The 56,501-nt window shown below is 69.5% G+C and carries 51 protein-coding genes (2 of these 51 cut by a window edge); 25 read left to right on the forward strand and 26 right to left on the reverse strand.

Annotated features, from left to right (window positions below; translation table 11 throughout):
- Positions 1–202: the beginning of a glycoside hydrolase family 19 protein gene (locus tag ACEN9Q_RS13140; RefSeq protein ID WP_495628750.1), read on the reverse strand. 440 nt of this gene lie to the left of the window's left edge; 202 of the gene's 642 nt are visible here — the first part of the coding sequence; the start codon lies at positions 200–202; its stop codon lies off the left edge, out of view.
- A gap of 296 nt (positions 203–498) precedes the next feature.
- On the opposite strand from ACEN9Q_RS13140, the gene ACEN9Q_RS13145 reads away from it, so the two are divergent.
- Positions 499–1,419: an AraC family transcriptional regulator gene (locus ACEN9Q_RS13145; RefSeq protein WP_495628751.1), complete on the forward strand. Its 921-nt coding sequence runs from the start codon at positions 499–501 to the stop codon at positions 1,417–1,419.
- Positions 1,420–1,432: 13 nt separating this feature from the next.
- On the opposite strand, the gene ACEN9Q_RS13150 is transcribed toward ACEN9Q_RS13145, so the two are convergent.
- From ACEN9Q_RS13150 to gcl, 8 genes are all read right to left on the reverse strand, one after another.
- On the reverse strand, positions 1,433–3,682 hold the full coding sequence (locus tag ACEN9Q_RS13150) for a TonB-dependent receptor (protein ID WP_495628752.1): 2,250 nt from the start codon (positions 3,680–3,682) through the stop codon (positions 1,433–1,435).
- Between the two features lie 144 nt (positions 3,683–3,826).
- Positions 3,827–4,651, reverse strand: coding sequence for an isocitrate lyase/PEP mutase family protein (locus ACEN9Q_RS13155; RefSeq protein ID WP_495628946.1), 825 nt, complete (start codon positions 4,649–4,651; stop codon positions 3,827–3,829).
- Positions 4,652–4,730: 79 nt separating this feature from the next.
- Positions 4,731–6,161 (reverse strand): pyruvate kinase, encoded by a 1,431-nt coding sequence (pyk, locus tag ACEN9Q_RS13160; protein ID WP_495628753.1) that lies wholly within the window; start codon positions 6,159–6,161, stop codon positions 4,731–4,733.
- A 93-nt stretch (positions 6,162–6,254) separates the two neighbouring features.
- Positions 6,255–7,205, reverse strand: a complete 951-nt coding sequence (locus ACEN9Q_RS13165; RefSeq protein ID WP_495626212.1) for an IS481 family transposase — start codon at positions 7,203–7,205, stop codon at positions 6,255–6,257.
- 87 nt (positions 7,206–7,292) lie between these two features.
- Positions 7,293–8,558, reverse strand: a complete 1,266-nt coding sequence (locus ACEN9Q_RS13170) for a glycerate kinase type-2 family protein (RefSeq protein ID WP_495628754.1) — start codon at positions 8,556–8,558, stop codon at positions 7,293–7,295.
- A 265-nt stretch (positions 8,559–8,823) separates the two neighbouring features.
- Positions 8,824–9,714 carry a 2-hydroxy-3-oxopropionate reductase gene (locus ACEN9Q_RS13175; protein ID WP_495628755.1) on the reverse strand — a complete coding sequence of 297 codons (891 nt, stop codon included), beginning with the start codon at positions 9,712–9,714 and terminating at the stop codon, positions 8,824–8,826.
- Between the two features lie 33 nt (positions 9,715–9,747).
- Positions 9,748–10,530 (reverse strand): hydroxypyruvate isomerase, encoded by a 783-nt coding sequence (gene hyi, locus ACEN9Q_RS13180; protein ID WP_495628756.1) that lies wholly within the window; start codon positions 10,528–10,530, stop codon positions 9,748–9,750.
- 33 nt (positions 10,531–10,563) lie between these two features.
- Positions 10,564–12,333, reverse strand: coding sequence for a glyoxylate carboligase (gene gcl, locus ACEN9Q_RS13185; RefSeq protein WP_495628757.1), 1,770 nt, complete (start codon positions 12,331–12,333; stop codon positions 10,564–10,566).
- 123 nt (positions 12,334–12,456) lie between these two features.
- Here gcl and ACEN9Q_RS13190 point away from each other — a divergent pair, with 123 nt between their 5' ends.
- Positions 12,457–13,377, forward strand: coding sequence for a LysR family transcriptional regulator (locus tag ACEN9Q_RS13190; RefSeq protein WP_495628758.1), 921 nt, complete (start codon positions 12,457–12,459; stop codon positions 13,375–13,377).
- Positions 13,378–13,383: 6 nt separating this feature from the next.
- On the opposite strand, the gene ACEN9Q_RS13195 is transcribed toward ACEN9Q_RS13190, so the two are convergent.
- The 4 genes from ACEN9Q_RS13195 to ACEN9Q_RS13210 form a co-directional block, all read right to left on the reverse strand.
- On the reverse strand, positions 13,384–15,429 hold the full coding sequence (locus tag ACEN9Q_RS13195; RefSeq protein WP_495628759.1) for a GGDEF domain-containing protein: 2,046 nt from the start codon (positions 15,427–15,429) through the stop codon (positions 13,384–13,386).
- A 93-nt stretch (positions 15,430–15,522) separates the two neighbouring features.
- Entirely contained in the window at positions 15,523–16,290 is a 768-nt protein-coding gene (gene map, locus ACEN9Q_RS13200; RefSeq protein ID WP_495628760.1) for a type I methionyl aminopeptidase, read from the reverse strand.
- Positions 16,287–16,496, reverse strand: coding sequence for a ParD-like family protein (locus ACEN9Q_RS13205; protein ID WP_105376928.1), 210 nt, complete (start codon positions 16,494–16,496; stop codon positions 16,287–16,289). The genes map and ACEN9Q_RS13205 overlap by 4 nt, the downstream gene beginning before the upstream one ends.
- A 197-nt stretch (positions 16,497–16,693) precedes the next feature.
- Positions 16,694–17,347, reverse strand: a complete 654-nt coding sequence (locus tag ACEN9Q_RS13210; protein WP_495628761.1) for a TetR/AcrR family transcriptional regulator — start codon at positions 17,345–17,347, stop codon at positions 16,694–16,696.
- Between the two features lie 124 nt (positions 17,348–17,471).
- Here ACEN9Q_RS13210 and ACEN9Q_RS13215 point away from each other — a divergent pair, with 124 nt between their 5' ends.
- A complete protein-coding gene (locus ACEN9Q_RS13215; protein WP_495628762.1) occupies positions 17,472–18,365 on the forward strand; it encodes an NAD(P)/FAD-dependent oxidoreductase in 894 nt (297 codons plus the stop codon).
- A gap of 585 nt (positions 18,366–18,950) precedes the next feature.
- Positions 18,951–20,684: a serine hydrolase domain-containing protein gene (locus ACEN9Q_RS13220; protein WP_495628763.1), complete on the forward strand. Its 1,734-nt coding sequence runs from the start codon at positions 18,951–18,953 to the stop codon at positions 20,682–20,684.
- Positions 20,685–20,852: 168 nt separating this feature from the next.
- Here ACEN9Q_RS13220 and ACEN9Q_RS13225 read toward each other — a convergent pair whose 3' ends face one another.
- Positions 20,853–21,782, reverse strand: coding sequence for a LysR family transcriptional regulator (locus tag ACEN9Q_RS13225; protein ID WP_056440041.1), 930 nt, complete (start codon positions 21,780–21,782; stop codon positions 20,853–20,855).
- A gap of 106 nt (positions 21,783–21,888) precedes the next feature.
- Here ACEN9Q_RS13225 and ACEN9Q_RS13230 point away from each other — a divergent pair, with 106 nt between their 5' ends.
- Together ACEN9Q_RS13230 and ACEN9Q_RS13235 are read left to right on the forward strand one after the other, a co-directional pair.
- Positions 21,889–22,326, forward strand: coding sequence for an HAD family hydrolase (locus ACEN9Q_RS13230; protein WP_495628764.1), 438 nt, complete (start codon positions 21,889–21,891; stop codon positions 22,324–22,326).
- A gap of 121 nt (positions 22,327–22,447) precedes the next feature.
- Positions 22,448–23,755 carry an NAD(P)/FAD-dependent oxidoreductase gene (locus ACEN9Q_RS13235; RefSeq protein ID WP_495628765.1) on the forward strand — a complete coding sequence of 436 codons (1,308 nt, stop codon included), beginning with the start codon at positions 22,448–22,450 and terminating at the stop codon, positions 23,753–23,755.
- Between the two features lie 223 nt (positions 23,756–23,978).
- On the opposite strand, the gene ACEN9Q_RS13240 is transcribed toward ACEN9Q_RS13235, so the two are convergent.
- The gene (locus tag ACEN9Q_RS13240) at positions 23,979–24,719 is read right to left on the reverse strand and encodes an SDR family NAD(P)-dependent oxidoreductase (RefSeq protein WP_495628766.1); all 741 of its coding nucleotides are present in this window, start codon (positions 24,717–24,719) and stop codon (positions 23,979–23,981) included.
- 111 nt (positions 24,720–24,830) lie between these two features.
- Between ACEN9Q_RS13240 and ACEN9Q_RS13245 the strand changes: the two genes are divergently transcribed.
- From ACEN9Q_RS13245 to gudD, 4 genes are all read left to right on the forward strand, one after another.
- A complete protein-coding gene (locus tag ACEN9Q_RS13245) occupies positions 24,831–25,712 on the forward strand; it encodes a LysR substrate-binding domain-containing protein (protein WP_495628767.1) in 882 nt (293 codons plus the stop codon).
- A 153-nt stretch (positions 25,713–25,865) separates the two neighbouring features.
- A complete protein-coding gene (locus ACEN9Q_RS13250; protein WP_495628768.1) occupies positions 25,866–25,988 on the forward strand; it encodes a hypothetical protein in 123 nt (40 codons plus the stop codon).
- Between the two features lie 101 nt (positions 25,989–26,089).
- Complete coding sequence (locus ACEN9Q_RS13255) at positions 26,090–27,388, forward strand: MFS transporter (protein ID WP_495628947.1); 1,299 nt, start codon at positions 26,090–26,092, stop codon at positions 27,386–27,388.
- A gap of 34 nt (positions 27,389–27,422) precedes the next feature.
- Positions 27,423–28,763 (forward strand): glucarate dehydratase, encoded by a 1,341-nt coding sequence (gene gudD, locus ACEN9Q_RS13260; protein WP_495628769.1) that lies wholly within the window; start codon positions 27,423–27,425, stop codon positions 28,761–28,763.
- A gap of 23 nt (positions 28,764–28,786) precedes the next feature.
- On the opposite strand, the gene ACEN9Q_RS13265 is transcribed toward gudD, so the two are convergent.
- Together ACEN9Q_RS13265 and ACEN9Q_RS13270 are read right to left on the reverse strand one after the other, a co-directional pair.
- Entirely contained in the window at positions 28,787–30,094 is a 1,308-nt protein-coding gene (locus tag ACEN9Q_RS13265; protein ID WP_495628770.1) for a glycoside hydrolase family 28 protein, read from the reverse strand.
- Between the two features lie 79 nt (positions 30,095–30,173).
- Positions 30,174–30,392 carry a hypothetical protein gene (locus ACEN9Q_RS13270; RefSeq protein ID WP_495628771.1) on the reverse strand — a complete coding sequence of 73 codons (219 nt, stop codon included), beginning with the start codon at positions 30,390–30,392 and terminating at the stop codon, positions 30,174–30,176.
- A gap of 258 nt (positions 30,393–30,650) precedes the next feature.
- On the opposite strand from ACEN9Q_RS13270, the gene ACEN9Q_RS13275 reads away from it, so the two are divergent.
- Both ACEN9Q_RS13275 and ACEN9Q_RS13280 read left to right on the forward strand, forming a co-directional pair.
- Positions 30,651–31,490: a universal stress protein gene (locus tag ACEN9Q_RS13275; RefSeq protein ID WP_495628772.1), complete on the forward strand. Its 840-nt coding sequence runs from the start codon at positions 30,651–30,653 to the stop codon at positions 31,488–31,490.
- Between the two features lie 93 nt (positions 31,491–31,583).
- Positions 31,584–32,006, forward strand: coding sequence for a hypothetical protein (locus tag ACEN9Q_RS13280; protein ID WP_495628773.1), 423 nt, complete (start codon positions 31,584–31,586; stop codon positions 32,004–32,006).
- A 25-nt stretch (positions 32,007–32,031) separates the two neighbouring features.
- On the opposite strand, the gene ACEN9Q_RS13285 is transcribed toward ACEN9Q_RS13280, so the two are convergent.
- The gene (locus ACEN9Q_RS13285) at positions 32,032–33,156 is read right to left on the reverse strand and encodes a YVTN family beta-propeller repeat protein (protein WP_495628948.1); all 1,125 of its coding nucleotides are present in this window, start codon (positions 33,154–33,156) and stop codon (positions 32,032–32,034) included.
- Positions 33,157–33,307: 151 nt separating this feature from the next.
- Positions 33,308–34,177 (reverse strand): creatininase family protein, encoded by an 870-nt coding sequence (locus ACEN9Q_RS13290; protein WP_495628774.1) that lies wholly within the window; start codon positions 34,175–34,177, stop codon positions 33,308–33,310.
- 414 nt (positions 34,178–34,591) lie between these two features.
- On the opposite strand from ACEN9Q_RS13290, the gene ACEN9Q_RS13295 reads away from it, so the two are divergent.
- From ACEN9Q_RS13295 to ACEN9Q_RS13305, 3 genes are read left to right on the forward strand one after another with little or no spacing between them, the layout of a single operon-like run.
- On the forward strand, positions 34,592–35,137 hold the full coding sequence (locus ACEN9Q_RS13295) for a DNA-binding protein (protein ID WP_495628775.1): 546 nt from the start codon (positions 34,592–34,594) through the stop codon (positions 35,135–35,137).
- Positions 35,134–35,766, forward strand: a complete 633-nt coding sequence (locus ACEN9Q_RS13300; RefSeq protein WP_495628776.1) for an ABC transporter ATP-binding protein — start codon at positions 35,134–35,136, stop codon at positions 35,764–35,766. Before ACEN9Q_RS13295 ends, ACEN9Q_RS13300 begins: the two co-directional genes overlap by 4 nt.
- Positions 35,763–36,557: an ABC transporter permease gene (locus tag ACEN9Q_RS13305; RefSeq protein ID WP_495628777.1), complete on the forward strand. Its 795-nt coding sequence runs from the start codon at positions 35,763–35,765 to the stop codon at positions 36,555–36,557. Before ACEN9Q_RS13300 ends, ACEN9Q_RS13305 begins: the two co-directional genes overlap by 4 nt.
- On the opposite strand, the gene ACEN9Q_RS13310 is transcribed toward ACEN9Q_RS13305, so the two are convergent.
- Entirely contained in the window at positions 36,554–37,321 is a 768-nt protein-coding gene (locus tag ACEN9Q_RS13310; protein WP_495628778.1) for a class I SAM-dependent methyltransferase, read from the reverse strand. The genes ACEN9Q_RS13305 and ACEN9Q_RS13310 overlap by 4 nt on opposite strands.
- Positions 37,322–37,408: 87 nt before the next feature.
- On the opposite strand from ACEN9Q_RS13310, the gene ACEN9Q_RS13315 reads away from it, so the two are divergent.
- Positions 37,409–38,179, forward strand: coding sequence for an MmyB family transcriptional regulator (locus tag ACEN9Q_RS13315; protein ID WP_495628779.1), 771 nt, complete (start codon positions 37,409–37,411; stop codon positions 38,177–38,179).
- Between the two features lie 128 nt (positions 38,180–38,307).
- On the forward strand, positions 38,308–39,357 hold the full coding sequence (locus tag ACEN9Q_RS13320; protein ID WP_495628780.1) for a ferritin-like domain-containing protein: 1,050 nt from the start codon (positions 38,308–38,310) through the stop codon (positions 39,355–39,357).
- Between the two features lies 1 nt (position 39,358).
- On the opposite strand, the gene hpnA is transcribed toward ACEN9Q_RS13320, so the two are convergent.
- Positions 39,359–40,360, reverse strand: a complete 1,002-nt coding sequence (hpnA, locus tag ACEN9Q_RS13325) for a hopanoid-associated sugar epimerase (RefSeq protein WP_495628781.1) — start codon at positions 40,358–40,360, stop codon at positions 39,359–39,361.
- Between the two features lie 146 nt (positions 40,361–40,506).
- Between hpnA and ispH the strand changes: the two genes are divergently transcribed.
- The 6 genes from ispH to ACEN9Q_RS13355 are packed head-to-tail and all read left to right on the forward strand — an operon-like array spanning position 40,507 to position 47,245.
- Positions 40,507–41,460 (forward strand): 4-hydroxy-3-methylbut-2-enyl diphosphate reductase, encoded by a 954-nt coding sequence (gene ispH, locus ACEN9Q_RS13330; protein WP_495628782.1) that lies wholly within the window; start codon positions 40,507–40,509, stop codon positions 41,458–41,460.
- 20 nt (positions 41,461–41,480) lie between these two features.
- On the forward strand, positions 41,481–42,623 hold the full coding sequence (gene hpnH, locus ACEN9Q_RS13335) for an adenosyl-hopene transferase HpnH (protein ID WP_495628783.1): 1,143 nt from the start codon (positions 41,481–41,483) through the stop codon (positions 42,621–42,623).
- Positions 42,620–43,813: a bacteriohopanetetrol glucosamine biosynthesis glycosyltransferase HpnI gene (hpnI, locus tag ACEN9Q_RS13340; RefSeq protein ID WP_495628784.1), complete on the forward strand. Its 1,194-nt coding sequence runs from the start codon at positions 42,620–42,622 to the stop codon at positions 43,811–43,813. Before hpnH ends, hpnI begins: the two co-directional genes overlap by 4 nt.
- 8 nt (positions 43,814–43,821) lie before the next feature.
- On the forward strand, positions 43,822–45,255 hold the full coding sequence (gene hpnJ / locus ACEN9Q_RS13345) for a hopanoid biosynthesis associated radical SAM protein HpnJ (protein WP_495628949.1): 1,434 nt from the start codon (positions 43,822–43,824) through the stop codon (positions 45,253–45,255).
- Positions 45,252–46,232: a hopanoid biosynthesis-associated protein HpnK gene (gene hpnK / locus ACEN9Q_RS13350; protein ID WP_495628785.1), complete on the forward strand. Its 981-nt coding sequence runs from the start codon at positions 45,252–45,254 to the stop codon at positions 46,230–46,232. The genes hpnJ and hpnK overlap by 4 nt, the downstream gene beginning before the upstream one ends.
- Positions 46,229–47,245 carry a lysylphosphatidylglycerol synthase domain-containing protein gene (locus ACEN9Q_RS13355; RefSeq protein WP_495628786.1) on the forward strand — a complete coding sequence of 339 codons (1,017 nt, stop codon included), beginning with the start codon at positions 46,229–46,231 and terminating at the stop codon, positions 47,243–47,245. Before hpnK ends, ACEN9Q_RS13355 begins: the two co-directional genes overlap by 4 nt.
- Here ACEN9Q_RS13355 and ACEN9Q_RS13360 read toward each other — a convergent pair.
- Complete coding sequence (locus tag ACEN9Q_RS13360) at positions 47,211–47,825, reverse strand: MlaC/ttg2D family ABC transporter substrate-binding protein (protein ID WP_495628787.1); 615 nt, start codon at positions 47,823–47,825, stop codon at positions 47,211–47,213. The genes ACEN9Q_RS13355 and ACEN9Q_RS13360 overlap by 35 nt on opposite strands.
- A gap of 184 nt (positions 47,826–48,009) precedes the next feature.
- Between ACEN9Q_RS13360 and ACEN9Q_RS13365 the strand changes: the two genes are divergently transcribed.
- Both ACEN9Q_RS13365 and ACEN9Q_RS13370 read left to right on the forward strand, forming a co-directional pair.
- On the forward strand, positions 48,010–50,616 hold the full coding sequence (locus ACEN9Q_RS13365; protein WP_495628788.1) for an MMPL family transporter: 2,607 nt from the start codon (positions 48,010–48,012) through the stop codon (positions 50,614–50,616).
- 12 nt (positions 50,617–50,628) lie between these two features.
- A complete protein-coding gene (locus ACEN9Q_RS13370) occupies positions 50,629–51,348 on the forward strand; it encodes an MlaA family lipoprotein (protein WP_495628789.1) in 720 nt (239 codons plus the stop codon).
- Between the two features lie 8 nt (positions 51,349–51,356).
- Here the strand turns inward: ACEN9Q_RS13370 and ACEN9Q_RS13375 are convergent, their stop codons facing one another.
- The 4 genes in view from ACEN9Q_RS13375 to dxs are tightly spaced (at most 33 nt apart) and all read right to left on the reverse strand, a layout consistent with a single transcriptional unit that may run on beyond the window.
- Positions 51,357–52,067, reverse strand: a complete 711-nt coding sequence (locus tag ACEN9Q_RS13375) for a phosphorylase family protein (RefSeq protein WP_495628790.1) — start codon at positions 52,065–52,067, stop codon at positions 51,357–51,359.
- Between the two features lie 3 nt (positions 52,068–52,070).
- Positions 52,071–54,083 (reverse strand): squalene--hopene cyclase, encoded by a 2,013-nt coding sequence (shc, locus tag ACEN9Q_RS13380; RefSeq protein ID WP_495628791.1) that lies wholly within the window; start codon positions 54,081–54,083, stop codon positions 52,071–52,073.
- Between the two features lie 16 nt (positions 54,084–54,099).
- Positions 54,100–54,948 (reverse strand): presqualene diphosphate synthase HpnD, encoded by an 849-nt coding sequence (gene hpnD, locus ACEN9Q_RS13385; protein ID WP_056440102.1) that lies wholly within the window; start codon positions 54,946–54,948, stop codon positions 54,100–54,102.
- 33 nt (positions 54,949–54,981) lie between these two features.
- Positions 54,982–56,501: the 3' portion of a 1-deoxy-D-xylulose-5-phosphate synthase gene (gene dxs / locus ACEN9Q_RS13390; RefSeq protein WP_495628792.1), read on the reverse strand. 259 nt of this gene lie beyond the right edge of the window; 1,520 of the gene's 1,779 nt are visible here — the last part of the coding sequence; its start codon lies off the right edge, out of view; its stop codon occupies positions 54,982–54,984.

A 56,501-nucleotide genomic window follows, 5' to 3' on the forward strand; every position in this document is an offset into this window, starting at 1 on the left:
GCGCCGTGGTAAAGAAAAGATTTTCCTCCAATACACTGAAGCCGGCCGACTCGATGCCGGTTTGTGCAATGAAAGCCGCCGCCCGGGACGGGGTCGTGATGTCGAATTCGGGCATGACCTGGTTGAGTGTTTCGGCCCAACCGTCCGGATCCTGACATTGCGGCAGCTTTTCCCTCAACAGCTGGCCTGTGATGGAAACCATGATGTGTCCTTTCAGGTCGACGTTCGCATGGCGTGCACTTCCGCACGGTCTAATCCCGTCTTTGTTTCCAGGATCAAGTTCTTTTATTGATGGCCGGTTTCACGTCGAGCCGCAGCCGATTGATACAATAATTTACACACATCGAGAAACCAGGTAACGAAAACTTAATTCGGTTCAAGATTGAATTTATTAATCCGCAAACTTGAATCCATATAAAAAGCGTGCACACGGGCCATGGCATGGCTGCGGGCAGTCCTGTGAACGAAATGACATCGTTGCTATACTTGCACGCCATGATGCCGACCCAACCCCTGACCTGCCCCGACCCGCTCGCGCGCGCGCCGCGCGCCGCGCCGTCCGGCCGGCCGACCGACTGGCTGCGCCTGCCCCCGCCCTCGCTGCAGGGCGCGCTCGTCGCGCTGGCCGGGCGCGATACCCGCGGCCTGCACCTCGACGATGTCCAGCGCCTGTCGCATTTCCCGTCGTCGCCGCTCGTCACGCTGTCGTGGTTCCGCGACGTCGACATCGGCCAGGTCACGCAAGGCGCGCACGGGCTGGCATGGCAACCGTTCGGCTCATCCTGCGTCGTCTCGGGCACGCAGGCCGATCCCAGCACGACCTGGGCGCCGACGACGGGACACGGCTGCATGGCGCTCTTCCGCGCCGACGCCGCGCAAGCCCTGTTCGGGCTCGATCTCGCGCGCATCCAGGACCGGTTCGTGCCGGCGGCAGACGTCATGGGCGCCGAATGGACGCCGTTCTGGGACGCGCTGCGCGCCAGCGCCGACGAGGATCTGGCCGGCGTGCTGGAGCGCCACCTCGCGCGCCGCTGGCAGGCGCTGCGCGGGCGCGATTCCGGCCAGGCGTCGCTGCGCCAGCTCGGCCGGCACTGGGTCGAACGCCTCGCGTGGCAGGCGCACGAGTGGCGGCGCGAACACAGCCCGCGGCACGTCGAGCGCCGCATCAAGTCGTTCAGCGGCCGCTCGCTGCGCGAATGGCAGGCGATCGTGCGCACCGAAGGCCTGTTCTTCGCCGCGCGCGACCGCCACGATGCCGGCCAGCGGCTCGACTGGGCCGCGATGGCGCTGGACGAAGGCTTCGCCGACCAGGCCCACATGACGCGCGCCGTGCGCCGCATCACCGGGTTCGCGCCGGCGGAATTCGCGCGCCGCTTCGTCGACGACGAGTCGTTCTGGATGTACCGGCTGTGGGTGTGAAGCGTGTGCAGGCTCAGTCGAACGTCCAGCGCACGCCGAAGCGGATCGTGCGCGGGGCGCCGGGCGCATAAAAGGCCGAGTGCACGACGCGGGCATCGCCGCCCCGTGCCATGAACGTGCCGTCCGCCGTGAAGCCGGTGGCGCCGAGCTGCGCCGCCGTCGCGTAGCGCCGGTCGAACAGGTTGTCGACCTGGGCGAACAGGCGCAGGCGCGGCGCCGGCGCAAAGGTCGCCCCGAGGTCGAACACGGCATGGCCCGCCGTCCTGCCGCTGCCCAGGAACCCCGTGCCGTCCGGACGATGCAGGCCGTTCTCGTTGCCGCGCGCCGTCGAATCCGATACGGCCTGCACGCCCAGTTCCGCCGACCACGCGGGCGTGACGTGCCATTCCGCGCGCGCCTTGACCACGTGGCGCGGCATCAGGGGCAGGCGGTCGCCGGGGCGGACCGCGATATTGCCGTCCGCATCCGCGCTGCTGTTGCCGGCACCGTTGATGGTCTCCCCGCTTTCGAACGTCGCGGCCAGGTAGGTGTAGTGCACGGACATCGCCACCGTGCCGGCATGGCCGTCGGCGCCCAGCTCGACGCCCTGGCGGCGCGTGCGGCCGACGTTGCGGAAATAGCCGAAGCCCGCCGCGTCGTCGGCGACGAACAGGATGTCGTCGTGGTTCGTCGCGCGGAACACGCCGGCGCTCCAGCGCACGCCGCGGATCGTCCCGCGCACGCCCGCTTCCCACGTGCGGGTGACGACCTGCCGCAGCGGCGGGTCGCCCGCCATCGCGTTCGGCAGCTTGCATGGATTCGCCGGATCGGCGCAGCCCAGTTCCACCGCGGTCGGCGTGCGGCTGCCTTCGTCGTAGCCGGCATAGGCATTCAGTTGCCGCGACGGCGACCACGTCATGCCGGCCGCGGGATTGAAGCGGCCGTAGCGATGGTCGCCGTCCAGCGAACCGTTGCCGCCGCCGGGATGGATGCGGTCGCGGTTGTGGACGGCCGTGCGGTTGTAGCGGCCGGACAGGGTCAGGTGCAGGCCGTCGCGCAGGCGCAGCGTGTCCGTCGCATACACGCTCCACGTGCGCGCGCGGCCGTCGAGGTCGACCGCCCTGTCGTCGTCGAACACGCCGACCGGCGCGATGCCGCGGTCCGGATTCACGGCGCCGAATTGCACGCTCTGGCGGAAGTCCACGCGGCTGGCGTCGAACGCCGCGCCGGCCGTCAGCCCGCCGGACATGGACGCCTGTCCGCTCAATCCCGCACTCGTCTGCGTGCTGGCCGTGCGGTTGACGAGTCCATTCGGCGCGTCGTCTACGAGCGCATCGTCGTTCAGGTCCCCGTTGACGGTCGACGTGCGGATGTGGCGGTAGTAGGCGTTCCCGGACAACTGGACGCCGGCGCCGACGTCGCGGCTGGCCGTCAGATTCAGCAGCGCGGCGCGGTCCCTGGTCACGTCCGGCTTCGTGTAGACGCTGGCGGCGTCCCGCGCGAGCAGCCGCTCCTCCTGCAAGCCGTTACCGGCAAGGTGGCTGGACGAGAACGCGGCACTCAGCGCCACGTCGCTCGACCCGCCGCGCCATCCGGCCTTGCCGAACAACTGGCCGAGGCGCGTGGGCGAATCGTCGCGCCAGCCGTGGTCGCGAAACGCGGTGCCGGTCACGTACCAGTGCAGGCCGCGTCCGTCATGGCCGCCGTGCTCGAATCCGGTCTCCGCGCGGCCGTAGCCGCCCGCCTGCGCATCCAGCACCGTGCCGGGATCGTGCTCGCCATCCTTGGTCCGGACGACGAGCGCGCCGCCCAGCGTGTTCAGTCCGAACAGCGGATTCGAGCCCGGCATCAGTGTCACCGACGCGATGGCGGCGCGCGGGATCAGGTCCCAGCCGACGACGTCGCCGAACGGCTGGTTCATGCGCACGCCGTCCATGTACACCGACAGTCCCTGCGGCGTGCCGAGCAGCGGCGACGCCGTGAAGCCGCGGTAGTTGACGTCCGGCTGGAGTGGATTGCCCTGGATTTCGTTGACGAAGACGCTGCCCAGCCGGCGGTTCAACGCGTCCGGCAGCGTGGCGCCGTCCGTAGCGTTGACGGCGGCGCCGTCCAGGGTCTGCACGTTCGCGGCGATCCGTTCGCGCGCGACGCCCAGGCCCGGCAGCGGCGACGTGCCGACGATTTCGACGACGGCCGGCAATGGATCGGCTGCAGCGCCTCCGTGCCAGAGGGCCGCGACGGCGGCCGCCAGCACGGCCGCGCGCAGGTTCGTACGTTGTGCCATGGTCGGTGGGGTCCCTGTCTCCGTGATAGTTTGTCGCTGCTATCACTGCAGGAACCATTCCAGGGCCAGGCGCTACGGCATCGACGGCCGCACGCACGCCACTGCGCCACTTCGGATCACCCGGGTGTTCCGTTCCGGTACAACTCAGGCCGGCGCGAAGATGCGATTCAGCGTCGCGGCGTCGAGCGCATCGTCCGCGTAGGCGAAGGTCCCCTGCTCCAGGACTTCGCGCGCGGCGCGCACGAGCGCCCCGTACGCGGCGCGCGCGAGCGACGCGCCCAGGCTCACGCGCGTGACGCCGAGACGGGCCAGTTCGGGAACCGTGAGCGGCATGCCGGGCATGCCCATCATGATGTTGACCGGCCGGTCGACCGACCGCACGACTTCCGCGATCTCGTCCGCGGTGCGCAGGCCCGGTGCGAACAGCACGTCCGCGCCGGCCTCCTGGTATGCCTGCAGGCGGCGGATGGTGTCGCCGAGATCCGGCCTGCCGACGCGGAAGTTTTCGGCGCGGCCCGTCAGCACGAACTTGAAGCCGAGCGAGCGTGCCGCCTCGGCCGCCGCGCGGATGCGGTCGGTGGCAAGGCCGATGTCGTACAGCGGCTCGTCCGGATCGCCGGTCGCATCCTCGATGGAGCCGCCCACGATGCCCGTCGCCGCCGCGTCGATGATCGTACGGGCCGCATCGTCGGCGGATGGGCCGAAGCCCGACTGCAGGTCGGCGGACAGCGGCAGGTCCGTCGCCGCGGCCAGTTGGGCCAGGTGCGGCAGCATGTCCTGCACGGTGATGGTCGGATCCGTCTTCCCTTGCGAGAACGCGAAGCCGGCGCTGGTGCCGGCGAGCGCCGGCACACCCAGGTGCTGCAACAGCTTCGCCGATCCCGCGTCCCACGGGTTCGGGATGACGAAGCAGTTGCCGCGCCGGTGCAGGTCGACGAACGCCTGCGCTTTTTCCAACTGGGTCTTCATGTGCTCCATGGTGCGCATCTCCTGTCGGTGGTGGGATGCTACGTTACCAGACACGCCACGCGGGAAGATGCGCGGAATGTCACATGCCGGGTTCCTCGCCCACGCGCACGACGTGCAGCAGGTTCGTGCGGCCCGGGCGGCCGGACGGGAAGCCCGCCACCACCACGACGTCGTCGCCCACGTCGGCCAGGCCGTGCTGCTGCGCGGCCGCGACGCCGTCCGCCACCATGCGCTCGAACCCCTCGGCTTCCTGGAACGGCACCGGATGCACGCCCCACACGAGCGCCAGGCGGCGAGCGATCTCGGCGCGCGGCGTCAGCGCGAGGATAGTCGCGGACGGCCGCTCGCGGCTCGCGCGCAGGCACGTCGCGCCGCTGGCCGTGTACGTCACCGTCGCGGCGGGCGCCAGCAGGTTGGTCACGCGGCGCAGCGCGCAGCAGATGGCGTCGGCCGTCGTCCTGTCGGCCGGCTTGTGGCTCGCGTCCAGGCCGTCGCGCCAGCGCGGGTCCTGCTCCACTTCGCGGATCACGTTGTCCATCACGGTGACCGACTGCACCGGATACTGGCCCGACGCCGATTCGGCCGACAGCATGACGGCGTCGGCGCCCTCGTAGATCGCGGTGGCGACGTCGGACACTTCGGCGCGCGTCGGCACCGGCGCGGACGTCATCGATTCCAGCATCTGCGTGGCGACGACGACGGGCCGGCCGGCGGCGCGCGCGGCATGCACGATCCGGCGCTGCAGCACGGGCACCTGTTGCGGCGGGAGTTCCACGCCCAGGTCGCCGCGCGCCACCATGATGCCGTCGGCCAGCGCGACGATACCCTCCAGCGCATCGATCGCGGCGGGCTTTTCCAGCTTGGCCATGATCCACGCGCGGTCGCCGATCAGGGCGCGCGCCTCGACGATGTCTTCGGGGCGCTGCACGAACGACAGCGCGACCCAGTCCACGCCCAGCGCCAGGCCGAACGCCAGGTCGGCGCGGTCCTTGCTCGTCAGCGGCGAGATCGGCAGCACGACGCCCGGCACGTTGACGCCCTTGCGGTCCGACAGCACGCCGCCGGCCATCACGGTCGTCTCGGCGAAGTCGGGGCCGCAGGCGTCCACGCACAGGCGCAGCTTGCCGTCGTCCAGCAGCAGGTCGGTGCCGGGGCGCAGCGCGGCGAAGATTTCCGGGTGCGGCATGCCGGCGCGGGCCGCCGTGCCCTCGGCGCTGTCGAGGTCGAGGCGGAAGCGGCTGCCCGTCTCCAGCATCGCCTTGCCGCCGGCCATGCGGCCGACGCGCAGCTTGGGTCCCTGCAGGTCCATCAGGATGCCGATGGGACGACCGATGTCGCGCTCGACGGCGCGGATCGTGTTGAAGCGCGCGGCGTGGTCGTCGTGGCTGCCGTGGCTGAAGTTGAGGCGGAAGACGTCGGCGCCGGCCAATGCCAGCGCATAGATTTGATCGGGGGTGGAACTGGAGGGGCCGAGTGTGGCCAGGATGCGGGCGCGGCGTTGGCGTAGCATGGGATCAGTCCTAGTCTTGGAATAAAAAAAAAACGGGTACGCCGCCGCCGCGGCGTACCCGCTAAAGGGAAGTCTCGGGTGCGCGAACGTGGTCTAGGTGTGAAGTTGCAAGAGGTTGTTTCGGTTGGTTGAGAGCCTGGACATCGGTGCTTTGCCGCCGATGCCTTGGTGCGGGCGATGCCAGTTGTAGTGATGGATCCAGTCGCGCAGCATGTTGGCGCGCTCGCTTGAGGTCTTGTAGACGAAGCCGTAAGCCCATTCACGCAGCGCTGACTGGATGAAGCGCTCGGCCTTGCCGTTGGTCTGTGGCCGGTAGGGCTTGGTAAAGCGATGCTTCAGTTCCAGGCCTGCGCAAATCCGGCCAAAGCTCTTTGCCCGGAAAGGTGAGCCGTTATCGGTCAGTAGACGTTTGGGCCTGACCCCCAGCGAGCAGTAATACGCGTGGGCGTTGGCCAGGAAGCGACAGGCGCTTTCCTGCGATTCGTCAGGATACAGCTCGGTGTACGCGATACGCGCATGGTCATCGACTGCCACGAACAGCACTTCCCATCCGGCACCACGGCTGCGATCACGCCGGTCGCCGGTGGCGCGATGTCCGGTCTTTTCGATACGCCCAAGTTTCTTCGTGTCGATATGGATAAGATCACCCGGCTTTTCATGTTCATAACGCTGCACCGGCTCGGCCGGCTCCAGATCGGACAGTCGCGCCAGCCCAGCGCGCGCCAACACCCGGCTCACGGTCGCTTTCGATAGCGCCAGATACTCGGCGATGCGTGCCTGCGTCAACCGTTTCTTGCGCAGTTCGACGATCGTCAGCGCCTTCGATTCGTCGATGGCACGTGGGCTGTGATTCGGACGCGATGAACGATCGGTCAATCCAGCCTTGCCTTCAGCCAGAAACCGTCCCACCCACTTGCGCACAGTCGGGGCGCTGACGCCGTATAGCTGCGCCACGTGACAGGCCGGCAGGCGGGCCTTGAGGACGTCTTGGACCATTTCGACTCGACGAACGAAGGTCAATCGGGCATTCTTATGGATGTTCATTCGGTTGGCTTCCTTGAGAACTGGGGGTTTGGCGATTTCCAGTTTCTCAATTCCAATCCGAATGAACAACCTATTGAAACATCACATCTAGGCCACGTAGATCGCGCGGAAATCGTTCACGTTGGTCAGCGTGGGACCCGTGATGAGGGAATCGCCCAGCGCACGGAAGAACGTGTGCGCATCGTTGTTCTCGAGGCTCGCGCGCGGCGGCATGCCGCGCTCCCAGCCGCGTGCCAGCGTGTCCGGCGTGACGAACGCGCCGGCGATTTCCTCGGCGCCGTCGACGCCGTCGGTGTCCCCCGCCAGCGCGTGGATGCCGGCAGCGCCGTCCAGCGCGACGGCGAGCGCCAGCAGGAATTCGACGTTGCGCCCGCCGCGGCCGTCGCCGCGGATGGTGACGGTCGTCTCGCCGCCGGACAGCAGCACGCACGGTCCCGCCACCGGCTGGCCGTGGCGTTTGGCCTGCAGGGCGATGCCGGCCATGACCTTGGCCACGTCGCGCGCTTCGCCTTCGATGCTGTCGCCGAGGATCAGCGGCGTGACGCCGGCCTGGCGGGCGACTTGCGCCGCCGCTTCCAGCGCCATCTGCGGCGAGGCGACGATGTGCGTTTCGACGTGTTCCAGGCGGCGCGCACCCGGCTTGACCGTCTCGCCTGCGCCGGATTCCAGCAGGCGGCGCGCGCCCTCGGGCAAGTCGATGCCATAGCGGCGCACGACTTCCAGCGCGTCCGCGCAGGTGGTCGGATCGGCCACGGTGGGGCCGGATGCGATGTCCATCGGGTTGTCGCCCGGGACGTCGGAAATCAGGAGGTTGACCACGCGCGCCGGGTGGCAGGCCGCGGCCAGCCGGCCGCCCTTGATCGCGGACAGGTGGCGGCGCACGCAGTTCATTTCGGTGATGCTGGCGCCGGACGCGAGCAGCGCGCGGTTGATCGCCTGCTTGTCTTCCAGCGTGACGCCCTCGCCCGGCAGCGGCAGCAACGACGAGCCGCCGCCGGAGATCAGGCAGATCACGAGGTCGTCCGCCGACAGGCCGCGCACCGTGCGCAGCATGCGCTGGGCGGCTTCGCGGCCGGCGGCGTCGGGCACCGGGTGGGCGGCTTCGACGATCTCGATGCGCTCGCACGGCACGGCATAGCCGTAGCGCGTGACGACGAGGCCCGACAGCGGCCCGGGCCAGCTCCGCTCCAGCGCCTGGGCCATCGCGGCCGACGCCTTGCCGGCGCCGATCACGACCGTGCGGCCCCTGGGCGGCGCCGGCAGGTTGCGCGGAATGCACAGCGAAGGCTGGGCCGCATCCACGGCGGCGGTGAACATGCTGGCGAGCAGTTCGCGCGGATTCATCGTAGTCATCAAAGTCTCCTGTTCGGTTCCCGATACCGCCTCGAAACGGACGGCTTGTCGTAGGGTGGGCACCACGTGCCCACGCGTTCATGCGGCTCCGGTATGGAGGGGCATCGCGGCCAATCACACGCCGGTTGAACGCGTGGGCGGAGGGCCGCCCACCCTACACATCTCGAACGCTTTCGCGTCACGTTGGCGTTCGCGTGGACGCGGCGCCCACCCCACGGTAGGGTGGGCTCCCCGAGCCCACGCGCACGTTGGCGTTGTGTTGGCGTTACTGCTTCTGGCCGATCTCGAAGTTCGCCATCATCTCGAGCGCGCGCACCATGGCCGAGTGGTCCCAGCTGCCGCCGTCGTGCGCGGCGCAGGTGTTGAACAGTTCCTGCGCGGTGGCGGTGTTCGGCAGCGGCACGCCGAGCTGGCGGCCGGTGGTCAGCGCCAGGTTCAGGTCCTTGCGGTGCAGGTCGATGCGGAAGCCCGGCGCGAACGTGCGCTTGACCATCCGTTCGCCGTGCACTTCGAGGATGCGCGAATTGGCGAAACCGCCCATCAGCGCTTCGCGCACGCGGGCCGGATCGGCGCCGGCCTTGGCGGCCAGCAGCAGCGCCTCGCCCACCGCTTCGATGGTCAGCGCGACGATGATCTGGTTGGCGACCTTGGTGATCTGGCCGTCGCCGTTGCCGCCGACGAGCGTGATGTTCTTGCCCATCTTGTCGAACAGCGGCTTCACTTTCGCGAAGGCCGCCTCGCTGCCGCCGACCATGATGGTCAGGCTCGCGGCCTTGGCGCCCACTTCGCCGCCCGACACCGGCGCATCCAGGTATTCGCAGCCCAGCGCATTGACGCGTTTGGCGAAGTCCTTGGTGGCGACCGGGGAGATCGAGCTCATGTCGACGACGATCTTGCCGGCCTTCAGGCTTGAGGCGACGCCGTCCTTGCCGAACAGGACCTCGTCCACCTGCGGCGTGTCCGGGACCATGATGAAGATGATGTCCGACTGCGATGCCACTTCGGCGCCGTTCAGGCACACGCGGGCGCCCGCTTCGACGAGGGCCGACGGGGTCGGGCCGACGGTGTTCGTGAACAGCGTGTGGCCGTCGTTGATGAGGTGACCCGCCATCGGGGCACCCATGATGCCCAGGCCGATGAATCCGATGTTTGCCATGATGATTCTCCTTCAGTTTTTTGGTGACAGGGCTTACTGCGCGGCCAGCCTGGCGATCCAGTCCAGGCCCGCGCGGGTGTCGGCGGCCGGCTTGTATTCGCAGCCGATCCAGCCGTCGTAGCCGATGCGGTCCAGGTGCTTGAACAGCCACGGGTAGTTGATCTCGCCCGTACCCGGCTCGTTGCGGCCCGGGTTGTCGGCGACCTGGATGTGCGCGATTTTGGCCAGGTGGCGTTCGACCGTCTTCGCCAGTTCGCCTTCCGTGCGCTGGGCGTGGTAGACGTCGTACTGGACGAACAGGTTGTCCGCGCCGACCGACTCGATCAGGTCCAGCGCCTGCTGCGTCGTGTTCAGGTAGAAGCCCGGGATGTCGTACGTGTTGATCGGCTCGATCAGCAGGCGGATGCCGGCCTGCTTCAGTTGCGTCGCCGCGTAGCGCAGGTTCTCGATGACGGTGCGGCGCAAGGTGCCCGCATCGACGCCCGCCGGGGCGATGCCGACCAGGCAGTTCACCTGGCGGCAGTTGAGCGCCCTGGCGTACTCGATGGCGCGGGCCACGCCCTCGCGGAACTCGGCCTCGCGGCCGGGCAGCACGGCGATGCCGCGCTCACCCTTGTCCCAGTCGCCGGCCGGCAGGTTGTGCAGGACCTGCGTCAGGCCGAACTGCTGCAGGCGTTCCGCCAGCGCTTCCTTCTCGAAGCCGTACGGGAACAGATACTCGACGCCCTTGAATCCCGCGTCGTGCGCGGCCTCGAAGCGGTCGAGGAACGGCAGTTCGTTGAACAGCATCGTCAGGTTGGCTGCAAATCTTGGCATGTTTGTCTCCTACTCTTTCAGTGCCGGCCGCGTTCAGGCGCGGATGGCGGTCGGTGCGTCGCCCGGCTGTTCGGCCAGCGCCTCGAACTCGTTGACGGCGTCGATCTCCGTGCCCATCGAGATGTTGGTCACGCGCTCCAGGATGATCTCGACGATCACCGGCACGCGGTGCCGGGCCATCAGGGCCTTCGCTTCGGAGAACGCCGGCTGGATGTCGTCGACGTTGCGCACCCGGATCGCCTTGCAGCCGAGGCCTTCGGCGACCGCCACGTGGTCGACGCCGTAGGCACCGAGGTCCGGCGCGTTGATGTTCTCGAACGCCAGCTGGACGCAGTAGTCCATGTCGAAGCCGCGCTGCGACTGGCGGATCAGGCCGAGGTAGGCGTTGTTCACGACGACGTGCAGGTAAGGCAGCTTGAATTGCGCGCCGACGGCCAGTTCCTCGATCATGAACTGGAAGTCGTAGTCGCCCGAGATCGCGACGACGTCCGTCTTGGCGCCCGAGGCGACGACGCCCAGCGCGGCGGGCACGGTCCAGCCCAGGGGGCCGGCCTGGCCGCAGTTGATCCAGTTGCGCGGCTTGTACACGTGCAGGAACTGCGCGGCGGCGATCTGCGACAGGCCGATCGTGCTGACGTACGTCGTGTCCTTGCCGAACGCGCGGTTCATTTCTTCGTACACGCGCTGCGGCTTGATCGGCGAGTTCTCGAAGTGCGTCTTGCGCAGCATGGTACGCTTGCGTTCCTGGCATTGCGCGGCCCAGGCGCTGCGGTCCGGCAGGCCGCCGATCGATTTCATGCCGCGGGCGACGTCGATCATCAGGTCCAGCGCGGCGCCGGCGTCGGAGACGATGCCGTAGTCCGGACCGAACACGCGGCCGATCTGCGTGGGTTCGATGTCGATGTGGACGAACTTGCGGCCCTTCTTGTACACGTCGACGGAGCCGGTGTGGCGATTCGCCCAGCGGTTGCCGATGCCGATGACGAAGTCGGATTCCAGCATCGTCGCGTTGCCGTAGCGGTGCGACGTCTGCAGGCCGACCATGCCGGCCATCAGCGGGTGGTCGTCGGGAATCGCGCCCCAGCCCATCAGGGTCGGGATCACGGGCACGCCGACGATCTCGGCGAATTCCTGCAGGCGCGCCGCGGCATCCGCGTTGTACACGCCGCCGCCGCAGACGATCAGCGGACGCTCGGCCGCGTTCAGCATGGCCAGGGCCTTCTCGGCCTGGGCGCGGGTCGCCGCGGGCTTGTAGACCGGCAGCGGCTCGTAGGTCTCGATGTCGAATTCGATCTCGGCCACCTGCACGTCGAACGGCAGGTCGATCAGCACCGGGCCGGGGCGGCCGGAACGCATGATGTGGAAGGCTTGCTGGAACACGCGCGGGACGAGGTCCGGCTCGCGCACGGTGACGGCCCACTTGGTGACCGGCTTGGCGATCGACTCGATGTCGACGGCCTGGAAGTCTTCCTTGTACAGGCGGGCACGCGGTGCCTGGCCCGTGATGCATAGGATAGGTATCGAATCGGCCAGGGCGGAGTACAGGCCCGTGATCATGTCGGTGCCGGCCGGACCCGAGGTGCCGATGCAGACGCCGATGTTGCCGGCCTTGGCGCGGGTGTAGCCCTCGGCCATGTGCGAGGCGCCTTCCACGTGGCGGGCGAGCACGTGCTCGAAGCCGCCGTTTTTCTTCATTGCCGAGTAAAACGGGTTGATCGCGGCGCCGGGCACGCCGAACACCGTGCTCACACCTTCCTTGCGCAGCACTTCCGCTGCGGCGTCGATCGCTCTCATTCGGGCCATGTTCTCCTCCGTTTCATTGGTTGGTTTTGACTGACGACCCAGCATATCGATTACCCAGCACAAGATGAATTGCTGCTATTATCGGCACTGTCGATACTTTAAGTATTGAATGAGAAAGACAGCATGGATCGCTACACCGAAATACGGAGTTTTGTCCTCATCACGGAAAAAGGGAGTTTCGCCGGCGCCGCCCTCGCGGAGGGCGTGACGCCCGTCGTCATGGGCCGGCGCCTGGACGCCCTCGAACAGCGCCTCGGCGTGCGCCTCATGCACCGCTCGACGCGCGGCCTCACGCTCACGGCGCTGGGCGAACAGTTCATCGAACCGTGCCGCCAGCTGCTGCGCGATTTCGACATCACGGAAAACAGCATCAGCGCGGGCCGCAGCACGGTGCGCGGCCACCTCGTCGTGTCGGCCCCGGCGGCGTTCGGGCGCAAGCATGTGGCGCCGCAGGCACCGGCCTTCCGCGCCATCCACACGGAACTCAAGATGTCGTTCAACTTCACGGACAGCGTCGTCGACCTCGTGCGGGAAGGCTACGACATGGCGATCCGCATCGGCGAAGTCACGGACCCGAACTACGTCGCGATCCCGCTGTTCCCGAACCGGCGCGTGGTCTGCGGCACGCCCGACTACTTCGAGCGCAACGGCGTGCCGCGCACGCCGGAAGACCTCGCGCAGCACAACTGCCTGGCCTTCAACCTGCAGGGCGGCCAGCAGCGCGGGTGGACGTTCCGGCGCGACGGCAAGCTGTTCGCCGTGCGCGTGGACGGGGACCTCGCCTGCAACGACGGCGAGCTGCTGTTCGACTGGGTCAAGCAGGGACTGGGCATCGGCTGGCGCTCCACGTGGGAGATCCAGGCCGAGCTGAAACGGGGCGAACTGGTGACGGTGCTGGACGAGTACGCGGTCGGCAATTACCCGATCCAGGCCGTGTTCCCGCAGCAGCGCTACCTGCCGGCGAAGATCCGGCATTTCATCGATCACCTCAAGGCGGTGTACAACACGCCCGGGTATTGGGAACGGCAGCTCGGCGCGGGATGACGATGGTCAGGCGGCCGCCCGGGCCGGCACGACGGCCGGGCCCCTGACGGTCAGCAGCGCGAGGTGGCCGTCGGTCGCCGAGCGCTTCAGGTCCGCGTCGGCCGCGGCGATCACGTGCGGCGCCAGCACGCCGGCGTCGAGGATGCCGACGGCCTGGTTGCGGCCGCCCGTCTTGGCCGCGTACAGGCACAGGTCGGCCAGGTGCACCAGCTGCTCCCAGTCGGGATCGTGGGCGTCCGGATGCAGGGCTTTCGGGCAGAAGCCGATCGAGATCGTCGCCGTGAGTTCGCGGTCGTCGAGCGCGATCGGCGTGCCGCCCACGGCCGCCAGAACGCGGGCGCAGACCTGGCGCGCCTCCTCCGTGCCGATGCCGGGCAGGTAGGCCAGGAATTCCTCGCCGCCCCAGCGGATCAGCACATCCTGTTCGCGCAAGGTGGCGGCCAGCCGCGCCGCGACGTTCTTCAGCACGACGTCGCCCGCGCCATGGCCCAGCGTGTCGTTGATCGACTTGAAGCGGTCGATGTCCATCAGCAGGAACACGCCGCCCGTGCGGCCCTCGCCGCCGGCGCGCCGGTCCGTTGCGGCGCCGGCCTGGCGGTGATGGCGCGGCACGACCTGCTCGTAAAAATAGTGGCGGTTGAAGAGCCCCGTCAGCGAATCGCGCGTGCTCTGCATGAACAGCTGCTCGTTCTTCTGCTTCAGCGCCTTGTTGGCCTTGGCCACGCGCCCGTACAGGAAGGCGATCAGGACGACGGCGACGCACGTCGTGGCGCTGAGGGCCACCCACAGGCTGCGCTGGCGCCGCGCGCCCTTCAATTCCGCGGCTTTCAATACGCTCTCGTGGTGGAGCGCGGCGAGCTCCGACTGCTTCTTCTGGTTGTCGCGCGCGCGCTGCAGCGCCTCGTACGACAGCTCCTTTTCCTTGCGCCACGCGGCGAGGGACACGGAACCGGCTTTCTCGTAGATCGTCAGGGCCGCCTCGCCGAAGCCGACCTGGCCCAGCGCATGGCCGTAATTGAGCAGCATGCGGACGTACTGGTCGTCGTTCTTCAGGGCCTCGAGCGCCTTGTCCGCCATGGCCCTGCCTTCGGCGATGTTGCGGAAATAGATCTGCGTGAGCCCGAGTTCGAACGTGGCGAGGCGGATGCCGTAGTCGTCGCCGACCGCGCGCGAGATGCGCAGCGCCTTCGTGGCCGCCCGCTCCGCTTCGCCGTAGCGCCGGCCCTGCATGTAGAGTTCGGAGAGGTTCGCCAGCGGCACCGCGAGCCGCTCCTGCGCATCGAGCTTCTCGAGCAGGTCGACCGCGGCCCGCAGCGCGCTTTCCGCCCGCTTCGGATTGCCCGCGCGCGCGGCCGTCGCGTACTCGGCCAGGCGCGCGTGCGCGAGCTGGCCGGGAATGCCGCGCGCGCGCGCGGCGGCGATCATCTCGTCGGTGCGCGCCAGCGCCTCGGTGAATTTGCCGACGCCGGCCAGCAGGCGCGCCTGTTCGCGCAACGCCATCTGCAACGCGTCCGGATCGTTGCCGGCGCGGGCGACGTCCACCGCGCGGGTCACGAGTTCGATGCCGCCGGGCGTGTCGCCATCCTCTTCAGCCAGCATGCCCTGCGTGACGAGCGCCTCGGTTTTCAGATAGGGATCGGCCGTGTCGTCCGCGAGGCGCGCGGCGCCCTGCACCAGGCGGCGGGCCGCTTCCTGGTCGTGCACGTACTTGGACAGCGCATACGCATGGTGCAGCATCGCCTGGGCCAGCAGGTCGTCGTCATGCAGTTCGCGGCCGAGGCGTTCCGCGCCGAGGGCGGCGTCGACGGCCCGGTTCATGTCCTTGAGCCACCAATAGGCGCCGCTCGTCACGACCAGCACCTGGCCCAGTTCGCGGCCCGTGTGGCCCTGCCTCAGGACGTCGAGCCGGCGCAGCGCCGCCCGCGGCGTGACGTAGGCCTCTTCCCGGATGGCGGTCAGTTCGCGGGTGAAGTCCGCATGCGGATCGCCGGGCTGGGCCACGGCCGCCTGGCAGACGAGCAGCAGGCCCAAAAATAACCGGCGTACAACCATGCTTCCTCCAAACGTAGCCCCAAATAGTAACACCGGGAAACGTCAGATTCTACAAATCAAGTTGTAACGTATTAATTGACCCACGGAAACGTATTAGTTCGGCATCTTTTCGCCGGCCCGCAAGGTCAGCACGCGCACGCCGCTGCCCGTGACGGCCACCGTGTGCTCGAACTGCGCCGACAACGCCCCGTCGCACGTCACCACTGTCCAGCCGTCGTCCTCGGTGCGCACGGCGTTCCGGCCCGCGTTGAGCATCGGCTCGATGGTGAATACCATCCCTTCGCGCAGCACGAGGCCCGTGCGCGGACGGCCCCAGTGCAGCACCTGCGGCGGTTCGTGCATCTCGCGCCCGATCCCGTGGCCGCAGTATTCGCGCACGACGGCATATCCGTGGCGTCGCGCATGCCGCTCGATCGCATGCCCCACGTCGCCCAGCCGCGCGCCGGGACGGACCGCGCGGATGCCCTTCCACATCGCCTCGTACGTCACCTGCACGAGCCGCCGTGCCTCCGCCGCCACGTCGCCCACGAGATAGGTCTTGCTGGAGTCGGCGATGTAGCCGTCTTTTTCGAGCGTGATGTCGAAATTGACGATGTCGCCGCTGCGCAGGACCTCCGTCGCCGACGGCACGCCGTGGCACACGACGTCGTTGCGCGACGTGTTCATGGCGTAGGCGAAGCCGTACTGCCCCTTGCTGGCGGGGCGCGCGTCCAGCGTGTGCACGATGAAGTCGTCGACCAGGTCGTTCACCTGCATGGTCGTCATGCCGATCAGGTCCAGGCGGTCGAGGTGGCCGAACACCTCCGCCAGCAGCTTGCCCGCCGCCGCCATCAGCGCGATTTCTTCCGGCCGCTTCGTCATGACGCCACCTTGAGGGCTTGCGGGACGACGCCCGCCGCCCGCAGTTCGCGCGCCATGATCTCGTTGAAGCTCTGGGTCGGATGCAGTTCGCACAGCATGCCGATGCGGACCCAGAACGCGGCCTGCGCGTTGATGGATCGGCACGATACGGTGCTCGCCTTGCGAATCTGGTCGTGCAGCTCGTCTTCGATGTTAACGATGCCCATCATATACTCCATATATAGAACGTATACGAATTATATATCAGCTAACTCATCAGGCAAAATTTATCGCGAACTTGCTGCCGCAACCTCTCATCAGGGAATGAACGCGTCGAGCAAATCTGCGCCGTTCCTGGCAACGAAGCGACGCCAGAAATGCTCGGCAAGCTTCCACAGGATCTCGATCCGATCGAATAAAGCGATCACATCGTCGCGTGTCGTCGGTCGTTGCCACCGTGCGCGCGGATGAACATGGCGACGGCCGACCGGCAATAGGATTCGATTTCGTTGTTGTCCTCTGCTCTCGCTTCATCGAAACGTGCGATAGCCAGGAGATCGGATCCTTTGAAAAGCGCGGCAAACAATCGGGCGGACCCGAGAGGATCGGGCACGTTCAGAACGGCCTTCGCGTGCAACTGACGCAACAGGGTCTCGATTTGCGCAATGACATGCGCGGGCCCGGCTTCGTAATGGAGCCTGCTTAACGACTTTTGATTCGTCTTGTCGGCCATGATCATGGCTTCGACACCGCTGACGTCCGGGCTCAATAGCGTGCGAAGCAGGGATGATCCCACCGCCATGAGTTGCTCTTCGGCCGAACCATCGACGCCTTCAAAAAGGGCCTGTGGCGCAAACTGATGGCAGCGGGCCGCGATGGCCGCGCTGAACAGCGCCTCTTTATTCTCAAAGTGCCGATAGATGCTTAGCTTGGATATCTTCGCCCGCTGGGCGACCTTGTCCATTGTCGTGGCTTGAAAACCCAATTCCACAAAGAGTTCGCATGCGGCATCGACTATCGTTTGGCCCAGCGCGTCATTGGAGGGCCGGCCGCGCCGGCCCTGGTTGTTTTCGGTCACGATAATTCCAGTACTTGACAGTATTCAAATTCAGGTATTACGATACCACGCAGTATTTGAAATGTGCAAGCCAATGCACCAGGCCCAGCCCCATCCATCCATCCACGACACGGAGTTCATTACCATGAATGACGTCATCATCATCGGCGGCAGCTTTGCCGGCCTCGCCGCCGCGCTGCAGCTCGGCCGTGCCCGCCGCAAGGTCACCGTTCTCGATACCGGCCTGCCGCGCAATCGCTTCGCCGGCCACTCGCATGGCCTGCTCGGCCACGATCACAAGCCACCGCTGGACATCCTGGCCCAGGCGCGGCAGCAGTTGGCGCGTTATCCCACGATCAGCCTGGTCAGCGCCCGGGCCGACAGTGTCTCCGGCGCCATCGACGATTTCTCCGTCCTCACCGGCGATGGCGAAAGCCTTCGGGCGCGCCGCCTGATCCTGAGCTATGGCGTCGCCGACCAGATGCCTGATGTTCCCGGCTTTGCCGAATGCTGGGGCACGTCCATCGTCCCCTGCCCCTATTGCGACGGCTTTGAAGTCGCCGGCCAGCATTGGGGCCTCGTCTGGTCCGGCCCGCAGTCGCACCAGTCGGTCAAGCTGTTCCACGATTGGACTGACAAGTTGACTGTCTTCGCCGATGGTCATGACATTCCGCCCGATATCCAGGCCGATCTGGCGCACCGCAACATCCCTGTGGTCGATGGCCGGATCGTCGAGATCGCCCATCACAAGGGCCATATCACAACCGTCGATCTCGATACAGGCCGCAAAATCGCGGTCGACATCCTGTTCGCCCATCCGCGCAACAAGCCGTCCGCAAGGCTGCATGAATCACTGGGCCTCGCCACGATGGATACGCCCGTCGGCATCGCCCTCAAAGTCGACGAGCGCCGCCAAACCAGCATGCCGGGCATCTACGCCGCCGGCGACCTCGCCACGCCCTTCTTGCCGTCGGTCACCCAGGCATCATCGCAGGGCGCGATGGCCGGTATCTTCGCCCAGCAATCGATGCTGGTTTGAGAGGACAGATGCCGTCCCGGGGAGCGACCGATCAGGCCTTTCCGGATGCGGCGACCGCACAGGTTCGCGAAGCCGTCGCCGGTCGAAAGGATGGGCGGGTGTTCCGATCGAGAATGTGGCCGAGCCTCATATGCTGATCAAAGAGTCGAGGAAGAGAAGGATGTCGAAAGAACCAGTGAACACCTTCGCCGGAAAATGGGCTCTGATCACCGTACGCCTAACAAAACCCTCTAGTTGCTCAGTAGACAACAGCCGGCTGCACTGATCTGTGCAGACCGTCCGCTACCGGTGCAAGAAGCGGACCCACGTGCTGCATCACTGCGCTCCCCAATTGGCAAACATGCATTAATTCGGTCTCAAATGGCTTCACTAGACCATGGAAAAAGTGGTCGCCGGAGCATGGCCCGGATTAACTGATGAAGGTCCCGAACGTGGCGCCGTCCGCCCCCCTGATGCGGCACCCGGGGTGCCACTTGAAGGAACTCATAGCTACCATTGCATGGAAAGATAATTTCCTTATAAATTACATATTTCTTCAATAACTCTGCCATACTGCTACCATCGAGCTACCGAAAGGACATCACGATGAAGCATATCGCCCTGCTTGCGGCCATGTTGGCCGTACTGGCGCCGTCAGCCATGGCTGGTGCAGCGCCTGCGACGAGCGCCCAACCGGGTGAAGCGCCGGAGCGAGCGGTTGACTCGCTGTTCGCCGCCTGGAATCGGCCAGGCATGCCGGGCGCGGTGGTCGAGGTGATCCGTGAGGGCAAGGTCGTGCTGAGCAAGGGCTACGGGTACGCCGATCTGGAGCACAACGTACCGATGACGCCAGCCGCGAGCTTCACCATCGGTTCGAACTCCAAACAGTTCACCGCGTTGTCGATCTACCTGCTGGCGCAAGACGGCAAGCTGGCGCTGGACGATGACGTCCGGAAGTACTTGCCGGAAGTGCCGGATTTCGGGAAGACCATCACGATCCGCCAATTGCTGCACCATACCAGCGGCCTGCGCGACTACTTCGACCTGATGTTCTTGAAGGGAGCGCGCATCGACGAGGTCGTTACGCAGGAAGACGTGTTCGCTCTAGTGAAACGTCAGCGCGCGCTGAACTTTTCGCCCGGCCAGCAATTTTTATACTCCAACACGGGCTATCTGCTGCTGGGGCAGATCGTCGAGCGTGTGTCTGGAATGCCGCTGGCCGAGTTCGCACGAATGCGCATCTTCGAACCACTCGGGATGAAGCACACGCAATTCCTGAATGGCTACGGCACGCTCGTGCCGCAGCGTGTTCTTTCCTATCTGCCGTCCGGGGCCGGCGGCTACGACTACGTGGCCGTCTGCGAGGCGGCCGATGGCGCAGGCGGGGTCGTCACGACAGCCGGCGATCTGGCACGATGGGACAGGAATTTTTATGACGGCCGGGTCGGCGGCATGGACCTGCTCGCGCAAATGCAAGTGCCCGGCATACTCGGCAACGGCCATCCCAACAACTACGCGTCCGGTCTGCTGATCGATTCCTACCGGGGCCGGCGCATCGTCGAGCATGGCGGCGACATCAGCGGCTTTCACACCCAGCTGACACGCTTTCCCGACCAGCATTTCTCCGTCGTGGTGCTGGCCAACTCGCCCGACCTCGACAAAGACGAGCTGGTGCGCAAAGTCGCCGACATCTACCTGGACCACGAAGTGCCTGCAGCGCCTGCCGCACCGATGTCGCCAGACAAAATGTTCAGGGAAGTCGCATTCGACCCGGCAGGGCTGGATGCGCTGGTCGGCTATTACGCGCTGTCGCCGCAAGCAGGCGTCCAAGGCGTCCATTTCACAAAAGAAGATGGCCACTTGTGGGCACAAGGAACGGGCCAGCCCCGGATTCCTGTATTCGCTTATGGTCAACGCAGTTTCTTTGCGAAGGCGATCAATGCCCAGTTCACCTTCGATGCACCGGGCAAGGATGGCATCGTCGCAGGCGGTGTCCTCCACCAGGGCGGACATGATATTCCCGCGCCGCGGATGGCGCGTCAAACTCCGCCGGCGGAAACGCTGGCCAGGTTCGAGGGCGAGTTTTACAGCGATGAGCTGCACGTGCTGTACACGGTCGCGTTAGGAAAGGACGGCTTGACTCTGACTTACCCGCGCGGCACGGCTCCCCTCGACGCCAAGGGCAAGGACGAATTCGGCGCCAGTTTCCGCTTCGGGGGCGTCAACCTCGACTATCAATGCAGCCCAACGTCCGGCTGCACGGGGTTCTCACTCAGCACCGGGAGGGCATGGAACCTGCAATTCACCCGCGTCGACCTGGCGCCGGCGAAGCCTCGTTGATTCCACCTTCGCAGGATGACGGGAACCGGGGCGAAGATGCGGTTGAGTGACAACCTGGTGTCGCCGCGCGCTGCCGAAAGACCGCGACGGCCGATCGCCCTTCGCGATACGGCGTGGAGTCGCGCGAAAGGCTCGGCCGATGGCGTTCGGTCGTCGAGCGCACGTTGGTCATCTCCAGGCGATGCTCTCCAGCTCGTCCGAAATGACCTGCTGCCCATGCTCCACCATGAACTCGTGGAACGACGCGGCCACGGTCGGAATCGCGCGTGCCGCCTTGTGCATCACGTGCCACTCGCCCTGCACGACGACGCCCGGCACCGGCAGCACGCTCAATAGCTGGTTGCGCACTTCCAGCGTGCAGGCGTGCACCGACAGGAAAGCGACGCCCAGGCCCGCCGCCGTCATCTGCTTGATCGCCTCGTTGCTGGACAACTCCGACCCGATCGCGAGCGCCACGCCCTCTTCCTCGTAACGGCGTTCGATCGCCGCGCGCGTGCCCGATCCGCGCTCGCGCACGAGGAGGTTGTGGGCGGCGATGTCGGCCAGGGTCACCGCCTCCATGGCCAGCAGCGGATGGCCGGGCGCGACGAAGAAGGCCATCGGGTGGCGCGCGAAGCGGCTGGCGCTGGTCGGGAATTCGCGCGGTGGCGTACCCATGATGGCCAGGTCGATCTCGTCGCGACTGAGCATGCCGATCACCTCCGGCCGCGAGCCCACCTGCAGCTTGATGCGCACGTGCGGTCGTCCGGTCGTGAAGCGCACGAGCATCGGCGGCAGCAGGTGCTCCGCCGTCATCACGGCGCCGATGCGCAGCGTGCCGGACGTCACGCCCTTCAGCGCCGCGATCTCGTCGCCCGCCTCTTCCCACAGGCCGAGGATGCGCTCCGCGTAACTCACCAGCAGCTCGCCCGCCGCCGTCATCTGGATGTTGCGGCCCTGGCGGCGCGTGAGCGGCACGCCGGCCGCCTCCTCCAGCAGCTTGAGGTGCAGCGACACCGCGGGCTGCGTCACGTGCATCGCCTCGGCGGCACGCGAGACGCTCTGGTGGCGCGCCACCAGCATCACGGCCTGCAGCTGTTTGAAGCTGGCTGGATACATAAGTGATCCCTTATCGGATTTTAAAAATTATTTATTTTTATTTTATCCGTCCCAGCCGTATAGTAAAGATAATTCAAGCGACAACGGCCCACAAAAGGAGATCATCATGACGGCACAAGCGTTCATCTTCGACTTATCCGCATTCCCGAGCACACGCGCGGCCGAGACCGCGGCGAATGTGCCGGCTGCGGACGCCGTGCGCCTGCTGGACCAGGCGATCGAGAACGGCCTGCCGTGCGCCCTGATCTCCGAACTGCCGCACGAACAGGCCGGCGAACAGCTGCGCCGCCGTTTCGGCGACACCGCCCACCACATCTTTTCCGTCGTGCTGACCGGCGCCGACTTCGGCGCGCGCGGCCACAAGGCGCCGTACTCCGTCGTACTGGGCCAGCTGGGCGTGCCGCCCGACGAAGCGCTGGCCGTGACGACCTCGCCGCGCGCCATCGCCGCGGCCCGCACCGCGCACATCGGCGTACAGACACCGAAAGCGGTCGTCATGCGCAAGGACGTGCGCAAGGTAAGCATGCCCACCACGACACACTGAGCAGTCTTCCCGGCATCCGCGGGCGCTGCTCCCGGCGGATGCGCGAACGCAGCGAAGCCGGGAGTCCCGCTCGGCCGGGTCGCCCTCGCCCACATCGATTCGAAAAAGAAGGGAGCACACCATGCAATCCATCGTCATCGTCGGCGGCGGCGTCGCCGGCCTCGAACTCGCCACCCGGCTCGGACGCCGCCTGGGCAGCAGCCACAAGGATCGCGTGATCCTCATCGACAGCGCGCCCACGCACTTCTGGAAACCCCTGCTGCACGCCGTCGCCGCCGGCACCATCGATCCGGCCGACCACATGATCGACTATGCGCGCCAGGCCATCGACAACCACTTCACGTTCGTGTGCGGCGAAGTCGTCGACGTCGACCGCGCCCGCCGCACGCTCACGGTGCGCAGCCGCACGTACGACATGAGCGACGCGCCGGACGCGCACACCGTCATTGCCTACGACCGCGTGGTGCTGGCCTACGGCTCCGTGACGAATTTCTTCGGCATCCCCGGCGCGCAGGAACACTGCCTGGCGCTCGACAGCGTGAAGGGCGCCGAAGCCTTCCGCCAGCGCTTCCTCGGCCTGTGCGCCCAGGCGGGACGCCGCCGCAATGCCCGCACGGACGCCGGCGCGCCGCTGCTCGACATCGTCATCGTGGGCGCCGGCCCGACCGGCATCGAACTGGCGGCCGACCTGCGCCACACGGTCGACACGCTCGCCCATTACGGCCTCGCCGGGCTGGAATCGCCGCACCAGGTACACATCCGCATCGTCGAACGCGGCCCGCAGGTGCTGCCGTCGCTGGATGCGGAAGCGTCCGGACTGGCCGTGCGCAAGCTGGGCGCGATGGGCATCGAGATCTGCACCGGCACGGCGATCGCCGAGGTGCGCGCGGACGAAGTCGAAACGACGGACGGCCGCGTGTTCCCCGCCGCGATCACCGTGTGGGCGGCCGGCGTGAAAGGCCCGCAATTCAGCACGGGCCTCAACGTGGCGCTGAACCGCAACGACCAGGTCGTGGTCGACGCCCGGCTGCGCAGCGTGACCGACCCGGACATCCACGCGATGGGCGATTGCTGCACGCTGCTCAATCCGGACAAGACGGCGATGGCGCCGCCCAGCGCCCAGGCGGCGCGCCAGCAGGCCGTCTATCTCGCGAAGCTGCTGGCGCACAAGACGCCGGACACGCTGCCGGGCTTCCAGTACCGCGACTACGGCACGCTCGTGTCGCTGGGGCGGGCGGGCGCGGTCGGCATCCTGCGCCGCGCGATCGGCAACCGCCACCTGCACGTCAAGGGGCCGTTCGCGCTGGCGATGTACGGCCTCACGTACCAGCGCCACGTGATGGGCCACCTCGGGCCGGTGCGGATGTGCGGCAACCTGCTGGCGCGCTGGTTCCGGTCGAAGATGTTGATGCCGGTGCGCTGGCACTGAGGGCGTATTCCGGCGAGCCGACGCGGACGGTGACGTGACCCGGACGGCGACGCGACCGGACGGCGACGCGACGCGAACGTCCGCGTGGGCAAGGGTTGCCCACCCTACGGCGGCGTGCGCGACGGTAGGGTGGGCGGCCTCCGCCCACCAGGCGTATGCGTCCTTCGAACGCAATCGTGGGCACGGGGTGCCCACCCTACGGGGCAGGCGACGGCGTGTGGTGCTACAAGCGCGCCAGCCGCGCGCCGTCGACCCGCAGCGAGGTGCCGTCGACGAAGCGGGCTTCGTCCGCGAGCAGGAAGGCGATGGCCGCGGCCAGGTCTTCCGCGGCGCCGACGTCGGCCTTGTCGATCACTTCCACGCCGGCCTTCACGTTCGGGTTATCCCACAGCATGGGCGTGTCGACGGCGCCGGGCAGCACGGCGTTCACGCGGATGCCCTTGGCCTTGCCCTCCAGCGCCGCCGACCGCGTGAGCGACAGCAGCGCCGCCTTCGCGGCCGCATACGGGGCGACGAGCGGCTCGGTCTCGACCGCATGCACGCTCGACACGTTGACGATGGCCCCGCCCCGGCGCATGCGCAGGAAGGCCTGCTTGGTGAAGAAGAAGGCGCCGAGCAGGTCGACGTCGAGGATGGCGCGCCAGTCCTGTTCCGTCTGCTGCTCGATGGGCTTGAACGACATCGTGCCCGCATTGTTGACGGCCAGGTCCCAGCCGCCGAAGCGCTTGATCGTGGCGTCCACCGTGGCGATCACCTGGTCTTCGCGCGCCACGTCGCAGGCGATGGTCGCGATGCGCTCGGCGTCCGCTTCCCGCGCCAGTCCGGCGGCGGCGGCGTCGACGGTGTCCTGGTGGTGGCCGGCCAGCATCACGCTGGCGCCCTCGCCCAGCAGGCGGCGCGCCGTGGCCAGGCCGATGCCGCCGGCGGCGCCGGTGACGATGGCGATGCGCTGGTCGAATCTCATGGGGTCTCCTTCGCATTAGGCTCGAGCCCAACGATAGCACGGTGCCCGCGGCCCCGGCGCATGGGTCATAATCGCGCTCGTCGCCCCCCGATCGTCACAGGAAAAACCATCATGTTCGAGATCAGCCAGCTCCGCTGCTTCGTGGCCGTCGCCGAGGAATTGCATTTCAGCCGCGCGGCGGAGCGCCTGAACATGACGCAGCCGCCGCTGAGCCGGCAGATCCGCCTGCTCGAACACCACGTCGGCGCCCGCCTGCTGGAACGCAACAGCCGCACCGTCAGGCTGACCGCGGCCGGCAAGGCGTTCTTTCCGGAGGCGGCGCGCATCCTGCGCATCGCCGAGGAAGCCACGTTCACCGCGCGCCGCGCCGCCAAGGGCGAGCAAGGGACGCTGGCCATCGGCTTCACGTCGGCCTCGGGCTACAGCCTGCTGCCGGAAGTCGTGCGGCGGCTGCGCGAGCGCGCGCCGGGCGTCTCGCTCAACCTCAAGGAACTCGTCAGCACCGCGCAGGTGGAGGCGCTCAACTCGGGCGAACTGGACCTGGGGCTGATGCGGCCCCACACGATCAACGGCGAGCTCGAAAGCCGGCCGCTGCTGACCGAACCGCTGATGCTCGCGGTCCATGCGGACGATGCCGACCGCTGGCCCCTGGCGCCCACGCTCGCCGACCTGCACGGCCGGCCGTTCGTGATGTACTCCCCGTACGAAGCGCGCCCGTTCTACCAGATGCTGAGCGAACGCTTCGCCCGCGCCGGCGTCGTGCCCGACGTCGTCGAGCACATCGGGCAGGTGCACACGATGCTGGCGCTGGTCCGGGCCGGCGTCGGCGCCGCCCTCATCGCGGCCGGCGCCGCCAACCTGAAATTCGACGGGATCGTCATGCGCGAGATGGCGACGGAGCCCGTCGAGATGATCTGCACGTTCCGGCGCGACAACGAGAATCCCGTCCTGCGGCTGTTCCTGCGCGACGTCCTGCCGACCTTCCATCGCTGATTGATTCAATTCCTGAATGTTACGCATCACAGTTTGGCTTGTTCGTGAATCGATCAAGACATATGATCATTTGCAGAACATAAGCCACCCGGACCATCGATCCGGGTAGCATCAGGAGACACTCTCACTGCGGTCGGCCGGCCAGGTAACAGCATGTCTCTCTTCTTTAACGCAACAATGGAAGAGATTATGAACAAAACAGCAGCCCTCCTCGCCGCGCTCGCCGCCGGCGCCGGCAACACCGGCTACAACCTCGGCATCCGCCACAGGTTCTGACCTCCATGACCAACGATAACCGACAACCGGAGACTACCGTGGAACAATCCCGATCCGTCCAAGCCGCGGCAGCGGCCAAGGTCCAGACCAGGACGCGCTGGATGATCCTCGCGATGCTGTTCGCGATCACGACCATCAACTACGCCGACCGCGCGACGATCTCGATCGCCGCGCCCGGCATCAAGAAGGAACTCGGCCTGGACGCGGTCCAGATGGGCTTCGTGTTTTCCGCGTTCGCCTGGTCCTACGTCATCGCCCAGCTGCCCGGCGGCTGGCTGCTGGACCGCTTCGGCTCCAAGATCACCTACTTCTGCAGCATCTTCCTGTGGTCCGTCTTCACCATGCTGACCGGGACGGTGGGATTCGTGGCGGGCGGCGCCGCGGTCGCCACGCTATTCACGCTGCGCCTGCTCGTCGGGGCGGCGGAAGCGCCTTCGTTCCCGGGCAACAGCCGCATCGCGTCCGCGTGGTTCCCCACGCACGAACGGGGCCTGGCCGCCGCCGTGTTCAATTCGGCGCAATACTTCGCCACCGTGCTGTTCGCGCCGATCATGGGCTGGCTGGTGCACAGCTACGGCTGGCACAGCGTGTTCTACGTGATGGGCGGCCTGGGCATCGTGATGGCCTTCGTCTGGCTCAAGACCATCTACGGTCCCAAGGACCACCCGTCGGTCAGCAGCAGCGAACTGAAATACATCCAGGACGGCGGCGCGCTCGTCGACCTGGACAGCGGCAGCCGCACGGCCCAGCCGAGCCAGGTGGACACGTTCGCCTGCATCAAGGAATTGCTGGGCAACCGCATGCTGCTGGGCGTGTACATCGGCCAGTACTGCATCACGACGCTGACCTATTTCTTCCTGACCTGGTTCCCCGTCTACCTCGTGCAGGAACGCCACATGACGATCCTGAAGGCCGGCTTCGTCGCGTCGCTGCCCGCCATCGCCGGCTTCCTCGGCGGCATCACCGGCGGCTGGATCTCGGACCGCCTGAGCCGCGCCGGCTATTCGCTGTCGGTGTCGCGCAAGGTGCCGATCGTGCTGGGCATGCTGATGTCGATGACCATGATCGCGTGTAACTACATCGAGGCGGATACGCTCGTCGTCGCCGCCATGTCGCTCGCGTTCTTCGGCAAGGGCGTCGGCGCGCTGGGCTGGGCCGTCGTGTCGGACACGTCGCCGAAGGAAGCGGGCGGCCTGTCCGGCGCCCTGTTCAATACCTTCGGCAACACGGCCGGCATCACGACGCCCATCGTCATCGGCTACATCGTCCAGAACACCGGCTCGTTCGCCGGCGCCCTGCTCTTCGTCGGCGCCAACGCGGCGCTGGCCATCGTGTGCTACCTGTTCATCGTCGGCGACATCAAGCGCGTCAAGCTCGTGAAGTCGCTCGTGAACCAGTAGACTCTTCCATTCATCCCACCCAACGTCTTTCACCATGAACACTATCGGCACCAAAGCCCCCGTCGTCACCGAACTGCGCGTCGTCCCCGTCGCCGGCCAGGACAGCATGCTGCTCAACCTCTCCGGCGCGCACGGTCCCTGGTTCACCCGCAACATCGTCATCCTCAAGGACAGCGCCGGCAACACGGGCCTGGGCGAGGTGCCGGGCGGCGAGAAGATCCGCCAGACCATCGAGGATGCGCGGCCCCTCGTCGTCGGCAAGACGCTGGGTGAGTACAACAACGTCCTGAACGCGATGCGCGGCGCCTTCGCCGACCGCGATGCCGACGGGCGCGGCCAGCAGACGTTCGACCTGCGCACGACCATCCACGCCGTCACGGCCGTGGAATCCGCGCTGCTCGACCTGCTGGGCCAGTTCATGAACGTGCCCGTCGCGGCGCTGCTGGGCGAAGGCATGCAGCGTAGTGCCGTCGAGATGCTGGGCTACCTGTTCTACGTGGGCGACCGCAGAAAGACGCCGCTGGCCTACCGCAGCGAGCCGGACGCCGCCGACGCCTGGCTCCGCCTGCGCAACGAGGAGGCACTGACGCCGGAAGCCGTCGTGCGCCTGTGCGAGGCCGCGCGCGAGCGCTACGGCTTCAACGACTTCAAGCTGAAAGGCGGCGTGCTGTCCGCCGACGAAGAGATGGAAGCGATCGTCGCGATGCACGAGCGCTTCCCGGACGCGCGCATCACGCTGGACCCGAACGGCGCCTGGTCGCTGCAGGAAGCGATCCGCGTGTGCCGCGACAAGCACGGCATCCTCGCGTATGCGGAAGACCCGTGCGGCGCCGAGAACGGTTTCTCGGGCCGCGAAGTGATGGCCGAATTCCGCCGCGCCACCGGCCTGCCGACGGCCACCAACATGATCGCCACCGACTGGCGCCAGATGGCCCATTCGATCCAGCTGCAGTCCGTCGACATCCCGCTCGCCGACCCGCACTTCTGGACGATGCAGGGTTCCGTGCGGGTGGCGCAGCTGTGCCAGATGTTCGGCCTGACGTGGGGTTCGCACTCGAACAACCACTTCGACATCTCGCTCGCCATGTTCACCCACGTGGGCGCGGCGGCGCCGGGCAAGGTCACCGCGATCGACACCCACTGGATCTGGCAGGACGGCCAGCGCGTCACGAAAGAGCCGCTGAAGATCGAAGGCGGGCTCGTGCACGTCCCGGCGAAACCGGGCCTCGGCATCGAGCTCGATGAAGCCGAACTGGAAAAAGCGCACCAGGCCTACAGGAACATGGGGCTGGGCGCGCGCGACGACGCCGTCGCGATGCAGTTCCTGGTGCCGAACTGGAAGTTCGACAACAAGCGTCCCTGCCTGGTGCGCTGATCCCCGGCAGGCAGACGAACGGCTCAGCCCTGCGCGTCCGCCGCGTAGGGCTTGCCGTTGACGACGACGCTCTCCAGCACCGGGGCGGCCGCGCCCTTGACCCGCAGCCGCGTGTCGGTTAGTTGCACATCGACGTTCCTCAGCACGATGGCCGCGATGTCGGTCTGGCCCGGATTCGGCGCGATGGTGCCGAAGGCGCCGAAACGGCCGCGGATGCCTTCCAGCGTGACGCCGCGCACGGTGGAATGCGGCGGCGCCTCGCCTTTCAGGTCGAAGTACTGGCTCCACGGCCGGACCGACACGATCTCGCCCTTGTCCGAATCGAGCACCAGGTCGCGGAAGTGGATGTCTTCGTAGCGCTGCGGCGTGTCCGGCCGCAGCTTCAGGTGGGCGACACTGCCCACGTCCTGCACGCGGCAATGTTCGACGACGACGTCGCGCACGACCGTCGCCTCGCTCCCCAGCGTGAACATCGCGTGGCCGCGCCGGAACACGCAGTTGCGCACGCGGATGCGCTCCACCGGCGGGCTGTCCTTGTCCTCCAGCGCGCGCGGGCCCTTCGAGCCCTTGGCCGCGATGCAGTCGTCCGTCACGGAAAAATGGCAGCCGTCGACGAGGACGTCCTGACAGCTGTCGATGTCGATGCCGTCCGTGCTGGGGGCCTGCACGTAATCGTCCGGCACCTGGAAGTTCGTATTGCGCACCACCACGTCGCGGCAGCTGTACAGGTGCAGGTTCCAGAACTGCGAATCCTTGAACGTGATCCCGTCTATCGTCACGCCGCGCGACGCCTCGATCACGGCCAGCCGGGCACGCGGCAGGTCGAGGTTGCGGAAGCTCCCCTTGTCCCTGGCCGCCTTGCGCAACGCCCAGAACCGGTCCCAGATCGGCCGGCCGGCGCCGTCCAGCGTGCCTTCGCCCGTGATCTGCAGGCCGTCGCAGCCCGCGGCATTGATCAGGCCCGGATTGAAGCGCTCTTCGAAGTGGCCTTCGATGCGCGTGCGCTGGACGGGGAAATGCCGCATGTCCGTCGAACACCGGAGGACGGCGCCCCGGTCGAGGTGCAGATGGACGTCCGGCTTGAGAAACAACGCGCCGCTGACGAACACGCCGGCCGGCACGACGACCGTGCCGCCGCCCTGCGCCGCCAGTCGGTCGACGGCGGCCTGGATGGCGCGCGTATTGACCGTGGCGCCATCGGCCACGGCGCCGGCGTCAAGAATGGACAGGCGTTTGCTTGCGGGCGCCGCGGCACGGGCCGCAAGGTGCCAGGCAGGGAGGGACAACAACGACAGGACGACGCGGCGGCGGGACGAAAAAGGCACAGGCATGATGTTCCGGATCGGAAGTCGGGATCCGGTTCATGCTAAAGCACCCGCGCCGCCGGCGCGGATCAATCCGCTGATCGATTCAGCCGAACAGCGATTCGAACGCCCACACGATGGTCTTGGCCACGAACTGCGCGAACGGCAGGGCCAGGAGGACCAGCAGGATAATCTGGCAGACGCGCAGCACGGGTTCGAACGCATGCCAGTCGCGGTGGACGTGCGGCATGTGGAAGTGCGGCCGGTGGACGTGCGACAGGTGCAGATGAGCCTTCATGCGGGCGGGCGCGATTCCGAATTTCATCGTTGTCTCCGTATATGTATATACGTTTCAAGCATATGCTCATGCAAGACGCTCCGCCGATGATTTTTCTGATCGCGCGGACCGATGAGATTGACGGAATCAATTTGCCATTCTGTCGTGCTGACATAAACTGAAAAGTTCTGGTCTAGCAAACGATACGACGTTATCTGCATTCGGCTTGACGCGAATCAAACGAATTCCTGACGTCCCCGCTGCCCCGGCCTACACTCACCGCATACCCGTCCCGGGAGCGGCACCATGATCAAGACCATCCTCGTGCATGTCGACGGCGGCCCCGCGCAGGACAGCCGCCTGCGCGCCGCCGCCCTGCTCGCCAACACCTTCGACGCCCACCTCGTCGGCAGCGCCGACACGGGCATCGGCTGGCTCGACTACGCGCTGCTGACGGGCGCGGTGGCCGCGACGACGGCGGGCCCCGATTTCGAGAACCTGCGCGCCGCCGCCCGCGCGCGCCTGGACAGCTTCGAGGACGCGGCGCGCCGCCTGGGCGTGGCCTCCTTCGAAGCCCGCCTGATCGAGGACGAGGCCCGCTACGCGCTGCTGCTGCAGTCGCGCTATGCCGACCTCGTCGTGCTGAGCCGCGGCGCCCAGGCCGATCCCGCGCGGCCGGTACGGGCGCGCGCCCTGCCGGATCACATGGCGCTGCACGGCGCCCGTCCGGTGCTGGTGGTGCCGCCGGATCATGCGGACGCGCCGCTGCCCGGCACCGCCGTCGTCGGCTGGGACGGCAGCATGCAGGCCATTGCCGCGATCGCCGCCGCCCTGCCGCTGCTCGTGCGTGCGGACATCGTGCGGCTGGCCCTCGTCAATCCGGAGGCGTCCGGAGACCTGCACGGCCAGCAGCCCGGCGCCGACATGGCGCTGTACCTGGCCCGGCACGGGGCGCGGGTCGACGTGGTCGTCGAACGCACCCGCGCCACCGTCGGCGACGCGTTGATGGGCCTGGCGCACGACTGCCGCGCAGGCCTGATGGTGACGGGCGCCTACAGCCACGGCCGCTACCGCGAATGGATGCTCGGCGGCGTCACGCGCGAACTGCTGGAACGGGCCCGCGTGCCGCTATTGCTCGCACACTGAGCGACGGAATCCGCCGCGTTTGCGATAAATCAAACAACAAACCAAGCGCACCAAAGACACTGCTCTTCATCATCGACGAGATTGAGGCAGATCATGCACTTCCACCAACCCGACGCGGACCCGCACGCCGCCTGCGCAGCCGTGCGCGACAGCCGCGAACGCCTGTGCGCCCGCATCGCCGCCCTGCAGGCGCAATCGGACGACATCTTCGTACAGGATTTCCCCGCCGTCGTGGCGGCGGTCGAAACGGATTTCCGGCGCGAGGAGGCGCTGCTCGAGCGGCTCGGCGACGCCTGCCTGCATCCGCGCCGCGCCGACTACGCCGTCGTGCTGTGCGCGCTGCACCGCACGCTGGCGCAGATCGAAGGGGGCGACGTCGTGCTGGGCCGCCAGGTCGCGGATGCGCTGGGGGCCGTGTTGTCGCTGCCGTGGGATGCCGGCACGGACGCGCCGCGCGCGCCTCCGGCCGGCATGCGGCGCCCGCGTGCGGCGCGCGCCGCCGGGTCGATTCACTGAGCGGCGGGGCCGGCGCCCCGCGCGGTCAGCGCAGGTTGCCCGTGTGCCCGAGCGAATAGCGGCCCGGTTGCGGCCACACGGTCAGGCCGTGCGGCTCGCCGCCGACCTTCACCTTCTGCATGTCGCCCGTCTTCGTGTCGATGCGGTAGACGACGTCGTCGAAGCGGCCCGACAGCCACAGCCACTTGCCGTCCGCGCTGACGTTGCCCATGTCCGGACTGCCGCCGCCCGGCACGGGCCAGTTGGCGATGATCTTCCCGGTCGCGAAGTCCAGCACGGCCACGCTGCCCGGTCCCTTGCGCTTGCCGTGGATGCGGTGCGTGCCGCGGCTCGAGATGTACAGGTATTTGCCGTCGCGGCTCGGATACAGGCCGTGCGTGCCGATCCCGACGGGGACGAAGCCGATCTGCTTCAGGTTGTCGCCGTCGACGACGTGCACGCCGTCCGCATCCATGTCGGCCACGTAGAAGCGCTTGCCGTCGGGCGAGATGCGCACGTCCTGCGGCATGCCCTTCTTGGCCGTGCAGATCTCGCTGGCGCCCGGCGCCGTCGGGTCGACGCCTTCGCGGAAGCGCGTCGACGGCATCGACAGTTTCAGGTAGCCGAGCACCTTGCGGTTGACCATGTCGATCTTCGCGAGGCTGCCGTCGAATTCGCACGTGAACAGCGCGTAGCGGCCGTCGATCGAGAATTCGGCGTGGTTGATGCCGCCGCACTGCGGCACCTCGATGGCGTACTGCATCGCCATCGTGTGCGGATCGCGGAAGTCGAGGCGGTGGCGCGCCTCGGTCACGACGATCGCCGACTTGCCGTCCGGCGTGAAATACATATTGTACGGGTCGTCGACGGTCACGTTCGGCCCCGGCTTGCCGGTGCGCGGGTCGATGGGCGTCAGGCTGCCGTCGCCGCGCCGCTCGGCATTGTTCGCCACCCACAGCGTGCGCAGGTCCCACGACGGGATCACGTGCTGCGGGCTGCGGCCGACCTTGAAGGTGTCCACGACCTTCATCGTCGCGGGATCGATGACACTGACGTCGTTCGAACGCAGGTTCGGCACGTACACGCGTTCCAGATCGCCTTTCACGACGGGGCTCAGGTGCGTGGGGCCGATCTCGCTGTACACATTGCGCGGATCGACGACGGGCGGCATGCCCGGCACGGTCGCGACGGCGGCGGTCGCCGTTGCCGGGACGGGGATCGGGGCGGACGCAGCGACGACACGCGACGCGACGACGCCGCCGGCCAGGACGGACAGGGCCAGGACGGCACCAACGGTAGTTTTGGATGACACGATGGCTTCTTTACTTTCGATGGGAAGGATTCGGATTCTGGTCTGGCGCGCCCTGGCGGGCGGCGCGGATCGCGGCCACGGAGGCGTCCACGATGCGCTCGACGCCGATGCGGCCCAGTTCCGCGGTCGCGCGGGTCGGATCGCCGTGCACGCCCGCACGCACGCCGCCGCGGGCGCCCGCCGCCACCTGGGCCGGGCGCACGAGCGCGGGGTCGACGGCCAGCGACAGCGCCGTGTCGGCCAGGCCCGCGTGCGTGCCGATCTCGGCGTCGGCGAAGCCGCGCTGCTTCAGGTCGGCGTTGAACGTGGTCGTCGCGGCCTCGTAATACGCGCCCAGGGCATGGGCGCGGCAACCGCCGGCCCGGTTCACGCGCGCGGCGGCCTTGTCTTCGTTGCGCTGGTAGCCGCCGTGGTCGCCCAGGAAGAACACGTCGCGGATGCCGTGCCGGCACAGGCTCAGCGCGGTGGATTCGAGCAGGGACTCGAACGCGGCATCGGGAATCGACAGGGTGCCCGCGAACCGCATGTGGGCGGCCGGCGGCGTGATCGACCCTTCCGGCACATAGGCGACGACGGGCGCGACGACGGCATCGCCCAGCCGCGCGGCGATCCGCCCCGCCAGCACGCGGGCGCGCACGTTGTGCTTGCCGAGGACGATGTGCGGGCCGCTCTGCTCGGTGCCGCCGATGGGCACGAGTGCCGTCGTGGCGCCGGCCGCGATGCGGTCGCGCAGTTCCGGCGACGTCATCTCTTCGATATACACGCCGGGGCCGGCGCGGTCGGCCGCGGCAGGTGCCGCCGACGCGTGGACCGCCGCGGCCAGGGCCAGGCCGGCGACCACCAGCGCCTTGCGGCGCCACGAGTTGTGCAGGTGAAGCATTGATCCGTGTTCCTGATGCTTGCGCGCGCCTGGCACGAACGCCATTCGCCGCGCGACCGAGCACCTATTGTAGAGCATAGCGGCGCGGCGGACGGGCGGCGCGGGCGGATTTTTTTGCGACCGGCGCCAGAGTGTCGCGCCGTGGCGGCAGATGCTTGCCAGTCCGGCAAACGTCCGCGCACGGCAGGCAGGCATTCCTTTTCAAATGTTCAACTGCCGCTACGGCCGCGTGCCGGCCATCGCATCGTTACCTGATGCCACAGGCGGCCTGCGAACACCAGGGAAGCACGACGATCGCCGTCGGCAGTACAATGCTGACCGTCCCCGCCGCGCGTGGGCAATGGCATCGCGTGCGGCACCGCGGACGGGTGAACCACGCCGGTTTCTGATCCGGCACGACGACACGGAGACGACATGGCGCGCAGCGGACTCACGAAATCACAGGTCAGGGAAGCCCGCGACCGCCTGCTGGCGGCGGGGCGCCACCCGTCCGTCGACGCGCTGCGCCACGCGCTGGGCGACAGCGGCTCCAAGTCGACCATCCACAAATACCTCAAGGAGCTGCGCAGCGAAGAAGGGGCCGCGCAAGCCGCCCCCGGCATCAGGCGCGAAGACACGGGCCGCGCCCTGCACGCCCTCGTCGACGAGCTGGCCGACCGCCTGCACGCCGATTTCGACGAGCGCGTGCGCCTGCTGCGCGCCGCCCACGACGCCGCGCTGCGCGAGCGCGAGCACGAACTGGCCGAGCTGCGCAGCACCGTCGCCACGCTGACGGCCCGCGTGCAGCAGCTGGAAGCGGAAGCGCAGTCCGGCGGCGACGACACGCCCCTGCGCCACTGGCACGACCGGCAGAGCGCCGCGGGCGGGTTCGGCCACTTCGACAGCAGCCTGCTGAATTCGCGCTCGTCCCTGCCCGACGCCTCTCCGTTCGACATGATCCGGGCCGCCGCACGCTCGTGACCGACGCCGCCGCCCGCACCGCCGCGCCCGTGCTGCTGTCCGCACGCGACCTGCGTTCGCCGTTCGGCGGTCCGTTCACGTTCGACGTGCGCGCGGGCGAATGCATCGCCATCCAGGGCCCGTCCGGCGCCGGCAAGAGCGTCCTGCTGCGCATGCTGGCCGACCTCGACCCGCACGACGGCGCCGCCCTGCTCGACGGCTGCCCCGCCGCGTCGATGCCGGCCCCGGCCTGGCGCGCCGCCGTCGTCTACCAGGCGGCCGAGCCGGCATGGTGGGAGGCGACGGCCAGTGCACACTTCACGGCTTGCGACCAGGATGCCGTCGACGCCGCGCTCGCGGCATTGGGACTGCCGGCCCGGCTACTGGACGCGGAGCTCGACCGCCTGTCGACGGGCGAACGCCAGCGCCTCGCCCTCGTCCGCTCGCTGGCCCGGCGCCCGCGCGTGCTGCTGCTCGCCCACCCGCCGGGGGCCCTCCACCCGCACGCGGTCGCGCGCGTGGAAGCGCTGCTGCGCGACGGCCTCGCGCGCGGCATGGCCGTGCTGATCGCGACGCACGCCGGCGAACAGGCGCGCCGCCTCGCGCACCGCATCTTCCGCCTCGAACAGGGGCAGCTCGTCGCGCCATGAACGCCATCCATCTCGGCGCCTGGGACCTGCTCGCGGCCGCGACGTTGATCGTGCTGGATGCCGCGCTGTCGCTGGCGCTGCGCCTCGGGCTGCACCGCCAGATCCTCGTCGCGGCCGTGCGCATGACGGCGCAACTGACGATCGTCGGTGTCGTGCTGCGCCACGTGTTCGCGACGGCGTCCGCGGCGACGACGCTGGCCGTCGTCGTGTTCATGATCGCCGCCGCCGCGCGCGAGGTCGCGACGCGGCCGAAGCAGCGCCTCGGGCGCCACATGAATTACCGGATCAGCGCCGCCGTCGTGTCGTGCGCCGGCTTCGCGACGGTGCTGCTGGCCCTGACGACGGCCGTGCGCCCGACGCCGTGGTACGAACCGCGCTACGCGATTCCGCTGATGGGCATCGTGCTCGGCAGCGTGCTGAACGCCGCCAGCCTCGCACTGGACGGCATCCTCGACGGCGTCGTGCGCGAGCGCGCCCGCATCGAAGCGCGACTGGCCCTCGGCACCCCGTTCCGCGACGCCATCGCCCCACTGGTCCGCAGCGCGACGCGGCGCGGCATGATCCCCGTCGCCAACCAGATGTCGGCCGCCGGCATCATCACCCTGCCGGGCATCATGACGGGCCAGCTGCTGGCCGGCATGGACCCGATGGACGCCGTCAAGTACCAGATCCTGCTGATGTTCCTGCTGGCCGGCGCGAGCGGCCTGGCGGCGAGCGGCGCCGCCCTGCTGGCCGTGCGCGCGCTGAGCGACGGCCGCCAGCGGCTGCGCGTCGACCGGCTGCAGGCCTAGACCGGGCGCGCGACGATCAGGGCCGAGTCGATGGTGAAGCTGCCGTCGTCCTCGAGCGCGAAATAGTCCTTCACCTCGGCCGACGCGCGCCGCTGCAGCGACCGGATCGCGGCGACGTGCACGTCGGGCGTCTGCATCCGTTCGATCCACGCGCCGAAGTCGAGCCGCAGCTTGTACGTCGCCACCTCCCCGACCGCGAAGCCGAGGGACGCCAGCGCCGCCTTCCACTCGGCCAGCGTCCCGTTCCGCACGTGCGATGGATCGCGCAGCAGTTCCAGCGACTGCAGCCAGGTGTCGAGCAACGACACGCCGGGCGACACGACGTCCATGAACAGCGCCAGGCCATCCGGCTTGACCACCCGCCGCATCTGCGCCAGGCCGTCCGTGAACGCGCCCCAATGATGCGCGCTGTAGCGGGTGGCGACGACGTCGAACGACCCGGACGGACAAGGCAGCGCCTCGGCCGCACCCCGCTTCGTGACGATGTTGTCCAGGCCCCGCTTGCGGGCCTCGGCGGCGACCGTCTCCAGCATCGCGGCCGACAGGTCGTAAGCGACGACCTTCTCGACGAGGCCGGCCATGCGGAACGCCACGTGGCCGCCACCGCACCCCATGTCCAGTGCGATGGCGTGCGGACGGCTGCCGATCACGGCGGCCATGCGTTCCAGGTCGGCGCCGCTGGCATGCACGGCGCTCGCCAGATAGGCCTGCGCGCGGGAATCGTATTGTTCGAGAACGGTTGCATCGTGGGTGGCGGTCGTCATGCTTGCTCCTTTGAACGTGAAAAACCCATTGTGGGCCACAGGTTTTCCTGTTACAAGGAGCCTGTTTATACTGGTATTACGACCACCATGACCGACTCTCACCAGCGCCGGCTGCTCGGCGCATTCATCCGCGCCCATCGCGCACGCCTGACGCCCGCCAGGCCCGGCAGCCGGCGCCGCACGCCCGGCCTGCGGCGCGAAGAGCTGGCCGACGCGGCCGGCCTGGGCGTCACGTGGATCACGTGGCTCGAACAGGGCCGCGACGTCCAGCCGTCCGTGGCCGCGCTGGCGCGCCTGGCCGACGCGCTGCAGCTGTCCGCGGCCGAGCGCGCCTCGCTGTTCGACCTCGCCGGCAAGAAAGACCCGCGCGCGGGCGCCGAGCACGCCAACGACCTGCCGCCCGCCCTGCTGGCGCTGCCGGGGCTGATGTCCGCGCCGGCCTACCTGCTCGATCACACCTGGACGGCGCGCGCCTGGAACGACGCCGCGGCCGCCCTGTTCGTCGGCTGGCTGGCCCCGGACGCGACCGACCGCAACCTGCTCCGCTACGTCTTCCTGCACCCCGCCGCACGCGAACTCATCGTGGACTGGGACACGCGGGCGCGGCGCCTGGCGGCCGAGTTCCGCGCCGACTTCCACCGGCGGCCGGCGGATGCCGACATGCAGGCGCTCGTCGAGCAATTGCGCCGGGACAGCGAACCCTTTGCGCAGTGCTGGGACAAGCAGGACGTGCTGCATCGCGAGGGCGGCGAGCGCCAGTTCAGGCATCCCGTCAGGGGCGAGCTCAGCTTCGTTCAGACCACGTTGCTGGTGGCCTTGCAGATGGAGATCAAGATGGTTTGCCTGGCCGACGGATGAGGTGACTGCCATCGTCGCGCGCCGCGTTCCGGCGCAAGCGGTTGCGTCGGAACGCGAACCTTCCGGGTCGAAACCTGTCCAGAGATGAAGGGATGCCTTGCGCATCATTGCCGACCGACGGGAGCAGCATGCACGACCACGCCACGGACACGTTCGACGTCGCCACGCTGGTGCCGGGCTTCCGCCCGCCACCGCAACCGGATCCGGCCGACGCATCGCTGCCCGGCGCGGCCGCCCGGCTGGCCGCGGCGGACGCCCGCATGCGGCATTGGCGCTATCCCGCCGACGGTCCGCTCGTGCCCGGCTCGGACCGGCACGCGGACGCAAGCTGTCGCATGTTTCGCGAGACCTTCAATCCTTATCGTCCCGCCGTGCTGGACTGGCCCGTCCTGGCCCCGGCCACCCGCGCGCGCATCGTGGCACTGCCGATCTGGGACATCGCCGTCCAGACGGAAGGCAAGGCGCGCCTGCGCATGGCGGCCTATGCCGGCACGCTCGACGAGCCCGGCATGCGCGACGCGCTCGCGCTGAACGCGTGGGAAGAACAGCGCCACAAGGAAGTCCTGTCGCGCATGGCCGCGGCGTACGGCATCGAACTGGCGCCCGAGCCGGCGCCGCCCCTGCCCCGCGACCGGGAATGGGCCTATCTCGTCACCGGCTACAGCGAATGCATCGACAGCTTTTTCGCCTTCGGCCTGTTCGAACTGGCGCGGCGTTCCGGACTGTTCCCGCCGGCGCTCGTCGATACGTTCGAACCCGTGATGCAGGAAGAGTGCCGCCACATCCTGTTCTTCGCCAACTGGGCCGCCTGGCACCGCGCCCGTCTGCCCTTCCGGCGCCGCGTGCGCTTCGAAGCGAGGGTCGCCGCCGTCTGGTGCTTCCTCGCGTGGGAGCGGATCGGCCTCGCGCGCGCCGTCGACCCGCGCGGCGGCGCGCGCGAACCGGACAATAATTTCACGCTGCACGGCGCCCAGTCGGTGGCGGACGACGGCATCCGGCTCCGCGACCTGGTCGCACTGTGCCTCGCGGAAAACGACCGGCGCTTCGCCGGCTACGACGAACGGCTGTTGCGGCCCGCGACCATGCCGCGCCTGGCGCGTCTTGTGCTGCGTTTTGTCCTGCGGTTTGTGCCACGTTTCGCGCCGCGCCCGTCCAGGCCGTTCTGGCGCCGGCGCTGAGCTAGTCGAGATAGCCCTCGCGCCCGAACCACGCGACCGCCTCCCGCACACCGGCGCCGTACGGTCCGGGCCGGTAGCCGAGTTCCCGCTCCGCCTTCGCGGACGAATAGAACATCCGGTTGCGCGACATCCGCAAGCCGTCCACGGTCAGGAACGGCTCCCGCCCGCGCAGGCGCGCGAGGGCCTCGGCCGCGTACGCCAGCGGCACCAGCGGCGCGGCCGGCAGCCTCAGGCGCGGCGGCGCGCGGCCCGCGGCCTGCGCGATCTCGGCCAGCAGGTCCCGCAACGTCACGTTCTGCCCGCCGAGGATGTAGCGCTCGCCCACGCGCCCGCACTCCAGCGCGAGCAGGTGCCCGCGCGCCACGTCCTCGACGTCGACGACGTTCAGGCCCGTCTCCACGAACGCCGGCATCCGTCCGCGGGCTGCCTCGACGACGATGCGCCCGGTCGGCGTCGGACGCACGTCGCGCGCGCCCACCGGCGTCGACGGATTGACGATCACGGCCGGCAAGCCGTCCTGCGCGACCATGCGCCCGACCAGCCGTTCGGCCGCCACCTTGCTGCGCTTGTACGCGCCGATGGCCTCGTGTTCCGCCAGCGGCTCGTCTTCCGTGGCGGCCACGGTCGACGGGCCGACGCGCAGCGTGGCCACGCTGCTGGTGACGACGACGCGCTCGACCCCGGCCGCCAGCGCGGCCCGCATCACGACCCGGGTCCCGTCCAGGTTGTTGCGCACGATCTCGCCGGGCTCGCGCGCCCACAGCCGGTAATCCGCCGCGACATGCAGCAGGAAGCGCGCACCGGCCAGCGCGCGCCCGACGGCCGCCGTGTCGCGCAGGTCGCCTTCGACCAGCTCGGCCTCGAGCCCGGCCAGGTTACGGCGCGGGCTACTTGCGCGCACCAGGGCGCGGACGGCGTAGCCCCGCGCCAGCGCCGCGCGCGCCACGGCGGCGCCGACGAATCCGGCCGCGCCCGTGACCAGCACGAGGTCCCTGCCCGCCACCGTTGCCTCCTTCCGGCGTCCATCTGCGTCGCATTCTAGTCTGGTATGCGATCCGCATACGCATCTGGATCAAACGCGCCGACCGAACTTGCGGGCCGGCGCCGACTCCAACCTGCACCAAACGGAAAGCACCGCCGGGAACCGTCATGCACGTCATCCTTGCCCAGCCGCGCGGGTTTTGCGCGGGCGTCGTCCGGGCCATCGACATCGTCGAGCACGCGCTCGATCGGTACGGTGCGCCTGTTTATGTGCGCCACGAAATCGTCCACAACCAGGCCGTCGTGAACGGGCTGCGCGCCAAGGGCGCCGTCTTCGTCGAGGACCTGGGCGACGTGCCGCGGCAGGCGGTGACGGTGTTCAGCGCGCATGGCGTGGCGCGCACAGTCGAGTCCGACGCCCGGGCGCGCGACCTGCGCGTGCTGGACGCCACCTGTCCGCTCGTCGCCAAGGTCCACCTCCAGGGACGCCAGTACGCCGCGAGCGGCCGGACCGTGATCCTGATCGGCCACCCGGGCCACCCCGAGGTCGAGGGGACGATGGGCCGGATCGACGGCCGCGTCCTGCTCGTGCGCGACGAGCGCGACGCCGACGCCCTCGACCTGCCGCCGGACACGCCCCTCGCCTACGTGACGCAGACGACGCTCAGCGTGGACGACACGCGCGGCGTCATCGCCGCGCTGCGGCGGCGCTTCACGGACATCGTCGGCCCCGACGTGCGCGACATCTGTTATGCCACCCAGAACCGCCAGCGCGCCGTGCGCGACCTGTGCCGCCAGGTCGACGTGCTGCTCGTCGTCGGCGCGCCGAACAGCTCGAACTCGAACCGCCTGCGCGAGATCGGCGCCGCGACCGGCACGCCCACGTGGCTGCTGGCGGATGGCGGCGAGCTCGATCCCGCCTGGGTCGCGCAGGCGGGCGTCGTCGGCATCACGGCCGGCGCGTCCGCGCCCGAAGCCACGGTCGAACACGTGATCGATGCGCTGCGCGCGCTCGGGCCCGTCGACGTCTCGACGATGGACGGCATCGAGGAGCACATCGAATTCAAGCTGCCGCGCGCGCTCGCGGACGCGCCGGCCCGGCCCGGTCCCGGTCCCGGCTGACCCGCTCGAGAGGAGACGTCATGGCGATCCCGTTCCTGCAGAAAGCCCTGGTCGGCGCCTACGTACTGCGCAAGCACCTGGCCGGCGAGCGCCGCTATCCGCTCGCGCTGATGCTCGAGCCGCTGTTCCGCTGCAACCTGGCCTGCGCGGGCTGCGGCAAGATCGATTATCCGGGCGAGATCCTCGACCAGCGCCTGTCGGTGGACGAATGCCTGGGCGCCGTCGACGAATGCGGCGCGCCCGTCGTCTCCATCGCTGGCGGCGAGCCGCTGCTGCACAAGGACATGCCCGCGATCGTCGCCGGCGTCGTCGCCCGCCGCAAATTCGTCTACCTGTGCACCAATGCCCTGCTGCTGGAACGAAAGCTCGACGAGTACCGCCCGGGCCCGTTCTTCACGTGGTCCGTCCACCTCGACGGCGACGAAGACATGCACGACCGCTCCGTCTGCCAGTCGGGCGTCTACCGGCGCGCCGTCGCCGCGATCCGGCGCGCCAAGGCGGCGGGTTTCCGCGTCAACGTCAACTGCACGCTGTTCAACGACGCGCGGCCGGAGCGTGTCGCCGGCTTTTTCGACACGCTGAAGAACATGGAGGTGGACGGCATCACCGTGTCGCCCGGGTACGCCTACGAACGCGCCCCCGAGCAGCAGCATTTCCTCGCGCGCAGCCGCACCAAGCAATTGTTCCGGGACATATTGGCGCACGGCGACGGCGGACGCCGCTGGGCGTTCAGCCAGTCCAGCCTGTTTCTCGACTTCCTCGCCGGGAACCAGACCTACCGCTGCACGCCCTGGGGCAACCCGACGCGCACGGTATTCGGCTGGCAACGCCCCTGCTACCTGCTGGGCGAAGGCTATGCCCGCTCGTTCCGCGCCCTGATGGACGAGACCGACTGGGATGCCTACGGCACGGGCCGCTACGAAAAATGCGCGGACTGCATGGTGCACAGCGGCTACGAAGCCAGCGCCGTCGAGGATACGCTCGCCCACCCGCTGGCCGCCGCCAGGGTCGCGCTGCGGGGCGTGGCGACGAGCGGGGCAATGGCGCCCGACATTCCGCTGCGCGACCAGCGTCCCGCGCAACACGTGCATGCGCACCAGGTGGCCATCCGGCTGGAAGAGATCCGGGGCCGCAAGGCCGGGATGAACGGAGGGGCGCAATGATCGCGCCGGCCCTGCCGTCCTTCGCCGCCGTTGCCGGCACGGCGCTGACGCTGCTGGCGGCGCTGTACGCGCTGGCCGCGCTGTTCTGCCGCGGCGCCCGAACGGGTGCGGCGCATGCCCCGGCACCCGTTACCGTACTCAAGCCCCTGTGCGGCGCCGAGCCGCGGCTGGAGGCCAATCTCGCCGGCCTGTGCATGCAACATCATCCGCATTACCAGCTCGTGTTCGGCGTCCGCGATCCGGACGATCCGGCCATCGCCGTCGTCGAGCGGCTGGCGCGCCGCTTCCCCGCCGTCGACATGCGGCTCGTCGTCGATCCGCGCGTCCACGGCAGCAATCTCAAGGTGAGCAACCTGATCAACATGATGGGCGCCGCGCGCCATCCCTGGCTCGTGCTGGCCGACAGCGACATCACCGTCGGGCCCGATTACCTGGCGCGCGTGACGGCGCCGCTGGCCGAGCCGGCCGTCGGCATCGTCACCTGCCTGTACCACGGGCGCCCGCTGGACGGATTCTGGCCCCGCATCGGCGCACTCTTCATCGATACCTGGTTCACGCCGTCCGTCGAGGTCGCGGCCAGCGGCGGCAGCCGCGCCTTCGCGTTCGGCGCCACGATCGCCGTACGCGCCGCGACGCTGCGCGCGATCGGCGGCATCGAGGTCCTGAAGAACCGCCTGGCCGACGACTACCGCCTCGGCGAGCTCACGCGGGGCCTGGGTCTCGCGACCGTCCTGTCGGATGTCTGCGTCGGCACCGACGTGACCGAGAACAGCCTGCGCGCGCTGTGGGCACGGGAACGGCGCTGGATGCAGACCATCCGCTCGCTGAACCCGCCCGGCTACGCGTGTTCCTTCATCACGTTCACCTTGCCGATGCTGGCGCTCGGCCTGGCGCTGGCGCCGACGGCATGGAACGGCGCGCTGGCCCTCGCCGGCACCGCCGCGCGCCTCGGCCTGCACTGGCGCCAGCCCGCTCCCGGCGTGCCGGCGCCGGGTCATGCCCGCTACGCGCCGCTGCGCGACTGCCTGCTGTTGCTGGAATGGCTCAGCGGCTTCGCCGGTACGACGGCACGCTGGCGCCGGCACGACCTGCCCATCGACACGGGACGCGCACCCGCCGCGGAACCCGGCGCACGACCGTCCTGGCGCCAACGATCATGGAGGCAGCGATCATGGAGGCAGCGATCATGAAGACAGCGATGCTGAAGACCCTGTTCCTGCAGGCGCCCTCGTTCGACGGTTTCGACGGCGGCGCCGGCTCGCGCTACCAGGCGAAGCGCGAAATCCGCTCGTTCTGGTATCCGACGTGGCTGGCCCAGCCGGCCGCCCTCGTGCCGGGCAGCCGGCTGCTCGACGCCCCCGCGGACGGCCTCACGGTCGCGCAGGCGCTGGAGATCGCGCAACGGTACGAACTCGTGATCATCCACACGAGCACGCCCTCGTTTCCCGGCGACGTGCGCTTCGCCGGCATGCTCAAGGCCACGCACCCCGCGGTACGCATCGGCATGGTGGGCGCCAAGGTCGCCGTCGATCCCGGCGGTTCGCTGCGGGCGGGCCCCGTCATCGATTTCGTCGCCCGCGAGGAATTCGACTTTACCTGCCGCGACATCGCCCAGGGCCTGCCGCTGGCGGACATCGCGGGCGTCAGCTGGCGCGACGCCGCCGGCGAAATCCGCCACAATCCGCCGCGCGCCATCCTCGAAGACATGGATGCATTGCCGTTCGTCGCGCCCGTCTACCGGCGCGACCTGAACATCCGCAACTACTTCATCGGCTACCTGAACTATCCGTACGTCTCGCTGTACACGGGGCGCGGATGCCGGTCGCGCTGCACGTTCTGCCTGTGGCCGCAGACCGTCGGCGGACACCGCTACCGCACCCGCTCGGCGGAAAACGTGCTGGCCGAGGTCCGCTGGATCAAGGAGAACATGCCGGAAGTGAAGGAGATCATGTTCGACGACGACACGTTCACCGACTTCCGCCCCCGCGCCGAGGCCATCGCGCGGGGCCTGGGCGAGCTGGGCGTCACGTGGTCATGCAATGCGAAGGCGAACGTGCCGTATTCGACGCTCAAGGTGATGAAGGAAAATGGTCTGCGACTGCTACTCGTGGGCTACGAATCCGGCGACGACCAGATTCTCCTGAACATCAAAAAGGGTTTGCGCACCGATATCGCGCGCCGCTTCGCCGCCGATTGCCGCGCGCTCGGCATCATGGTGCACGGCACGTTCATCCTCGGGCTCCCCGGCGAGACGCGGGAGACCATCGCGAAATCGATCGCGTTCGCCAAGGAAATCAACCCGCACACGATCCAGGTATCGCTGGCGGCCCCGTATCCCGGCACCCGGCTGTACGAACAGGCACTGGAAAACGACTGGATACCGCCGCACAGGACGATCCCCCTCGTCGACGGCAGCGGCGTGCAACTGGCCGCGCTCAGCTATCCGCACCTGTCGCGCGACGAGATCTACCATGGCGTGGAACAGTTTTACCGCAGCTTTTACTTTCGTCCTTCCAAGATCTGGGAGATCGTCAGCGACATGCTGCACAGCTGGGACATGACCCGGCGCCGCCTGCGCGAAGGCATCGAATTCTTTCACTTCCTGCGCACCCACGGCGCGGCGCAGTCATGAACGGCCGGGCCGGCACGGCGGCAGGTCCGCAGGCGCTGCGCCCGCCGGGCCTGATCGTCACGGCCGACGACTTCGGCCTGCACCCGAGCGTGAACGCGGCCGTCGAGCGCGCGCACCGGGACGGCATCCTGACGGCCGCCAGCCTGATGGTGGGCGCGTCCGCGTCCGCCGACGCGATCGCCCGCGCCCACGCCCTGCCGGGCCTGCGCGTCGGGCTGCACCTCGTCCTCGCCGACGGACCGGCCGTGCTGCCGCCCCGGGCGATCCCCGATCTGGTGGACGGCAGCGGACGCTTCGGCACACGGATGGCAAGCGCCGGCATGCGCTTCTTTTGCCTGCCGCGCGTGCGCCGCCAGCTGGCGCGGGAGATCCGCGCCCAGTTCGACGCGTTCGCCGCCAGCGGCCTGGCGCTTGACCACGTCAACGCCCACAAGCATTTTCACCTGCATCCGACGATCCTGTTGCTCGTCATCCGCATCGGCCGCGAGTTCGGCCTGCGCGCCGTGCGGCTGCCGCGCGAGACGGGGCCGCCGTGGCAGTCCGGGGCATGGCTGCGTCCATGGCTGGCGCTGCTCGAGGCGCGGCTGGATGCGGCGCGCATCGCCCATAACGATTACGTGATCGGCATCCGCCAGTCGGGCCGCTTCGATGAGCCGGCCCTGCTGGCGGCGCTGCGCGGCCTGCCGGCATCGGGCATCGGCGAACTCTACCTGCACCCCGCGCTCGACTCGGGTGCGGCGATCGCGCCGTCGATGCGCGGCTACCGCCACGCCGCCGAATTCGCCGCGCTCGTCGCGCCGCGCGTGCGCGCCACGTGCGACGCCCTGCGTGCGCGCGGCTGGCGCATGGGTGGATTTGCCGACCTCGTCCCCGCATCAGGCGGTACGGACGCCGCGCCGCGCGCGGCCAGGGCCACCGGCCCGCCGGCGGGCACCGTCGGGGCACACGCCGACGGCCAGGACAGGGGCACGCCATGAGCGGGCCCCGCACGATGACCTGGCTGGCGGCGGCGGCCGGACTCGCGCTGCTTGCCATGCTCATCCATGCGGAGGGCGGGTCCGGCATCGCGGCCGCCGTCGGACGCGCCGGCTGGGCGCTGCTGCTGATCGTGCCGGCCCGCATCGCCACGCAGGCGCTCGACATGCGCGCGTGGCGGGTGCTCCTCGAACCGTTCGATCGCGCCCGCGCGGCCGGGCCCCTGTTCCTGCTGTGGGTCGCCTTCGTGCGCGAGGCCGTCAATCGCCTGCTGCCGGTGGCGAATATCGGCGGTGAAGTGGTCGGAGTGCGGCTCGCGTGCCGCCGCATTCCCGACAAGGCGGGCGTCGCCGCCAGCGTCGTCGTGGAGGTCCTGTTGACGATCGTCGTGCTGTATCTGTTCTGCGGTCTCGGCGCCGTGCTGATGCTGCGGCTCGCCGCCGGCCCGGGCCCGGTCGGGGTCGTCGCGGCCGCCTTGTTGCTGTCGCTGCCGCTGCCGGTGCTCGCGTGGTGGTGGCTGGCGCGGGGCGCGCCGTTCGCGCGGCTCGCGCGGTGGGCGCGGCGCCTGCCCGCGCTGCACGAGCTCGGCGGGGCGCGCCTGGACGGCATGGACATCGACGCCGGCGTCAAGCGCCTGTTCGGGCAACGAACCCGTCTTGCGCGCGCGGCGCTGTGGTCGCTGCTGGCGTATGCGCTGGGCACGTTCGAGACGTGGTATGCCCTGATGCTGCTCGGCCATCCCGTCGGCCTGCAAGCCGCGCTCGCCATCGAGGCGCTGACGCAGGCCGTGCGCCACGCGGGCTTCATGGTGCCGGCGGGCCTGGGCGTGCAGGAAGCCGCCGTGCTGCTGTTCGGCCAGCTGGCCGGCGTCGGCGGGGAGGTCGCGCTGTCGCTGGCGCTCGTCAAGCGGATGCGCGAGCTCGCGACCGGGGTGCCCGCCCTCGTCTCGTGGCAGTGGTTCGAACTGCGCCGGCGTCCCCTCAGGGTCCGCGATTATGCGCCGCCAGGTAACTGATCAGGCCGTCGATGCCGCCGGACGCCAGCCGCGCCGCAAATTGCTGGCGGTACACCTGGATCAGCCACGCGCCCATCATGTCGATGTCGTAGATCTTCCAGCCCGCCGCCGTCCGGCGCATCCGGTAATCGATGGCCATGGTGTCGCCGCCGGTCACCACGGTCGTCCTGACGACGGCGTCGTCGGCGTCCGCTGCCGGACGGTCGGCCGGCGCGTAGCGGAATTGCGTGTCGTCCTGCCGCATCTGCGTCAACTGGATGGCGTAGGTGCGGGCCAGCAGCGTCTGGAATTCGCGGAACAGGGCGTCGCGCTGGGCGGGCGTCGCGTGCGTCCATGCGCTGCCCACCGCGTACTGCGTCGTGAGCATGAAGTCGGTGGACGGCAGGAAGTCGCGGCGGACGATCTCGAGCGTCCGCTCGGGGTCGCCGGCGCGCGCGCCGGGGTCGCTGCGGATGGCGCCCATGACCTTGTCGATCGTGCCCTTGAGCATTTGCTCCGGTCCGCGCGGGTCCACCTGCCGGGCAAAGGCCGCCGGCGGCATCGACAAGGCAAGGGCAAGCAGGCATGGGGTCGGTTTCATACGGTCTCCGTTCGGCACAGGCATAAGACCATGCATCCGTCGCGCATGTTCCCGCCGCTGTTCCTTGCGCGCGACGCCGGCGGCAGGAAACACGGGCCGCTGCGCCAATCCGCGCACACATGCGCCGGATCACGGGACCGCGGCGCCGTTCTCCGGTCTAATGGAGGCAGCTTCCCGGTGCACCATGCTGACTAACCCGATCGCCAGACTCGTCCACCTGTCATGCCGCCATCCGTGGGCGGTGGTCGGGGCGTTCGCACTGTTGGTAATTGCATCCGGGCTTTATGTCGCACGCCATTTCGCGATCAATACGGACGTCGGACAGTTGATCGACGCGAATGCGCCATGGGCCCGGCGCGACGCCGCCATCGCCGCCGCGTTCCCGAACCGGGGCGACACGACGCTGGCCGTCGTCCGCGCCCCCGCGCCCGAGTTTGCGGCCCGGGCGGCGCGCGAGCTGGCCGGCCGCCTGCGCCGGCAGCCCGCCCTGTTCCGCACGGTGGACCTCGGTCCCGGCGACGATTTTTTCCGGCGCAACGGCCTGCTCTACCTCGACGCCGCCCGGGTGCGCTTCCTGACCGACCGGCTCGCCGCCGCGCGGCCCCTGCTCGACGCCCTCGCGCGCGACCCGTCGCTGCGCGGCCTGGCGAACCTGCTGTCGGTCACGCTGGGGACGCCGTTGCTGACGGGCCAGGTCACGCTCCGGCAGATGGCGCCGCTGCTGGCGCAGAGCGCGGCCACGGTCGAGGCGGTCCTCGCCGGGCGGCCCGCCGCGCTGTCCTGGCAACATCTCGCGGACGATGCGCCGGCCGCCGCGGAGGCGGGCCTCGTGGAAGTCCGGCCGGTGCTCGACTACCACGCCCTGCTGCCGGGCGCCGCGTCCAGCGACGCGATCCGCGCGGCCGCGGCAAGCCTGCGCCTGGCCGAACGCTACGGGGCGCACGTGGCGCTGACGGGGCCCGTGCCGCTGTCCGACGACGAATTCGCGTCGCTGCAGGAAGGTTCGCCGCTCGTCGGCGCGGTGCCCGTCGCGATCGTGCTCGTGCTGCTGTGGCGGGCGCTGCGCTCGGCGCCGCTGGTGCTGGCGCTGTGCGCGACGATGCTCGGCGGCCTCGCGCTGACGGCCGCGCTGGGGCTCATGATGGTGGGCGCGCTGAACCTCATCTCCATCGCGTTCGCGATCCTGTTCGTCGGGCTGGGCATCGACTTCGGCATCCAGTTCGGCATGCGCTTCCGCGAACTGCGGCGCGTGCGGCCCGGCACCGGCACGGCGCTGCTGGCGACGGCGCGCGCGCTCGCGCTGCCGATCACCCTCTCGGCGACGGCGACCGCCCTCTGCTTCCTCGCGTTCCTGCCCACTGCCTACCGTGGCGTGGCCGAGCTGGGGCAGATCGCCGGCGTCGGCATCCTGTGCGTCGCGCTGCCGGCATGCGTGACGGTGCTGCCGGCGCTGATCCGCCTCGCCGACCCGCCCGCCGGCGCGCGCGCGCCCGGCTACCCTTGGCTGGCGGGCGTCGACCGCGCGCTGCAGGCCCACCGCAAGACCGTGCTCGCCGTCACGCTGGCGCTCGTCCTCGGCGGCATTCCCCTGTTGTGGCGCCTGGAATTCGACTTCGATCCGCTGCACCTGAAAAATCCCGGCAGCGAATCGATGGCGACGCTGGCCTCCCTCGCGCAGGGCACCGACGTCGGCCTCGACAACGTGCAGGTGCTGGCTCCATCGGTCGCGCAGGCGGCGGCGCTCGCCGCGCGCCTGGAACGGCTGCCCGACGTGGCGCACGCGCTGACGGCGGCGAGCCTCGTCCCCGACCGGCAGCCGGAAAAGCTGGAACGCATCGCGGCCGCCGCGGCGCGCCTGCTGCCCGTGCTGGACCGGCCTCCGGCCGCGCCGGCGACGGACCCGCAGCGCGTGGCGGCCGTGCGCACGGCCGCGCTGGCGCTGCGCAATGCCGCGCTCGACCATCCCGGGCCGGGGGCGGACGCGGCCGAGCGCCTCGCGCGGGCCCTCGCCGCGCTGGCGCGCGCCGCGCCCGCCGCGCGCGACCGGGCCGACCACGCGCTCGCGGGCACGCTGCGGCTGGCGCTGGACGCGTTGCGCCTCGCGCTGCGGCCGCAGCCCGTCACGCTCGCGGCACTGCCCGCCGCCATGCGGCGCGCCTGGATCGCACCGGACGGCCGCGCGCTCGTCGACATCGGCCCGAAACGGCCCACGGGCACGCGTGTCGGCGCCGACAGCCGGCTGGGACACTTCGCCGACGCCGTGCTGCGCATCGCGCCGGACGCCACCAGCGGCCCGATCTCCGTGCGCCACGCGGCCGACCTGGTCATCGCCGCGTTCGTGCAGGCGGCGCTGCTCGCGGTCGCGACCATCGCGCTGCTCCTGCTGCTCGCGTTCCGCCGGGTCGGCGACGTGCTGCTGACGATGGTGCCGCTGCTCGTGTCGAGCTTGGCCACGCTCGAGGCCTGCGTGCTGCTGGGCATCCACCTGAATTTCGCGAACATCATCGCGCTGCCGCTGCTGCTCGGCGTCGGCGTCGCGTTCAAGATCTATTACATCGTGGCGTGGCGCGCCGGCCAGCCGGCCCGGCTGGAGCATCCGCTCACGCAAGCCATCGTCCTCAGCGCGGCCACCACCGGCACCGCGTTCGGCAGCCTGTGGCTGTCGCACCATCCCGGCACCGCCAGCATGGGCAAGCTGCTGGTGCTGGCGCTCGTCTGCACGCTGATCGGCGCCGTGTTCTTCCAGCCCGTCCTGCTGGGGCAGCCTCGCCCGCCGCCCCCGCCTTCCTGAACGAGGACCGCCATGTCTCGCTGCCCGTCACGCCGACGCGTCCTGGCCGCTCTGCCGCTCCTGATCCTGTGCGGCTGCGCCTCCGGCCCGCAACGCGATCCGGCCGATCCGCTGGAGCCGCTCAACCGCGCCACCTTCCGCTTCAACGACGCGCTCGACCGCCACATCGCGCAACCGGTCGCGCGCACGTACAACCGCGTCGTGCCGCGGCCCGTCCGTACCGGCGTCGACAACGTCTTCTCGAACCTGGGCGACGTCACCGTGATGTTCAACGATTTCGCCCAGCTGCGCCTGATGGACGGCATGAACGACCTGATGCGCGTGGCCGTCAACAGCACGTTCGGCCTGCTCGGCGTGCTGGACATCGCCACGCCGGCCGGCATCGCCAGGCACGACCAGGACTTCGGCCTCACGCTGGGCCACTACGGCGTGCCCAGCGGCCCCTACCTCGTGCTGCCGCTGTTCGGGCCGAGCACGTTCCGCGACGCGGCCGGCGTCGGGGTCGACCAGTACGCGGCGCCCGTCAACCGGACGCGCCCGGCAGTACGCAACACCTTGTGGGGCGTCGACTTCGTCAGCACCCGGGCGCGCTACCTGAATGCGACGAACCTGCTGGAGCAGGCCGCCCTCGACCGTTACCTGTTCGTGCGCGACGCGTATCTCGGCCGGCGCCGCTCCCTCCTCGACCGGGGCAAGGAAACGCCGCTGCCGGCGTACGGCAACGACCGCTGACGCCGCGCTCACGGCGGCGGCAGGGCCAGCGCGGCGCCGAGACATGCACGCACGCGCCGCAGCGTCCGCCGCGCCACCCATGCGTCGCGGGCCAGCGCGCACACGGCCCCGAGTTGCGCCGGCGCCGCGTCCAGTGCGCGCAGCACGGGCCACGGCGCGGCGACGCCGTCCCCGTCCATGCCGGCCAGCACGCACGCTGGCAGGCTGCGCCAGGCGGGATCGAGCACGACGCGGCAGGCCGCGAACGGGATGCCGTGGCGGCGCGCGGCCAGCGCGGCGGCGTGCGATTCCATGTCCGCGGCGACGGCGCCGCCGGCGCGCCACAGCGACGCCTTGGCGGCGCTCGTGGCCAGCGGCGCATCGACCCCGGCCAGCAGCGCGAGCCGGGCGCCGGGCAGGCGGGCCAGCAGCGCGCGCGTCCAGCCCGGATCGGCCGCGACGATGCCGTCCGGCGTCAGCACACCCGTCGCAACGATACAGGTGCCGCAGGCGAGGCCCGGGTCGAGTCCGCCCGCGCAGCCGAAGCTCATGATGCCGGTGGGGCGCGGCGCGCCGTCCGCATGCGGCGGCGTGGGCACGTCGAGCACGCCGTGCAGCCTGTGCGCGACCCGCCACGGGCCCGGCCCGCACACGGTCACGACGCAGGGCCCGTCCGCGATCGCCGCTTCGAACGGCATCCCGCAGACGGCCAGCACGCGCGCGTGCGGCAACGCATCCACGATCTACATCCCGAACGCCACCCGGCCGCTGCCGCCCGCGCGCAGGTTGCGGTAGCGCGCCAGCGCCCACAGCGGGAAGTAGCGGGCGTAGCCGTGGTAGCGCAGGTAGAACACGCGGGGAAAGCCCGTGGCCGTGTGCTGCGGTTCGTCCCACAGGCCGTCCGGGCGCTGGCGGTCGACGAGCCAGGCGATGCCGCGCGCGACGGCCGGGGTGTCGACGGCGCCGGCCGCCATCAGGCCCAGCAGCGCCCACGCCGTCTGCGACGCCGTCGACGGCGCCCACGCGTGGCCTTTGTAGTCGAGCCGGTAGCTCTCGCCGCCCTCGCCCCAGCCGCCGTCCGGATTCTGTACGAACGCGAGCCAGCGGGCGGCCCGCGCGACGGGCGGCGCATCCGGCGGCAGGCCGGCGGTGGCCAGCGCGCACAACGCGCACCAGGTGCCGTAGACATAGTTCACGCCCCACCGTCCGTGCCAGCTGCCGTTGGCTTCCTGCCGGCGCAGCAGCCAGCCCAGCGCCCGCGCGGCCGGCGCCCGGCGGCGCATGAATGCGCCCGGCTCCAGCTGGGCCAGCATCGACAGGCAGCGGGCGGACACGTCGGCCGTCGGCGGGTCGAGCAGCGCGCCGTGGTCGGCGAACGGGATGTGGTTCAGGTAGTGGTGCGTGTTGTCGGCCTCGAACGCGCCCCAGCCGCCGCCGCGGCTCTGCATGCCGACGATCCACTCGCGGGCGCGCGCGACGGCATCGGAGTAGCGGTCCGGCACCGGCTGCGGTTCGAGATGCGAGGCCCGGTGCATCGCCATCGCCACGACGGCCGTGTCGTCAACGTCCGGATAGCAGGCGTTCTCGTACTGGAAAGCCCAGCCGCCCGGCCGCACGCCCGGCCGGCGCGTCGCCCAGTCGCCCGGCCGGTCGACGATCTGCAGCGGCAGCAGCCAGTCGAGGCCGCGGCGCGCGGCATCGATCGCGGCCGGCACGCCCGTTTCCAGCAGCGCGTGGCACATCAGGGCCGTGTCCCACACGGGCGACACGCAGGGCTGGCAATACGCCTCGTCGCCGTGGTCGACGAGCAGGCGGTCGATGGCGCGGCGCGCGGCGGCGGCCTCGGGCGCGTCCGGCGGATGGCCCAGCACGTCGAGCATCTGCACCGCGTTGACCATCGCGGGGAAGATGGCGCCCAGGCCGTGCTCGCCGTTCAGGCGCGCGCGCACGAACGCGGCCGCGTGCTCGATCGCGCGCCGGCGCAGGCGCGCGGGCAGGCGCGGCGCGAGCAGGCGCAACTGCGCCTCGAGCGTCCGGAACAGCGCGAACCACAGGCGGTGCTGGTGCGGCGCGCGCGGCGCCAGCCCGAGGCTCGCGGGCGGCGCGACGAACAATTCGCCCACGCCCAGGGCGCGCGGGTTGCGCGCGCGCGGCCGCAGCGCGCCCAGCACGAGCAGCGGCGTCAGCACCGTGCGCGTCCAGTACGACACCTTCGACATGTGGAACGGCGACCAGCGCGGCAGCAAGGCGATTTCCACCGGCATCACGGGCACGGCCGTCCACGGCATCTCGCCGAACAGCGCGAGCAGCATGCGCGTGAAGACATTGCTCCGTTCGGCGCCGCCGTGGGCGCGGATCGCCTCCCGGGCGCGCGCCATGTGCGGTGCGTCGGGCGCATCGCCGGTCAGCTTGAGGGCAAAATAGGCCTTCACGCTGGCGCTCGTGTCGAAGGCGCCGCCGTGGAACAGCGGCCAGCCGCCGTGCCCGCCCTGGCGGCGGCGCAGGTAGCGGGCGATCTTGCGCTCCAGCGCCGCGTCCGGCGTTTCGCCCAGATAGTGCACCATCAGCACGTATTCGGCCGGGATGGTGGCGTCCGCTTCCAGCTCGTAGACCCAGTGACCGTCCGGACGCTGCTCGGCCAGCACGGCCGCGAGCGCCGCGTCGATGGCGGGCTGCAGGCGCGCGCGCGCCGTCCGCGTGCGTTCCGCTTCGATGGCGCCGGCCTGGGCCGCCGCACGAAAAGTCTCATAACGCATGGTCCACCTCCCGTGTCTACAGGATCGTGTGCCTGAGCAGGATGCCGATGCGCTCAAGCCGCCCCAGCCGGACCGGCGTGCGCGGACCGCCCCAGCCGCGCGCCGCCAGCCGCGCGAGCAACGCTTCGTAGACGGCGCCCATCAGGCGCGGCGCGCGGCCGCCGGCGCCCCGGTGGCCGCGCAGGACGAAGCGGGCCGCCGCGTAGTGCCGGCGCGCCTGCGCGGCCAGGTCGATGCAGGCCCGGGGCAGCGCCGGGTGCGCGGCGATCTCTCCGGCGCCGGCCGCGCACACGCGGGGTTCGACCCCGGCCGCCAGCAACAGTTCGCGCGGCAGGTAGGCGCGGCCGATGGCGGCGTCCTCGTCGATGTCGCGCAGGATGTTCGTGAGCTGCAGCGCGCGGCCCAGGTGGTGGGCGAGCAGCAGGCCGTCGTCGGGCGGCAGGCCGAATACGCGCACGGACAGCCGCCCCACGGCGGCGGCCACGCGGTCGCAATACAGGTCGAGCGTGTCCGCCGGCGGCGCGCAGAGGGGGCGGTCCTGCGCGTCCATCAGCATGCCGTCGATGACGGCATGGAAGTCGGCCCGCGCCAGACCGTACGCCGCGATATGCGGCGCCAGCGCGCGCATGCGCGGCGGCGCCGCCCCGCCGTAGCCGGCGTCGACGTCGGCGCGCCACCGCTCGAGGGCGGCGCGCCGCTCGGCGGCCGGCGCGGGCCCGTCGGCGATGTCGTCGACGGCGCGGCAGAATGCGTAGATGCCGAACATGGCCGCCCGCCGGTCCGCCGGCAGCAGGCGCATCGCGATGCCGAACGAGCTGGCCGGCGTCCGGGCCGGCACGGCGAGCACCTGCGTATCGTCAAGCATGTGGGCCTCGCTTCGGTTGCGCCTGGTTGCCATTCAGTTGCTGCTGGCGACGAGCCGCCGCGCGTCGACCGGATAACGCTGGCGGATGGCGCCCGCGATGCCGGCCGCGTCCAGCCCGGCGGCCCCGAGCAGGGCCGCCGGGTCGCCGTGCTCGATGAACAGGTCGGGCAGGCCCAGCATCAGCAGCGGCCGGTGGATGCCGGCCGCTGCCAGCGTCTCCGCCACGGCCGCCCCGGCGCCGCCCATGACGGCGCCCTCTTCCACCGTCACGAGCCGCGCATGATCGCGCGCCAGCGCCGCCACGAGTTCCGCGTCGAGCGGTTTCACGAAGCGCATGTTGGCCACCGTCGCCCCCAGTTCCGCGCCCGCTGCCAGGCTCGGCGCCAGCATCGGCCCGAACGCGAGGATGGCGATGCCGGCCCCGTGCCGGCGCACCTCGCCGCGGCCGAACGGCAGCGCGTCGAGGTCGGGCGCAGGGATCGCGCCGGGGCCGGGCCCGCGCGGATAGCGCACGGCGGCCGGTCCCGGATGACGGTAGGCGGTGGTGAGCATGCGCCGGCACTCGGCTTCGTCGGACGCCGCCATCAACACCATGTTCGGCACGCAGCGCAGGTAGGCGATGTCGTAGTTGCCCGCATGCGTGGCGCCGTCCGCCCCGACGAGGCCGGCGCGGTCGAGCGCGAACGTCACGTCCAGGTTTTGCCGCGCCACGTCGTGGATCAACTGGTCGTAGGCACGCTGCAGGAATGTCGAATAGATCGCGACGACCGGCTTCATGCCTTCGACGGCGAGGCCGCCCGCGAACGTCAGCGCGTGCTGCTCGGCGATGCCCACGTCCACGTAGCGGTCGGGGAAGCGCTCGGCGAAGCGCACGAGCCCGGAGCCTTCGCGCATGGCGGGCGTGATGCCGACCAGGCGGGCGTCGTGCGCCGCCATGTCACACAGCCAGTCGCCGAAGACGTCCGTGTAGGCGGGCCGCCCGCGCACGGCGTCGGGCAGGCCGCGGGCCGGATCGAAGCGCCCCGTGCCGTGGTACAGCGTGGGCGCCGCTTCCGCCGGCGCATACCCCTTGCCCTTGCGCGTGACGACGTGCAGCACCTGCGGGCCCGTGCGGCGCCGGGCCGCGTCGAGCGCGGGCACCAGCGCGTCGAGGTCGTGGCCGTCGACGGGCCCCGCGTAGACGCAGCCCAGCGCATCGAACAGCGACGCGCCCGGTCCGATGCGGCCGGCCGCGAGGTCGGCGAGATGGCGGCTCAGGGCACCGACGGCCGGCGAAATGGACATGCCGTTGTCGTTGAGGACGACGAGCAGGCGCAGGCCGGGATCGGCGCCGGCGTTGTTCAGGGCTTCGAACGCGATGCCGGCGGAGAGCGCCCCGTCGCCGCAGACGGCCACCGCGTGGCGGCCGTCGCCCTGCAGCATCGCGGCCCGCGCCATGCCGAGCGCGGCGGAGATGGCCGTCGACGAATGCGCCGTGCCGAACGTGTCGTGCACGCTCTCGCAGCGGCGCGGAAAGCCGGACAGGCCGCCCGCCTGGCGCAAGGTGTGCATCT

This window comes from Massilia sp. Masssp93 (genome assembly GCF_059491295.1).

Bases quoted from the DNA above. Each gene is read 5' to 3' on its own strand.
- ACEN9Q_RS13145 (WP_495628751.1), top strand. From the start codon at position 499: ATGCCGACCCAACCCCTGACCTGCCCCGACCCGCTCGCGCGCGCGCCG.
- ACEN9Q_RS13150 (WP_495628752.1), bottom strand. From the start codon at position 3,682: ATGGCACAACGTACGAACCTGCGCGCGGCCGTGCTGGCGGCCGCCGTC.
- ACEN9Q_RS13155 (WP_495628946.1), bottom strand. From the start codon at position 4,651: ATGAAGACCCAGTTGGAAAAAGCGCAGGCGTTCGTCGACCTGCACCGG.
- pyk (WP_495628753.1), bottom strand. From the start codon at position 6,161: ATGCTACGCCAACGCCGCGCCCGCATCCTGGCCACACTCGGCCCCTCC.
- ACEN9Q_RS13165 (WP_495626212.1), bottom strand. From the start codon at position 7,205: ATGAACATCCATAAGAATGCCCGATTGACCTTCGTTCGTCGAGTCGAA.
- ACEN9Q_RS13170 (WP_495628754.1), bottom strand. From the start codon at position 8,558: ATGACTACGATGAATCCGCGCGAACTGCTCGCCAGCATGTTCACCGCC.
- ACEN9Q_RS13175 (WP_495628755.1), bottom strand. From the start codon at position 9,714: ATGGCAAACATCGGATTCATCGGCCTGGGCATCATGGGTGCCCCGATG.
- hyi (WP_495628756.1), bottom strand. From the start codon at position 10,530: ATGCCAAGATTTGCAGCCAACCTGACGATGCTGTTCAACGAACTGCCG.
- gcl (WP_495628757.1), bottom strand. From the start codon at position 12,333: ATGGCCCGAATGAGAGCGATCGACGCCGCAGCGGAAGTGCTGCGCAAG.
- ACEN9Q_RS13190 (WP_495628758.1), top strand. From the start codon at position 12,457: ATGGATCGCTACACCGAAATACGGAGTTTTGTCCTCATCACGGAAAAA.
- ACEN9Q_RS13195 (WP_495628759.1), bottom strand. From the start codon at position 15,429: ATGGTTGTACGCCGGTTATTTTTGGGCCTGCTGCTCGTCTGCCAGGCG.
- map (WP_495628760.1), bottom strand. From the start codon at position 16,290: ATGACGAAGCGGCCGGAAGAAATCGCGCTGATGGCGGCGGCGGGCAAG.
- ACEN9Q_RS13205 (WP_105376928.1), bottom strand. From the start codon at position 16,496: ATGGGCATCGTTAACATCGAAGACGAGCTGCACGACCAGATTCGCAAG.
- ACEN9Q_RS13215 (WP_495628762.1), top strand. From the start codon at position 17,472: ATGAATGACGTCATCATCATCGGCGGCAGCTTTGCCGGCCTCGCCGCC.
- ACEN9Q_RS13220 (WP_495628763.1), top strand. From the start codon at position 18,951: ATGAAGCATATCGCCCTGCTTGCGGCCATGTTGGCCGTACTGGCGCCG.
- ACEN9Q_RS13225 (WP_056440041.1), bottom strand. From the start codon at position 21,782: ATGTATCCAGCCAGCTTCAAACAGCTGCAGGCCGTGATGCTGGTGGCG.
- ACEN9Q_RS13230 (WP_495628764.1), top strand. From the start codon at position 21,889: ATGACGGCACAAGCGTTCATCTTCGACTTATCCGCATTCCCGAGCACA.
- ACEN9Q_RS13235 (WP_495628765.1), top strand. From the start codon at position 22,448: ATGCAATCCATCGTCATCGTCGGCGGCGGCGTCGCCGGCCTCGAACTC.
- ACEN9Q_RS13240 (WP_495628766.1), bottom strand. From the start codon at position 24,719: ATGAGATTCGACCAGCGCATCGCCATCGTCACCGGCGCCGCCGGCGGC.
- ACEN9Q_RS13245 (WP_495628767.1), top strand. From the start codon at position 24,831: ATGTTCGAGATCAGCCAGCTCCGCTGCTTCGTGGCCGTCGCCGAGGAA.
- ACEN9Q_RS13250 (WP_495628768.1), top strand. From the start codon at position 25,866: ATGTCTCTCTTCTTTAACGCAACAATGGAAGAGATTATGAACAAAACA.
- ACEN9Q_RS13255 (WP_495628947.1), top strand. From the start codon at position 26,090: ATGATCCTCGCGATGCTGTTCGCGATCACGACCATCAACTACGCCGAC.
- gudD (WP_495628769.1), top strand. From the start codon at position 27,423: ATGAACACTATCGGCACCAAAGCCCCCGTCGTCACCGAACTGCGCGTC.
- ACEN9Q_RS13265 (WP_495628770.1), bottom strand. From the start codon at position 30,094: ATGCCTGTGCCTTTTTCGTCCCGCCGCCGCGTCGTCCTGTCGTTGTTG.
- ACEN9Q_RS13270 (WP_495628771.1), bottom strand. From the start codon at position 30,392: ATGAAATTCGGAATCGCGCCCGCCCGCATGAAGGCTCATCTGCACCTG.
- ACEN9Q_RS13275 (WP_495628772.1), top strand. From the start codon at position 30,651: ATGATCAAGACCATCCTCGTGCATGTCGACGGCGGCCCCGCGCAGGAC.
- ACEN9Q_RS13280 (WP_495628773.1), top strand. From the start codon at position 31,584: ATGCACTTCCACCAACCCGACGCGGACCCGCACGCCGCCTGCGCAGCC.
- ACEN9Q_RS13285 (WP_495628948.1), bottom strand. From the start codon at position 33,156: ATGCCGCCCGTCGTCGATCCGCGCAATGTGTACAGCGAGATCGGCCCC.
- ACEN9Q_RS13290 (WP_495628774.1), bottom strand. From the start codon at position 34,177: ATGCTTCACCTGCACAACTCGTGGCGCCGCAAGGCGCTGGTGGTCGCC.
- ACEN9Q_RS13295 (WP_495628775.1), top strand. From the start codon at position 34,592: ATGGCGCGCAGCGGACTCACGAAATCACAGGTCAGGGAAGCCCGCGAC.
- ACEN9Q_RS13305 (WP_495628777.1), top strand. From the start codon at position 35,763: ATGAACGCCATCCATCTCGGCGCCTGGGACCTGCTCGCGGCCGCGACG.
- ACEN9Q_RS13310 (WP_495628778.1), bottom strand. From the start codon at position 37,321: ATGACGACCGCCACCCACGATGCAACCGTTCTCGAACAATACGATTCC.
- ACEN9Q_RS13315 (WP_495628779.1), top strand. From the start codon at position 37,409: ATGACCGACTCTCACCAGCGCCGGCTGCTCGGCGCATTCATCCGCGCC.
- ACEN9Q_RS13320 (WP_495628780.1), top strand. From the start codon at position 38,308: ATGCACGACCACGCCACGGACACGTTCGACGTCGCCACGCTGGTGCCG.
- ispH (WP_495628782.1), top strand. From the start codon at position 40,507: ATGCACGTCATCCTTGCCCAGCCGCGCGGGTTTTGCGCGGGCGTCGTC.
- hpnH (WP_495628783.1), top strand. From the start codon at position 41,481: ATGGCGATCCCGTTCCTGCAGAAAGCCCTGGTCGGCGCCTACGTACTG.
- hpnI (WP_495628784.1), top strand. From the start codon at position 42,620: ATGATCGCGCCGGCCCTGCCGTCCTTCGCCGCCGTTGCCGGCACGGCG.
- hpnJ (WP_495628949.1), top strand. From the start codon at position 43,822: ATGCTGAAGACCCTGTTCCTGCAGGCGCCCTCGTTCGACGGTTTCGAC.
- hpnK (WP_495628785.1), top strand. From the start codon at position 45,252: ATGAACGGCCGGGCCGGCACGGCGGCAGGTCCGCAGGCGCTGCGCCCG.
- ACEN9Q_RS13355 (WP_495628786.1), top strand. From the start codon at position 46,229: ATGAGCGGGCCCCGCACGATGACCTGGCTGGCGGCGGCGGCCGGACTC.
- ACEN9Q_RS13360 (WP_495628787.1), bottom strand. From the start codon at position 47,825: ATGAAACCGACCCCATGCCTGCTTGCCCTTGCCTTGTCGATGCCGCCG.
- ACEN9Q_RS13365 (WP_495628788.1), top strand. From the start codon at position 48,010: ATGCTGACTAACCCGATCGCCAGACTCGTCCACCTGTCATGCCGCCAT.
- ACEN9Q_RS13370 (WP_495628789.1), top strand. From the start codon at position 50,629: ATGTCTCGCTGCCCGTCACGCCGACGCGTCCTGGCCGCTCTGCCGCTC.
- shc (WP_495628791.1), bottom strand. From the start codon at position 54,083: ATGCGTTATGAGACTTTTCGTGCGGCGGCCCAGGCCGGCGCCATCGAA.
- hpnD (WP_056440102.1), bottom strand. From the start codon at position 54,948: ATGCTTGACGATACGCAGGTGCTCGCCGTGCCGGCCCGGACGCCGGCC.